Annotated in this window: 49 protein-coding genes, 2 tRNA genes, 1 other RNA gene and 2 pseudogenes (1 of these 54 cut by a window edge); 24 read left to right on the forward strand and 30 right to left on the reverse strand. The window is 73.5% G+C overall.

Going from position 1 to position 56293, the window contains the following annotated elements; genetic code table 11:
• Positions 1-284: 284 nt before the first annotated feature.
• From LUZ64_RS27460 to ffs, 10 genes are all read right to left on the reverse strand, one after another.
• Positions 285-1166, reverse strand: a complete 882-nt coding sequence (locus LUZ64_RS27460) for an SURF1 family protein (protein WP_095579650.1) — start codon at positions 1164-1166, stop codon at positions 285-287.
• Between the two features lie 175 nt (positions 1167-1341).
• On the reverse strand, positions 1342-2724 hold the full coding sequence (locus tag LUZ64_RS27465) for a hypothetical protein (RefSeq protein ID WP_095579649.1): 1383 nt from the start codon (positions 2722-2724) through the stop codon (positions 1342-1344).
• Complete coding sequence (locus LUZ64_RS27470) at positions 2721-3380, reverse strand: SigE family RNA polymerase sigma factor (RefSeq protein WP_372472033.1); 660 nt, start codon at positions 3378-3380, stop codon at positions 2721-2723. Before LUZ64_RS27470 ends, LUZ64_RS27465 begins: the two co-directional genes overlap by 4 nt.
• Before the next feature lie 285 nt (positions 3381-3665).
• Entirely contained in the window at positions 3666-4844 is a 1179-nt protein-coding gene (locus tag LUZ64_RS27475; protein WP_095579648.1) for an aspartate-semialdehyde dehydrogenase, read from the reverse strand.
• Positions 4841-6112, reverse strand: a complete 1272-nt coding sequence (locus LUZ64_RS27480; RefSeq protein ID WP_087927046.1) for an aspartate kinase — start codon at positions 6110-6112, stop codon at positions 4841-4843. The genes LUZ64_RS27475 and LUZ64_RS27480 overlap by 4 nt, the downstream gene beginning before the upstream one ends.
• Before the next feature lie 357 nt (positions 6113-6469).
• A complete protein-coding gene (locus LUZ64_RS27485) occupies positions 6470-7126 on the reverse strand; it encodes a DUF5063 domain-containing protein (RefSeq protein WP_095579647.1) in 657 nt (218 codons plus the stop codon).
• Entirely contained in the window at positions 7119-7718 is a 600-nt protein-coding gene (recR, locus tag LUZ64_RS27490) for a recombination mediator RecR (RefSeq protein WP_087927048.1), read from the reverse strand. Before recR ends, LUZ64_RS27485 begins: the two co-directional genes overlap by 8 nt.
• A 141-nt stretch (positions 7719-7859) precedes the next feature.
• On the reverse strand, positions 7860-8198 hold the full coding sequence (locus tag LUZ64_RS27495) for a YbaB/EbfC family nucleoid-associated protein (protein WP_087927049.1): 339 nt from the start codon (positions 8196-8198) through the stop codon (positions 7860-7862).
• Positions 8199-8643: 445 nt separating this feature from the next.
• Positions 8644-11046, reverse strand: coding sequence for a DNA polymerase III subunit gamma and tau (locus LUZ64_RS27500; RefSeq protein WP_232390377.1), 2403 nt, complete (start codon positions 11044-11046; stop codon positions 8644-8646).
• A gap of 144 nt (positions 11047-11190) precedes the next feature.
• An RNA gene (gene ffs, locus LUZ64_RS27505) (signal recognition particle sRNA small type) lies at positions 11191-11285 on the reverse strand.
• Between the two features lie 132 nt (positions 11286-11417).
• On the opposite strand from ffs, the gene LUZ64_RS27510 reads away from it, so the two are divergent.
• Both LUZ64_RS27510 and LUZ64_RS27515 read left to right on the forward strand, forming a co-directional pair.
• Positions 11418-11502, forward strand: a tRNA-Ser gene (locus LUZ64_RS27510).
• Between the two features lie 220 nt (positions 11503-11722).
• Positions 11723-12766 carry a PP2C family protein-serine/threonine phosphatase gene (locus tag LUZ64_RS27515; RefSeq protein ID WP_232390378.1) on the forward strand — a complete coding sequence of 348 codons (1044 nt, stop codon included), beginning with the start codon at positions 11723-11725 and terminating at the stop codon, positions 12764-12766.
• Positions 12767-12829: 63 nt separating this feature from the next.
• On the opposite strand, the gene LUZ64_RS37275 is transcribed toward LUZ64_RS27515, so the two are convergent.
• The gene (locus LUZ64_RS37275; RefSeq protein ID WP_269755747.1) at positions 12830-13759 is read right to left on the reverse strand and encodes a TetR/AcrR family transcriptional regulator; all 930 of its coding nucleotides are present in this window, start codon (positions 13757-13759) and stop codon (positions 12830-12832) included.
• A 153-nt stretch (positions 13760-13912) separates the two neighbouring features.
• Here LUZ64_RS37275 and LUZ64_RS27530 point away from each other — a divergent pair, with 153 nt between their 5' ends.
• Complete coding sequence (locus tag LUZ64_RS27530) at positions 13913-14431, forward strand: hypothetical protein (RefSeq protein WP_095582152.1); 519 nt, start codon at positions 13913-13915, stop codon at positions 14429-14431.
• A gap of 30 nt (positions 14432-14461) precedes the next feature.
• Here LUZ64_RS27530 and LUZ64_RS27535 read toward each other — a convergent pair whose 3' ends face one another.
• Entirely contained in the window at positions 14462-15190 is a 729-nt protein-coding gene (locus LUZ64_RS27535; protein WP_095582151.1) for a helix-turn-helix transcriptional regulator, read from the reverse strand.
• An 809-nt stretch (positions 15191-15999) separates the two neighbouring features.
• On the opposite strand from LUZ64_RS27535, the gene LUZ64_RS27540 reads away from it, so the two are divergent.
• The 3 genes from LUZ64_RS27540 to LUZ64_RS27550 all read left to right on the forward strand — a co-directional run bounded on the left by LUZ64_RS27540 (position 16000) and on the right by LUZ64_RS27550 (position 22382).
• Complete coding sequence (locus LUZ64_RS27540; RefSeq protein ID WP_232390380.1) at positions 16000-19398, forward strand: bifunctional cytochrome P450/NADPH--P450 reductase; 3399 nt, start codon at positions 16000-16002, stop codon at positions 19396-19398.
• 264 nt (positions 19399-19662) lie between these two features.
• A complete protein-coding gene (locus LUZ64_RS27545) occupies positions 19663-20547 on the forward strand; it encodes a sigma-70 family RNA polymerase sigma factor (protein ID WP_095583357.1) in 885 nt (294 codons plus the stop codon).
• 125 nt (positions 20548-20672) lie between these two features.
• Entirely contained in the window at positions 20673-22382 is a 1710-nt protein-coding gene (locus tag LUZ64_RS27550; protein WP_211305112.1) for a sensor histidine kinase, read from the forward strand.
• Between the two features lie 141 nt (positions 22383-22523).
• On the opposite strand, the gene LUZ64_RS27555 is transcribed toward LUZ64_RS27550, so the two are convergent.
• On the reverse strand, positions 22524-23276 hold the full coding sequence (locus LUZ64_RS27555; protein WP_232390381.1) for a response regulator transcription factor: 753 nt from the start codon (positions 23274-23276) through the stop codon (positions 22524-22526).
• Positions 23277-23582: 306 nt separating this feature from the next.
• Between LUZ64_RS27555 and LUZ64_RS27560 the strand changes: the two genes are divergently transcribed.
• Both LUZ64_RS27560 and LUZ64_RS27565 read left to right on the forward strand, forming a co-directional pair.
• Positions 23583-24848, forward strand: a complete 1266-nt coding sequence (locus LUZ64_RS27560) for a globin domain-containing protein (RefSeq protein ID WP_372472034.1) — start codon at positions 23583-23585, stop codon at positions 24846-24848.
• A gap of 226 nt (positions 24849-25074) precedes the next feature.
• Positions 25075-25281 carry a DUF5988 family protein gene (locus LUZ64_RS27565; protein ID WP_095584566.1) on the forward strand — a complete coding sequence of 69 codons (207 nt, stop codon included), beginning with the start codon at positions 25075-25077 and terminating at the stop codon, positions 25279-25281.
• A 262-nt stretch (positions 25282-25543) separates the two neighbouring features.
• On the opposite strand, the gene LUZ64_RS27570 is transcribed toward LUZ64_RS27565, so the two are convergent.
• Entirely contained in the window at positions 25544-26446 is a 903-nt protein-coding gene (locus LUZ64_RS27570) for a LysR family transcriptional regulator (RefSeq protein WP_232390382.1), read from the reverse strand.
• 98 nt (positions 26447-26544) lie between these two features.
• Here LUZ64_RS27570 and LUZ64_RS27575 point away from each other — a divergent pair, with 98 nt between their 5' ends.
• Positions 26545-27543: an NADP-dependent oxidoreductase gene (locus tag LUZ64_RS27575; RefSeq protein WP_095578459.1), complete on the forward strand. Its 999-nt coding sequence runs from the start codon at positions 26545-26547 to the stop codon at positions 27541-27543.
• Between the two features lie 46 nt (positions 27544-27589).
• Here the strand turns inward: LUZ64_RS27575 and LUZ64_RS27580 are convergent, their stop codons facing one another.
• Complete coding sequence (locus LUZ64_RS27580) at positions 27590-28387, reverse strand: VOC family protein (protein ID WP_095578460.1); 798 nt, start codon at positions 28385-28387, stop codon at positions 27590-27592.
• 451 nt (positions 28388-28838) lie between these two features.
• Between LUZ64_RS27580 and LUZ64_RS27585 the strand changes: the two genes are divergently transcribed.
• The 3 genes and pseudogenes from LUZ64_RS27585 (at position 28839) to LUZ64_RS27595 (ending at position 32465) form a co-directional block, all read left to right on the forward strand.
• Positions 28839-29498 carry a hypothetical protein gene (locus LUZ64_RS27585; RefSeq protein ID WP_095578461.1) on the forward strand — a complete coding sequence of 220 codons (660 nt, stop codon included), beginning with the start codon at positions 28839-28841 and terminating at the stop codon, positions 29496-29498.
• A 283-nt stretch (positions 29499-29781) separates the two neighbouring features.
• Positions 29782-30879, forward strand: a pseudogene (locus LUZ64_RS27590) (PLP-dependent cysteine synthase family protein); the annotation flags it as partial.
• 329 nt (positions 30880-31208) lie between these two features.
• Entirely contained in the window at positions 31209-32465 is a 1257-nt protein-coding gene (locus LUZ64_RS27595; protein ID WP_095584647.1) for an MFS transporter, read from the forward strand.
• Here the strand turns inward: LUZ64_RS27595 and LUZ64_RS27600 are convergent.
• A complete protein-coding gene (locus LUZ64_RS27600) occupies positions 32449-33318 on the reverse strand; it encodes a helix-turn-helix transcriptional regulator (RefSeq protein WP_211305171.1) in 870 nt (289 codons plus the stop codon). The two genes, LUZ64_RS27595 and LUZ64_RS27600, sit on opposite strands and share 17 nt — an antisense overlap.
• 255 nt (positions 33319-33573) lie before the next feature.
• Between LUZ64_RS27600 and LUZ64_RS27605 the strand changes: the two genes are divergently transcribed.
• Positions 33574-34389 carry an alpha/beta fold hydrolase gene (locus LUZ64_RS27605; RefSeq protein ID WP_095584645.1) on the forward strand — a complete coding sequence of 272 codons (816 nt, stop codon included), beginning with the start codon at positions 33574-33576 and terminating at the stop codon, positions 34387-34389.
• 119 nt (positions 34390-34508) lie between these two features.
• On the forward strand, positions 34509-34634 hold the full coding sequence (locus tag LUZ64_RS27610; RefSeq protein WP_232390383.1) for a DUF6126 family protein: 126 nt from the start codon (positions 34509-34511) through the stop codon (positions 34632-34634).
• Here the strand turns inward: LUZ64_RS27610 and LUZ64_RS27615 are convergent.
• Positions 34599-35567 carry an AraC family transcriptional regulator gene (locus LUZ64_RS27615; protein ID WP_095584644.1) on the reverse strand — a complete coding sequence of 323 codons (969 nt, stop codon included), beginning with the start codon at positions 35565-35567 and terminating at the stop codon, positions 34599-34601. The two genes, LUZ64_RS27610 and LUZ64_RS27615, sit on opposite strands and share 36 nt — an antisense overlap.
• Before the next feature lie 109 nt (positions 35568-35676).
• Between LUZ64_RS27615 and LUZ64_RS27620 the strand changes: the two genes are divergently transcribed.
• A complete protein-coding gene (locus LUZ64_RS27620) occupies positions 35677-36540 on the forward strand; it encodes an NAD(P)H-binding protein (RefSeq protein WP_232390384.1) in 864 nt (287 codons plus the stop codon).
• A gap of 232 nt (positions 36541-36772) precedes the next feature.
• Positions 36773-37372 carry an HhH-GPD-type base excision DNA repair protein gene (locus tag LUZ64_RS27625; protein WP_095582140.1) on the forward strand — a complete coding sequence of 200 codons (600 nt, stop codon included), beginning with the start codon at positions 36773-36775 and terminating at the stop codon, positions 37370-37372.
• 18 nt (positions 37373-37390) lie between these two features.
• Here LUZ64_RS27625 and LUZ64_RS27630 read toward each other — a convergent pair whose 3' ends face one another.
• The gene (locus LUZ64_RS27630) at positions 37391-38086 is read right to left on the reverse strand and encodes a B3/B4 domain-containing protein (RefSeq protein WP_232390385.1); all 696 of its coding nucleotides are present in this window, start codon (positions 38084-38086) and stop codon (positions 37391-37393) included.
• 223 nt (positions 38087-38309) lie between these two features.
• Between LUZ64_RS27630 and LUZ64_RS27635 the strand changes: the two genes are divergently transcribed.
• On the forward strand, positions 38310-38915 hold the full coding sequence (locus tag LUZ64_RS27635) for a helix-turn-helix domain-containing protein (protein ID WP_095582139.1): 606 nt from the start codon (positions 38310-38312) through the stop codon (positions 38913-38915).
• Positions 38916-38934: 19 nt separating this feature from the next.
• On the opposite strand, the gene LUZ64_RS27640 is transcribed toward LUZ64_RS27635, so the two are convergent.
• Positions 38935-40509: a helicase HerA-like domain-containing protein gene (locus LUZ64_RS27640; protein WP_095582138.1), complete on the reverse strand. Its 1575-nt coding sequence runs from the start codon at positions 40507-40509 to the stop codon at positions 38935-38937.
• 88 nt (positions 40510-40597) lie between these two features.
• On the opposite strand from LUZ64_RS27640, the gene LUZ64_RS27645 reads away from it, so the two are divergent.
• The gene (locus tag LUZ64_RS27645) at positions 40598-40894 is read left to right on the forward strand and encodes a type II toxin-antitoxin system VapB family antitoxin (protein ID WP_003986294.1); all 297 of its coding nucleotides are present in this window, start codon (positions 40598-40600) and stop codon (positions 40892-40894) included.
• 136 nt (positions 40895-41030) lie between these two features.
• Entirely contained in the window at positions 41031-41687 is a 657-nt protein-coding gene (locus LUZ64_RS27650) for a LytR C-terminal domain-containing protein (protein WP_095582137.1), read from the forward strand.
• Positions 41688-41800: 113 nt separating this feature from the next.
• Here the strand turns inward: LUZ64_RS27650 and upp are convergent, their stop codons facing one another.
• The gene (gene upp / locus LUZ64_RS27655; protein ID WP_095582136.1) at positions 41801-42436 is read right to left on the reverse strand and encodes a uracil phosphoribosyltransferase; all 636 of its coding nucleotides are present in this window, start codon (positions 42434-42436) and stop codon (positions 41801-41803) included.
• Between the two features lie 201 nt (positions 42437-42637).
• Here upp and LUZ64_RS27660 point away from each other — a divergent pair, with 201 nt between their 5' ends.
• The 4 genes from LUZ64_RS27660 to LUZ64_RS27675 all read left to right on the forward strand — a co-directional run bounded on the left by LUZ64_RS27660 (position 42638) and on the right by LUZ64_RS27675 (position 44416).
• A complete protein-coding gene (locus LUZ64_RS27660; RefSeq protein WP_095582144.1) occupies positions 42638-42892 on the forward strand; it encodes a hypothetical protein in 255 nt (84 codons plus the stop codon).
• 221 nt (positions 42893-43113) lie between these two features.
• On the forward strand, positions 43114-43662 hold the full coding sequence (locus LUZ64_RS27665) for a tRNA adenosine deaminase-associated protein (RefSeq protein WP_095582135.1): 549 nt from the start codon (positions 43114-43116) through the stop codon (positions 43660-43662).
• A gap of 34 nt (positions 43663-43696) precedes the next feature.
• Positions 43697-44218 carry a tRNA adenosine(34) deaminase TadA gene (gene tadA / locus LUZ64_RS27670; protein ID WP_095582134.1) on the forward strand — a complete coding sequence of 174 codons (522 nt, stop codon included), beginning with the start codon at positions 43697-43699 and terminating at the stop codon, positions 44216-44218.
• A 111-nt stretch (positions 44219-44329) separates the two neighbouring features.
• Positions 44330-44416: transfer RNA gene (locus tag LUZ64_RS27675), tRNA-Ser, on the forward strand.
• 88 nt (positions 44417-44504) lie between these two features.
• Here the strand turns inward: LUZ64_RS27675 and LUZ64_RS27680 are convergent.
• The 8 genes and pseudogenes from LUZ64_RS27680 to LUZ64_RS27715 form a co-directional block, all read right to left on the reverse strand.
• Positions 44505-45812, reverse strand: a pseudogene (locus LUZ64_RS27680) (uracil-xanthine permease family protein); the annotation flags it as partial.
• Positions 45813-45946: 134 nt separating this feature from the next.
• Positions 45947-47236 carry an ATP-grasp domain-containing protein gene (locus LUZ64_RS27685; protein WP_095582133.1) on the reverse strand — a complete coding sequence of 430 codons (1290 nt, stop codon included), beginning with the start codon at positions 47234-47236 and terminating at the stop codon, positions 45947-45949.
• Positions 47233-48474 (reverse strand): ATP-grasp domain-containing protein, encoded by a 1242-nt coding sequence (locus tag LUZ64_RS27690; protein WP_095582132.1) that lies wholly within the window; start codon positions 48472-48474, stop codon positions 47233-47235. The genes LUZ64_RS27685 and LUZ64_RS27690 overlap by 4 nt, the downstream gene beginning before the upstream one ends.
• On the reverse strand, positions 48471-49781 hold the full coding sequence (locus LUZ64_RS27695; protein WP_095582131.1) for an MFS transporter: 1311 nt from the start codon (positions 49779-49781) through the stop codon (positions 48471-48473). The genes LUZ64_RS27690 and LUZ64_RS27695 overlap by 4 nt, the downstream gene beginning before the upstream one ends.
• A 111-nt stretch (positions 49782-49892) precedes the next feature.
• Positions 49893-50945, reverse strand: a complete 1053-nt coding sequence (locus LUZ64_RS27700) for an isopenicillin N synthase family dioxygenase (RefSeq protein ID WP_232390386.1) — start codon at positions 50943-50945, stop codon at positions 49893-49895.
• Positions 50942-51535, reverse strand: coding sequence for an LOG family protein (locus tag LUZ64_RS27705; protein WP_095582129.1), 594 nt, complete (start codon positions 51533-51535; stop codon positions 50942-50944). The genes LUZ64_RS27700 and LUZ64_RS27705 overlap by 4 nt, the downstream gene beginning before the upstream one ends.
• Positions 51536-51572: 37 nt before the next feature.
• Positions 51573-52349 (reverse strand): FAD-dependent thymidylate synthase, encoded by a 777-nt coding sequence (gene thyX, locus LUZ64_RS27710; RefSeq protein WP_095582143.1) that lies wholly within the window; start codon positions 52347-52349, stop codon positions 51573-51575.
• Positions 52350-52437: 88 nt separating this feature from the next.
• Positions 52438-52629, reverse strand: a complete 192-nt coding sequence (locus LUZ64_RS27715) for a hypothetical protein (protein ID WP_095582128.1) — start codon at positions 52627-52629, stop codon at positions 52438-52440.
• A 247-nt stretch (positions 52630-52876) separates the two neighbouring features.
• Between LUZ64_RS27715 and LUZ64_RS27720 the strand changes: the two genes are divergently transcribed.
• Positions 52877-53884: a LuxR family transcriptional regulator gene (locus LUZ64_RS27720; protein ID WP_095582127.1), complete on the forward strand. Its 1008-nt coding sequence runs from the start codon at positions 52877-52879 to the stop codon at positions 53882-53884.
• Between the two features lie 144 nt (positions 53885-54028).
• On the opposite strand, the gene LUZ64_RS27725 is transcribed toward LUZ64_RS27720, so the two are convergent.
• Both LUZ64_RS27725 and LUZ64_RS27730 read right to left on the reverse strand, forming a co-directional pair.
• Positions 54029-55327 (reverse strand): MFS transporter, encoded by a 1299-nt coding sequence (locus LUZ64_RS27725; RefSeq protein WP_095582126.1) that lies wholly within the window; start codon positions 55325-55327, stop codon positions 54029-54031.
• A 4-nt stretch (positions 55328-55331) separates the two neighbouring features.
• Positions 55332-56293: the 3' portion of an ATP-grasp domain-containing protein gene (locus LUZ64_RS27730; RefSeq protein ID WP_095582125.1), read on the reverse strand. The gene runs 286 nt beyond the window's last position; the window shows 962 of its 1248 coding nt (coding positions 287-1248); the start codon falls outside the window, past its right edge — the gene reads right to left on this strand; its stop codon occupies positions 55332-55334.

Below are 56293 nucleotides of genomic sequence, written 5' to 3' on the forward strand. Positions count from 1 at the left end.
GGCCGGGGGTGGGGCTTGGGAGGGGTGAGGACATGAAGCCGGGAGCCGGGAGCCGGCAGCCTGCCGGCGCCCCGTCGGGCCGACGGCTCTGCCCTGGTCCAAGTTTCCCGCCCGGTCCCTGCCCCGGTCCCGGTTCCAGCCCTGTCCAGGTCCCCGGCCTCGGCTGGTCCCGCCCAAGAGCTGCGTTCGGCCCAGGGTCCGGGTGCGGGTGCTCTGGGGCCTGGACACGGTCCACTCGTGCCCCTGCCCCTGCCCCTGCCCCTGCCCCTGCCCCCGGCAAGCCTCTACGGCCGCGTGGTGCTCTCCGCGGCCTTGGGCTCTTCGGTCGCCGGCGTCTCGGGGGCTTCCCCGTCCTCGGTGCCCTTCGGGGCCTTGGCGTCCTCCGGCTGGTCCGGGGTGATGCCGAGGGCCAGGTCCTTGGCCGCCTCGACCTCCCGGCGGAAGAGCCGGAACCACATGAAGAGGACGAAGCCCGCGAAGACGAACCACTCGCCGGTGTAGCCGAGGTTCTGGAACGCCTTGAGGTCCAGGCCGCTGTTGGGGGCGGCCGTCGGCGGCACCGGGGTCAGGGCGCCCTCCGCCTTGGGCGTGGTCAGCCACGCGTCGTACACCTCGTACGGCAGGATGTTGACCAGAGAGGCCGCGCTGATGATGCCGAGCTGCCCCTCGGGCAGCCCGCCTGCCGACCGTACGCCCTTGGAGCGGGGGCTCTCCGATGCCTGGAGGGAGCCGGTGACGGAGACCTGTCCCGTCGGCGGGGCGGGGACGGCGGCGGTGTCGGCCTTGGAGTCGGCGTCGCCCGGCAGCCAGCCGCGGACGACCGGGATGGCCTTGCCGTCGTCCGTGCGCAGCGGCGTCAGGACGTAGAAGCCCTGGCGGTCGTCCAGGCTGCGGTTCGGGACGAGCAGCTGGTGTCCGGCGTCGTAGCGGCCGGTGGCGGTGGCCCGGCGGCCGAAGGTCTCGGTGCTCACCGGCAGCAGCTCACGCAGCGGCTCGGCGGCGGCCGCCTTGGCCTCGTCGGCCTGCGTCTGCTGCTCGCGGTGCGAGTCGACGCGCGTTTCGAAACGGCTGAGCTGCCAACTGCCCATGTACAGGCAGACGGGGATGGACAGCACGGCGAAGACGTTGATCGCCCACCAGCGGGAAGTCAGCAGGAACCGATACACACCACCACGGTACGGGCCCCTCCGTGCGGTCTCCGCACCGGGCGGCTCCCTACCGCCCCGCCCACCCCTCAGGGCCGGGAGCGTGCGACCGCGCGGCCCGGAGCCGGAAGCCGCATCACTTGGAACGTGGAGAGCCCGCTCGCCTCGGGACGCGCGGTCCCGCCGCTGCCGCGTTCTACCGCGTGGGGACTGCTAGGGGGCCCGTGCGGTAAACCGTTCCGGCGCAGGCGTCGTCGATCTTGGCGTCCGCTATGGCGGGCTCGCCGACGTCCGGGGTGTGGCTGACCACGACGCTCCCGGGCGGCTTGGGCGGAGGGGTGTTCTCGGACACGCCGGGCGTCTGCTCGGCGGCGGCCCGGCCGGCCGGGGCCTCGCTCGGGCTGGGCGCGGGGGTGGCGGGGCCGGTGTTCTTCGCGCAGCTGTTCGTCCCGCCGTCGGCCGAGGGTATCCAGGCGAACTTCACCTCGTACGCCTGGCCGGGCTGGAGGATCACCTCGCTGGGCTCGACCGCGGGGCTGGGCAGCCCCGTCGCGGCGTCGCCCTGGGTGTGGTCCACGACGGAGACCCGGGAGGGCTCCGCGCTGCCGCGCGCGCTGGCGGCGACGGTGCCGGGCCCCGCGACCGTACAGACGGTGCGGGAGACGTTGACGACGCGGAAGGCGCCGTAGACGCGGCCGTCCCGGTCGGCGGCGCCGACCGTGCCGGCGCCTTGGCCGAGCTGGTCGCGGTCACAGGTCGGGGAGACCGGGGCGAAGGTGTTGGTGGGGTCGGGCAGGCTGCTGGACGGGGTGCCCGACGGCTTGGGTTCGTTGCCCTTCCGGCCCTCTTCCTTCCGCTCCTCGCCCGGGGAGTCCTGGCTGTCGGAGTCCTTCTCCTCCGGGCCCCCGGAGCCGGTGAGGCCGTCGCCCCGGCCCTCGCCGCCCTCGTCCTCGTTGCGCTGACTGCTGGCGGTGGTCGTGCGCTGCTCGTCGGCCGCGTCCTCGGTCGAGGCGACGTGCAGGAGCGCGGGCAGCGCCGTACCACCGAGGATCAGCGCGGCCGCGGCGCCGATGAGGGCCTGCCGACGGCGCGCGCGCCGCATCGGGACCGCGCGCCGCAGCTGCTCCAGGGCGTCGGGGGACGGCTCCAGCTCCTCGACGGCGCCCTGGAGCAGCCGCCGCAGCGCCTGCTCGTCGACACCGCCCGGGCCGGAGGCGTCCGAGGGGCCGGTGAATCCGGACGGGCCGGAGACGTCCGAGGGACCGGCGAGTCCGGACGGGCCGGAACGACCGATCAGATCGTAGAGAGCCGCGGATCCGGAGAAAGAGTCAGCGGAGGAGCTCGCGTCGGCCGAGGGGTCGGCCGAGAAACCGGTCAGGGAGTCGGTCGAGAAACCGGCCGAGGAGTCGGTCGAGGAACCTGCCGACGAGTCGGCGGACGCCTCGACGGAACCGGAAGGCCCCGCCGGGTCGCCCGTGCCGAACGGGTCCGGCAGCCCCGCGGGGCCCGGCACGCGGGGTCGGGAAGAGCCGGACGAGCCGTCCTCGGGACGGCGGCCGTCCGAGTGCTGCTGGTTCATGCCGGAGCCTCCATGGCGACACGCAGCGCCGCGATGCCGCGGGAGCCGTACGCCTTGACCGAGCCGAGCGAGAGGCCCAGGGTCTCGGCGACCTGGGCCTCGGTCATGTCGGCGAAGTAGCGGAGGACGAGGACCTCGCGCTGGCGGCGCTGCAGTCCGCGCATCGCAGTGATCAATTGGTCTCGCTCCAGCTGTTCGTACGCGCCCTCCTCGGCGCTCGCCATGTCGGGCATCGGCTTGGACAGCAGCTTCAGCCCGAGGATGCGACGGCGCAGCGCGGAGCGGGACAGATTGACGACAGTCTGCCTCAAATAGGCCAGGGTCTTTTCCGGGTCCCGGACGCGGTTGCGCGCGGAGTGCACCCGTATGAAGGCTTCCTGGACGACGTCCTCGCAGGAGGCGGTGTCGTCGAGGAGCAGCGCGGCGAGGCCGAGCAACGACCGGTAGTGGGCGCGGTAGGTCTCGGTGAGGTGGTCGACTGTGGTGCCCGCTGCCATCGCCTCGTCAGCGTCCCCACGCTGGGGCGGTAGCTGGGCGGTGGGGCGGGTGGTCGGCCAGGGAGCGATCACCGGCATGCCGCCCGACGCGCGGGGACGCGGGCGCACTGCGCTGCTGCCACGCCTCGGGACGGTTGCGATGCTGATGACCTCTGCCACGCCTGTTGGACACGCTTCCCCCCATCAGGGTTGTACGCGCGAGGCACCCCGTTTGACGATGCGCCGCGTGACGATGCGTCATATGCCCTCATGCGTACCAGCTCTTCCTCAATGCCCCGGTTTTGGCACCACCGCAAGAGACGGCAGCAAAGACGCCCCGTGCTCGGTCACCGGTTCCGGCCGTCGGTTACGAGGGGCGGATAGTGATAGTCGAACACACCGTCTGCCCAGCTCAAGAGGTCTGGACCAACGACTTGATCACAAGACCTTCACGGATCCTCCAGATTAGGGAGTGGTCAGCTCCGCCGCCACGAATTCAGCGATCTGGGCGGTATTGAGGGCCGCGCCCTTGCGCAGGTTGTCACCGCAGACGAAGAACTCGAGCGCCTTGGGATCGTCGAGCGCGCGCCGCACCCGCCCCACCCATGTGGGGTCCGTGCCGACCGCGTCGGCGGGCGTGGGGAACTCCCCCTCGGCGGGGTCGTCGACGAGCACCACACCCGGGGCGTTGGCCAGGATCTCGTGCGCCTGGGCGACCGAGACCTCTTTCTCGAAGCGCGCGTGCACGGTGAGGGAGTGCGTCGTGATCACCGGTACGCGCACACAGGTCGCGCTCACCGGGAGCCCCGGCAGCCCCAGGATCTTCCGGGACTCGTCCCGGATCTTCAGCTCCTCGGAGGACCAGCCGTCCTCCCGGGGCGAGCCCACCCAGGGCACGACGTTCAGCGCCAGCGGGGCCGGGAAAGGACCCATGGCGTCGCCGACCGCCCGCCGGACGTCGCCCGGCTGCGTACCCGCGCCCACGCCCATACCCGAACCCGCGCCCGTACCGCCACCCGCACTCGCTCCCGTACCGCCACCAGTACCCGTACCCGGCGAGGAGGCGCCGGCGACCGCCGCGAGCTGCGCCCGCAGCGTGTCGACGCCGGCCTTTCCCGCGCCGGAAGCGGCCTGGTAGGAGGAGACGACGAGCCCGCTCAGCCCGAACTCGGCGTGCAGCGCGCCCACCGCGACGATCATGGACAGCGTGGTGCAGTTGGGGTTGGAGATGATGCCGCGCGGCCGTACCCGCGCCGCGTGCGCGTTGACCTCGGGCACCACCAGCGGTACGTCCGGGTCCATCCGGAACGCCCCGGAGTTGTCGACGACCACCACGCCCTTGGCGGTGGCGATCGGCGCCCAGCGTGCCGCGACGTCGTCGGGCACGTCGAACATCGCGACGTCGACCCCGTCGAAGACCTCCTCGGCCAGCGCGAGGACCGGGGTCTCCACGCCCCGGACGGCCAGCGTGCGGCCGGCCGAGCGGGCGGACGCCACGAGGCGGATCTCGCCCCAGACGTCCGCGTGCCGGGAGAGGATCTCCAGCATGACCGTGCCCACGGCGCCGGTGGCGCCGACCACGGCGAGGGTCGGCTTACGGCCCGTACCCGCCGGAACGGGACGGGCCGCGTAGCCGCCGGTCATCGACCGGTGCCGCCGTAGACGACCGCCTCGTCGCTCTCGCTGTCCAGGCCGAAGGCCGTGTGCACGGCGCGCACGGACTCGTTGGCGTCGTCGGCGCGGGTGACCACCGAGATGCGGATCTCGGAGGTCGAGATCAGCTCGATGTTCACGCCCGCGTCGGACAGCGCCTCGAAGAAGGTCGCCGTGACACCCGGGTTGGTCTTCATGCCCGCGCCGACCAGGGAGATCTTCGCGATCTGGTCGTCGTAGCGCAGCGAGTCGAAGCCGACGCGCCCCTTCGTCTTCTCCAGCGCCTCGATGGCCTTGCGGCCCTCGGTCTTCGGGAGGGTGAAGGAGATGTCCGTGAGGCCCGTGGAGGCCGCCGAGACGTTCTGGACGATCATGTCGATGTTGATCTCGGCGTCCGAGATGGCACGGAAGATCGTCGCGGCCTCGCCCGGCTTGTCCGGCACCCCGACGACCGTGACCTTGGCCTCGGACGTGTCGTGGGCAACACCCGAAATGATCGCCTGCTCCATCGGCTGGTCCCCTCGCGGTTCGTTGCTGACCCAGGTGCCCTGGAGCCCCGAGAAGGACGAGCGCACGTGGATCGGGATGTTGTAACGGCGTGCGTATTCGACGCAGCGGTGCAGCAGCACCTTGGAACCGGAGCTCGCCAGCTCCAGCATGTCCTCGAACGAGATCCAGTCGATCTTGCGGGCCTTCTTCACGACCCGCGGATCGGCGGTGAAGACCCCGTCGACGTCGGTGTAGATCTCGCACACCTCGGCGTTGAGCGCGGCGGCCAGCGCGACGGCGGTGGTGTCGCTGCCGCCCCGGCCCAGGGTGGTGATGTCCTTCTTGTCCTGGGACACACCCTGGAAGCCGGCCACGATCGCGATGTTGCCCGCGTCGACGGACTGCTGGATCCGGCCCGGCGTGACGTCGATGATCCGCGCTTTGTTGTGGACCGAGTCGGTGATGACTCCGGCCTGGCTGCCCGTGAACGACTGCGCCTCGTGACCGAGGTTTTTGATCGCCATGGCCAGCAGCGCCATGGAGATGCGCTCTCCGGCGGTCAGCAGCATGTCGAACTCGCGCCCGGCAGGAATCGGCGAAACCTGCCCGGCGAGGTCGATCAACTCGTCCGTCGTGTCACCCATCGCGGAAACCACGACGACCACACGGTGGCCGTTCTTCTTGGCTTCGACGATTCGCTTGGCAACCCGCTTGATGCCTTCGGCATCGGCAACGGAGGAGCCTCCGTACTTCTGCACGACAAGGCCCACGTGCGCTCCTCGCAACTATGTGTAATGCGGTCGGCTCAGTCTAACGAGCGGCTGGAATCAGCCACGCGGATATCGCATGGTGAGATGTCCGGCCCGCTCCAGGGAGGTCCCTGCCCCCTTCCCGGGGGCGCACGCGCGAAGGTGATCCAGGTCACGGAGTGCGGCGCCGTTCACGGCCGCGGCGCGACGGGCCCGCGGCGCGACGGGCGCGGCGCGTAAGCAGTGCTGCCGGGCAGCGGCGCGTACCGGGCGGCACCGCTTACGGGCAGCAGCGCGTCCGGAGCGACACCGCCTACGGGCGGCAGCGCCTCCGGAACGACACCGCCTACGGGCCGCCTACGGGCCGCCCCCGCCGCGTCACACGCTCCGCAGCCCCAGCGGGCCGGCGATCTCCGCGGCCATCACCTTCCCGGCCTCCTCGGCCAGCTGCTCCTCCGTGGCCGCGGAGTCCGTGTCCAGGCCCTGGAGCTCGTCCAGCGGCTGGTCGAGGCGGACGTGCGCGACCAGGGACTGCAGGGCCCGCAGCGCGGCCGAGGCCGTGGGGCCCCAGTTGGAGAGGTAGGAGAACTGCCACCACCACAGGGCCTCGCTGACCCGGCCGTCGCGGTAGTGCGCCATGCCGTGGCGCAGATCCGTGATGATGTCGGCGAGGTCGTCGGAGATCCGGCAGGCGACGGGGGCGCTGCGCGGCACGTACGGGTCGAAGACCTCGGAGTAGACGTCCACCGGGTCGAGCAGGACGGCGAACCGCTCGCGCAGCTCGTCGACGTCGGGCTCGGGGCCGACGTCCGGCTCGTACCGCTCGTCGGGCAGGAAGTCCTCGTGCGCGCCGAGCCGGCCGCCGGTGAGGAGGAGCTGGGAGACCTCCAGCAGCAGGAAGGGCACGGCGCTGTCGGGCTCGTCGCCGCGGGACACCTCGGCGACCGCGACGATGAAGCTCTCGATCGAGTCGGCGATCTGGACGGCGAAGTCGTCGGGATCGCGCTTGGCGTCATGGAGCGTTGCGTCAGACATCGAGAAGTCGTCTCCCTTCGAAGGCACGCCCGAGCGTGACCTCGTCGGCGTATTCAAGATCTCCACCCACGGGCAGACCACTGGCCAGCCGCGTGACCTTCAAACCCATGGGCTTCACCATGCGCGCGAGGTACGTGGCGGTGGCCTCCCCCTCCAGGTTGGGGTCTGTGGCGAGGATCAGCTCGGTGACGGTGCCGTCCGCGAGCCGGGTGAGCAGCTCCCGGATGCGCAGATCGTCCGGGCCGACGCCCTCGATGGGGCTGATGGCCCCGCCGAGTACGTGATAGCGGCCGCGGAACTCGCGGGTCCGCTCGATCGCGACCACGTCCTTGGACTCCTCCACCACGCAGATGACGGCGGGGTCGCGGCGCGGGTCGAGGCAGACGCGGCAGCGCTCGTCCTGCGCGACGTTGCCGCAGACCGCGCAGAAGCGGACCTTCGCCTTGACCTCGGTCAGCGCGTGGGCGAGCCGACGGACGTCGGCCGGCTCGGCCTGGAGGATGTGGAAGGCGATCCGCTGCGCGCTCTTGGGACCGACGCCGGGCAGCCTGCCCAGTTCGTCGATGAGGTCCTGGACCACGCCTTCATACACGGATCGAATGCTCCTTCTGTCTCTGTCTGTCGTTGTCGCTGTCTGTCGTTTGTCGCGGTCTGTCGCTGCCGCGGTCCGTCCCCACCGCGCCGGCGTCGCCGCGCCGGCGGCCGGGCCCGCTTAGCCGGCGGCCGGGCCTGCTTAGAAGGGCAGACCCGGGATGCCGCCGCCCAGGCCCTGGGCGAGCGGGCCGAGCTTCTGCTGCTGGAGCTGCTGCGCCGTCGCGTTGGCGTCGCGCACGGCGGCGACGACGAGGTCGGCGAGGGTCTCGGTGTCCTCGGGGTCCACGGCCTTGGGGTCGATCACCAGGGCCTGGAGCTCACCGGCGCCGGTGACGGTCGCCTTGACGAGGCCGCCGCCCGCGGTGCCCTCGACCGGGGTGCGCGCGAGCTCCTCCTGGGCCGCCGCGAGGTCCTGCTGCATCTTCTGGGCCTGCTGGAGCAGCTGCTGCATGTTGGGCTGGCCACCACCGGGGATCACGGTTTCGCTCCTGGCTGTCGACGACGATGTCTCGGTAGCCCGAGCCTACGTGTTCGCCGGGCGGCGCGCCCTATGCCGGGGGAAGAAGTCCGGTAGGCGCCTGGGGGCGTACGCGGCGCATCCGGAACGGGCGCGGAATCCGTACCGAATCCACAGCGAATCCGTACCGAACACACGCGGAACGCGACCGTACGGCTACTCGTACGGGCGCGTGTGCGGAGCGGCCTCGGACGGGTGCGAAGGCGGGCGTACGGACCGTACGGGGCGGCCGGCCCCGGATCAGCGGACTGCGCGCCTCGCGCCCGGGCGCGGGGCGCGCGGTCCGGTCTTCGGGCTTCCGTTCCGGCATCCGGCTCTTCGCCCGGCCCCGGCCCCGGCCCCGGCCCCGGCCCTCGCCCCTCGACCGCCGGGCCCTCAGCCGCCCGCCGTCTACTCGCTTACTCGTTTACTCGTTGGCGATCTCTTCGATGACCGTGGCGCCCAGCTCGCGGACGATGAGGTCGTGGCCGGTCAGGGCGGAGTCGACAAGGTCGGGATCGTCCTCGGCGGGCATGTCGTCCTCGGGGGCGACCGGCGGCGGCTCGGGCTCGCGGTACCCCTGGGAGGGCGCGGGCGGGGCCTGCCGGGGCTCGGGCGCCGGGGCGCTGCCCTGCGACGGCCCGGCGGCCGCGCGTGCCTGCGGGGCGCCGGGGGCGGCCGGGGCGCCGCCACCACCGCCACCGCCGAAGCCGCCGGGTGCGCCGTAGCCACCCGTGCTGGGCGCACTCGCGGCGGGCGCTCCGCCGTAACCGCCGCCGGGGCCGCCCGTACCTCCGAAGCCGCCACCGCCGCCACCGGACCCGCCGCCGGAGAAGCCGCCGCCGGCCGGGGCGCCGCCCGGGGCCACGACGAGGTCGATCTTCCACTGGGCGCCGTTCATCACGTCGCCGACGGCCTGGCGGAGGACGTCCTCGCTGCCGCTGTTGGCGAAGGAGTCGCGCGCTCCGGGGTTGGCGAAGCCGATCTGGAGGGTGGTGCCGTCGAAGCCGACCACGTCGGCGTTCTGGCTGAGGACGATCCAGGTGAAGCGGCGGCGGTTCTTGACGGCTTCCAGGATGTTCGGCCACATCTGGCGCACGTAGGAGGCGTCGCCGATGGGGGCAGCGGCGGCCGGGGCCGACGGCTGGGCGTACGAGCCGGTGGGCGCGGCCTGGGCCGGGGCGGCGGGGCCCTGCCCCGGGGTGGCGGCGGACGGCCAGGCACCGGCGGTCTTGGGCGCGGCGGCACCGCCCTGGCCGGAGCCAGGAGCCGCGGCGGTGGGCCAGGCACCCGCGGTGGGCGCGGGAGCGGCCGGGGCCGTCGGGGCCGGGGCGGGCGCGGAGGCGGGGGCAGGGGCAGGGGCAGGGGCAGGGGCGCTCGCCGGGGCGGCCGCGCTGGGCCAGGCGCCGGCCTGCGGGGCGCCGGCCTGCGGGGCACCGGAGGCGGCGCCCGGGGCGGGGGCGCCGGAGACGGCGGCACGGGCCGCGGCGGCGCCCGAAAGACCGGAGGGGGCCGGTACGGACGCGGCCGGAGCGGCCTGTGGGGCGGCCGGGGCGGCGTGGGCGTCGGGCCCGGGGACATAGCCGGCGGCGGGGGCGGAGCCGTGGCCCGCCGGGACGTAACCGGCGGGCGGGGTCATGGGCGCCGTCACCATGCCGGCGCCGGCCGCGAGGGCGCCGCGCTCCAGCTTGTCGAGTCGGGCGCGCACGGAGCGCTCGTCGTCGAAGGCGGCCGGGAGCAGGACGCGGGCGCAGATGAGCTCGAGCTGGAGGCGCGGGGACGTGGCGCCGCGCATCTCGGTGAGGCCCTCGTTGACCAGATCGGCGGCACGGCTCAGCTCGGCGGCGCCGAAGACGGACGCCTGGGCCTGCATGCGCTCGACGAGGTCGACGGGGGCGTCGATGAGGCCCTTCTCGACCGCGTCGGGGACCGCCGCGAGGATCACCAGGTCGCGCAGGCGCTCCAGGAGGTCGGCGACGAAGCGGCGGGGGTCGTTGCCGCCCTCGATCACGCGGTCGACGACCTCGAAGGCGGCGGCGCCGTCGCTCGCGGCGAAGGCGTCGACGACGGCGTCCAGGAGGGAGCCGTCGGTGTAGCCGAGGAGGGACGTCGCCATGGCGTATGTCACACCGTCCTCGGCGGCGCCGGCGAGGAGCTGGTCCATGACGGACATCGAGTCACGGACGGAGCCGGCGCCGGCACGCACGACGAGCGGGAGGACGCCGTCCTCGACCGGGATCTTCTCCTGGCCGCAGACCTCGCCCAGATACTCGCGCAGGGTGCCGGGGGGCACGAGGCGGAACGGGTAGTGGTGCGTACGCGACCGGATGGTGCCGATGACCTTCTCGGGCTCGGTCGTCGCGAAGATGAACTTGAGATGCTCCGGCGGCTCCTCGACGACCTTCAGCAGGGCGTTGAAGCCCGCCGAGGTGACCATGTGGGCCTCGTCGATGATGTAGATCTTGTAGCGGCTGGAGGCGGGGCCGAAGAATGCCTTTTCCCGCAGGTCACGGGCGTCGTCCACACCACCGTGGGAGGCGGCGTCGATCTCGATGACGTCGATGGAGCCGCGGCCGTTGCGCGCGAGGTCGACGCAGGACTGGCACTCGCCGCAGGGAGTGGGCGTGGGGCCCTGCTCGCAGTTCAGACAGCGGGCGAGGATGCGGGCGCTGGTCGTCTTTCCGCAGCCGCGCGGCCCGCTGAACAGGTACGCGTGATTGACCCTGTTGTTACGCAGCGCCTGCTGCAACGGGGCGGTGACATGCTCCTGACCGATGACCTCGGCGAAGGACTCGGGACGGTAGCGGCGATAGAGCGCGAGGGACGACACACCTACGACGATATCGGGCCCCACCGACAAGTGGTCTCGATCACAGCTCAAGGGGCCTTCCGCACGCCCCACGGGCCCTTCCGCGAGCCCCTGCGGCCGCCCACCGGGGCCACCCGGGGCCGCCCGATCCCCGCCCTGGAAAACACAAGGGCCCCCCACGCACCCGCCAGAGCCCACTTACCCTTGCTGCCTTCCGGCCCTGGGGGAGTTAGGTGAGATAGCGCCACGTGAGGGGCTTGCCCTCAGCCTAGCGGATCCCGGCCCGTGCTCGTGCCCCCTCCCCCGCCCGGGTCCCCTTCGCACCTCCCCCCGACCCCACCTCGACGGAAGGCGTTCGCGAGCACCCCTTCGAGTCTTGTATTGTTTGCGGCGGAGGATTCGCCTAGAGGCCTAGGGCGCACGCTTGGAAAGCGTGTTGGGGGCAACCCCTCACGAGTTCGAATCTCGTATCCTCCGCCGGCAGAAGGCCCGGACCGTTTCGACGGTCCGGGCCTTCGTCGTTCCCCGGGTTCTCCGGCGAGGGAAGGGCCTCGTTCCGCGCCGGTCCGGCCGGTCCGGGTCGATTCGCCAGAGCGCTGCGTCCGGTTTGCCTGGATATGCTGTGAAAGTGGTTAAATCTGGTCGGCTCCGGCCCCGCCGTCGTCACGGTCGGGGGCCGCTCACGCTGCTGTCACCGGTGATCCTCACCGTTGTCATCGCCGGCCTGGCCTACACCACCCCCCGGAGCATGGCCTTCAGCCGGCTGCTGCCCGCGGCGCCCGCGCTCGCCGCCGCCATGTGGCCCGTACTGCCCACCGTCCTGCTGGGGACCGTCTGCCTCTTTCTCATGATCGGACTCGGCATCGTCTTCCCCGACCTGGGGACTGGGTACACGGCGGCGGGAATCGTCGCGGTGACGGTGGCGGCCGCGTACGGGAGTCACGTCCGGCTCCAGCGGGAGCAGTCGCTCTTCCAGGTCCGGCTGGTCGCCGACGCGGCGCAACAGGTGGTCCTGAGCCCGATGCCCCGCCGCTTCGGGGGCATCGAGATCGAGTCGCTGTACCTCGCCGCCGCGGCGGAGGCCCGCATCGGCGGCGACTTCTACGAGGTGGCCGATACCCCGTACGGGGTCCGGCTGCTCATCGGCGACGTACGGGGCAAGGGACTGCCCGCGGTCGGGACCGCCGCCGCGGTCGTCAATTCCTTCCGGGAGGCGGCCTACGACGAACCCGACCTCGGCGGCATCGCGCGCCGCCTGGAGGCCAGCAGCACCCGGTACAGCGCCGCCTTCTCCCCCGAGGACCTGACGGAACGCTTCTCCACCGCCGTCCTCGTCGAGATCCCGCACGAGGACGGCCACCTGCGGATCCTCAACTGCGGGCATCCCCCGCCGCTGCTCCTCAACCACGGGGAACTCCGCGTCCTGGAGCCCACCTCCCCCTCGCCGCTGCTCAACCTCGCCGACCTGATCGGCGACCACTACAGCGTCGACACGATCGACTTCTCCCCCGGTGACCTGCTGCTCCTCTACACCGACGGCGTCACCGAGGCCCGCGACCGCGACGGCGGCTTCTTCCCCCTCGCGACCTGGATGGGCGGGCAGCCCCCGGGCCGGCCGCGCGAGCTGCTGGACGCCCTCCACCGCGACCTCCTCCACTACAGCGGAGGCGGGCTCGACGACGACATCGCCGCCCTCTCGGTGCGGCTGGGCTCGCCTTCGGAGCCGTCGCCGGGGCCCTAGCAGGGCCGCCGCGTCGCGGGAGGTCCCTGCTAGGGCCCCGGGAGGGACCGCCTCCCGCCGCCCTCAGGCGGTGCGCAGGCGCGCCTCCAGACCGTCGAGGAGCGCCTGGAGACCGAAGGCGAAGGTGTCGGCCGGGGCCTCGGCGTACGCGGCCGGGTCGAGGGGGGTGATCGGGATCGGGGTGCCGGGATCTGCGGGATCTGCCGGGCCTGCCGGATCTGCCGGGCCTGCCGGATCTGCCGGACCTGCCAGACCGTCGGAACCTGCCGGACCTGCCGGACCTGCCGGGCCTGCCGGGCCTGCCGGGCCTGCCGGGCCTGCCGGGCCTGCGGAGCCTGCCGGATCTGCGGTGCCGGCAAGGGACCCGCGCTCCGCGGGGCCTCTCCCCGCGGCCGAACCATCCGTCGAGCCCGCCGGCTCGATGCGGGCCCTCAGGCGCGGAAAGCGCGACGCGACCTCCGCGGCCTCCTTCATCGTGGCGCCGAACCTCTCCTCCGCGTCACCGCCCTCCCGCTCGATCCGCCGGGTCAGCGACACCATCGCGGCCGCGCCCGAGGCGTTGCCGAGCACGTACGTGAAGACGGCGGCGGCGGCCCTGTCGGCCCGCGGGCCGGTGAAGCCCGCCTTCTCGTAGACCGCGAGGTTGTGGTCGTCGTGGCGCGCCTTGCCCTCCCCGTGGAAGAGGTGGGTCGCGAACGCCTGTACGAGCCAGGGATGCCGGGCGAACATCGCGTACAGGTCGGTGGCCATGGCGGTCGCCGCCGCGCGCCAGCCGACGGCGTCGAGGTCGGGCAGCCCGACCTCGTCCCAGACCTGGTCGCCGGCGAGCGTGACGAGGTTGTCCTTGCTCTTGACGTGCCAGTAGACGGCGGTGGCGGCCGAGTTCAGGCGCTGGCCGAGGCTGCGCATGTTGAGGCCCTCCAGCCCGTCCGAATCGAGCAGCTCGACGGCCGTTCTGACGATCTGTTCCCGGGTCAGGGTGTCTCGTGCCATGCGCTCACGATAGGTCACCTCCACGCCACTTGCACAAAGTTCAACTCGGGGTACTTGCACAGTGTTCAAGTCGCGCCCTACAGTCCTCATGGCGGCACTTGAACTAAGTGCAAGTCGCCTCGCCCCCGTCCCGCCCGTGAGGAGAACCTCCCCGTGAACACGCTCGCCGCCGTCGCCCAGATCCTCGTCGCCGCCGCCTTCGCCTCCATCCCGCTCCTCCGCCACCGCTTCGGCGGTGTCGCCAAGGCCGCGGCCGTCGCCGAGCTGGAGCGGCAGGGCGTCCGCCCGGCCGTCCTGGAGGAGAACCGCCTCCGCTTCGACGCGAGCGGCCACGAGTGGTGGGCGCCGGGGAGCTTCGCGGCCGCCCTGCTCACGGCAGCCGTCCTCACCCTGGCCGGAAACCCCTGGGGCACCACGCTGACCTGGGTGTTCTCCTCGATCGCGCTGCTCGCGAACATCGCCGTCCTCCAGAGCCAGCTCGGCGCCGTGAAGTCCGTCCGGGCCGCCTTCCGGCGCAAGGGCGACCCGGAGCTGCTGCGGGTCGACGTCCCCGCCTTCCTCAAGGCCGCCGAGGGCGCCTTCCCCTCCTGGACCCGCGCCCTCCAGAACGTCCGCCACACCGTGGTCTTCGCCGGGTCCGCCCTCGCGCTGACCGCCGCCGCCCTCGTCTGACGTCCGGCTGACGACTCCCGGCGGAGTCGCTCAGGCCCGGTCGCCGGGGGCGGCGGGCGGAGCGGGGTGCGGGGCGGGCGCCGCCGGCGGCCAGGCCGCCGGGGACAGCAGGCCCAGGACGTACGCCCTGGCCACCAGGGCCGTCCGGTTCGGGACGGACAGGCGGCGGGCCAGGCGTACGAGGTGGTAGTTCACACCGTCGACGCTCAGGCCGACAGTACGGGCGATCACCGAGGTGGTGCGGCCCGCCGCGGCCAGTTCCAGGATGCGCCGCTCCTGCGGGCCGAGCACGACGTCCGGCCGCGCGCACTCCGCCGGGGGCCGTTCCTCGTCGACGCGGAGGGTCGCCAGCAGAGGCGGCGAGGCTCCGGCGGGGTCGCTCACCGGCTCGACGGTGAGCTGCCCTTCGTACGACCGCCCGGCCGCCGTCCAACGCACCCGGACGGGATAGCGGGAGCGCCGGCCTCCGCGCAGCGCCGCGTCGACCTTGACCAGCTGGCCGCCGTCGGTGGGGGTGAACAGGTCGAGGAGGCTGCGGCCGGTCAGGCGGCCGGGGGTCACGTCCCAGAGCGCGGCGAGGGCGGGGTTCGCGCCGGTGATGACGCCGTCGGTGGTGCTGATGGCGGTGGGGACGGGGATGCGGTCGAGGAGGTTGAGGAAGCGGGTGCGCCAGGTGGTGGGGTCGAATTCGGGGTCGGGTACCGGGGTGGTGGGCGCGGCCATGGCCGGCTGCCGCTCTTGTGGCTCCCGTTCGTGCATTGCGTACCGCCGCCCTCGGCTCCGGTGGAGTGGATCCGTACCGCCCGCGCGTCCGTAGGGCGTGTGCAGCGGATTCTTTCCCCAGCCCCGCCCCTTCCCGTAACCGGGGCTCCGCCCCGGACCCCGTCACGCCCTGTGGCGGGGTCCGGGGCGGCCGACCGTCCCGGCGAGGGGATCGGGAAAGGGCAGGCAAGCCCGCCTCGGCGGGCGGAGGCTCCGGCCCGGGCGGAGGAACTCGGGCCCCGCCCGGGCCCCGGAAAAGGCCGGGCGGGGCCCAGGTCGCCGGGTCGCCGGGTCGCCGGGTCGCCGAAGGGACCGCGAGGCACAGTCCGGACGCGGAAGTCCGCCCAGGGCGCGGCTCCGACCGCGAAGAAGGCCCGGCGCGCAGCCCCAGTCACGGAGAGAGGCCCCGGCGCGGCACCGGACGCGGGGACGGCCCCGAGGCACAACCTCAGCCGCGCGGAGGGCCCCCGGGCACAGCCCCGGTTTCGGGGAGGCGGGCAGGCGGGGAGGCCCGGGCGGGCGGGGAAGCCCGGGGAGGCGCGGGCAGGCAAGCAAGCGGGGCAGGCGGGGAGGCGCGGGTGGGCGGGCAGGCGGGCAGGCGGGCAGGCGGGCAGGCGGGCAGGCGGGCAGGCGGGCAGGGCGAGCCTCCGCTGCCTCGCCCCCCTTAACCCACCCCGCGCCCCGCCCGTCCCACCGGACACGCCCAGCCCCCTACAAGATTTCGTAGTCTCCGCGCCGGATCCGCCCCCGCCCGGCGGAATCGTGAAGGCAGTAGCCGGCCGACGACTCCCCAGAGGAGACCGCGCATGCCCCTCCACGAGCCACCCCTCGTCGACGCCACGGAGACGGGACTCACCAGCACGCCGATCCAGCAGGCCATGGCCCTCGCCCGGGAACACGGGCCCCTCTACCGGCGGCGGTTCCACGACCGCGAGTCGGTCCTCGTCTCCTCCTACGCGCTCGTCGACGAGCTGTCCGACGAGACCCGATTCGCCAAGGCCGTGGGCCCCGCGCTGGAGCACGTCCGGGACATCACCGCCGACGGCCTGTTCACCGCCTACAACGACGAGCCCAACTGGGCCAAGGCGCACGACATCCTGCTCCCCGCCTTCGCCATGGGTTCGATGCGCCGGTACCACCCGACGATGCTGCGCGTGTGCCGGCGGCTCGTCGCGTCCTGGGACGCGCGGCTCGCCCAGGGCACGCCCGTGGACGTCTCGGCCGACATGACGCGGATGACGCTCGACACCATAGGTCTGGCCGGGTTCGGCTACGACTTCGAGTCCTTCGGCCGGCCCGAACCGCACCCCTTCGTGCAGGCGCTCGTACGGGCCCTTGCGCACAGCCAGGCGGCTCTGGGGCGGGCCCCCGGCGGCGACTACGCGGCCGAGGACCGGGCCTTCGCCGCCGACGCCGCCTTCCTCGCCGAGGTGGTCGACGAGGTGATCGGCAAGCGCAAGGCCGCCGCCGCGGACGCCACCGCGGACGCCACCTCCCCCGACACCTCCCCCGACGGCTCCCCCGACGACCTGCTGGGGCTCATGCTCAACTCCCCGCACCCCGCCGACGGACGGCCCCTGGACGAGTCCAACATCCGCAACCAGGTCATCACCTTCCTCATCGCGGGCCACGAGACCACCTCGGGCACCCTCTCCTTCGCCCTCCACCACCTCCTCAAGAACCCCTCGGCCCTGCACCGCGCGCAGGCCGAGGTCGACGCGCTGTGGGGCGACGAACCCGACCCGGAGCCGTCCTTCGAGGACATCGGCCGGCTCCGGTACGTACGTCAGATCCTCAACGAGACGCTGCGGCTGTGGCCCACCGCCGCCGCCTTCGAGCGCGTGGCCCGCCACGACACCGTCATCGGCGGGGCCTACCCCGTCCGGGCGGGCCGGCGGCTGACCGTGCTCACGCCGATGCTGCACCGCGACCCGGTGTGGGGCGACAACGTCGAGGAGTTCGACCCGGACCGCTTCGCCCCGGACGCGGAGGCCGCCCGCCCGGCGAACGCGTACAAGCCGTTCGGCACGGGCGAGCGGGCCTGCATCGGGCGGCAGTTCGCGCTGCACGAGGCCACGATGCTGCTGGCGCTGCTGATCCACCGGTACCGCTTCCTCGGCCGCCCGGGTTACGAGCTCGCCGTGAAGGAGACGCTCACCCTCAAGCCCGAGGGCTTCACCCTGGCGCTCGCGCCCCGCACCGCCGAGGACCGGGCGCGGGTACGGGCCGCCCTGGGCGGTTCCGCCGGGACCGGCGCGCGGGATACGGCCGAGGCACGGCCCGACACCGGCCTGCCGGGCCGGGTCGTCGCGGGTTCCACGCTGACCGTTCTCCACGGCTCCAACTTCGGGACCTGCCGGGCCTACGCCGAGGACCTCGCCGAGACCTGCGGCGCGCTCGGGTTCGGCGTCACCGTCGCCCCGCTCGACGCGTACGCCGGGAGGCTCCCCGCCGACGGGCCCCTCGTCATCGTCGCCGCCTCGTACAACGGGCAGCCCACGGACGACGCCTCCGCCTTCGCGTCCTGGCTGGCGCAGGCGGAGGCGGAGGCGAGCGCGGCTTCGGGCGCGGCTTCGGGCGCGGCTTCGGGCGCGGCTTCGGGCGCGGCTTCGGGCGCGGCTTCGGGCACGGCTTCGGGCACGGCTTCGGGCGCCGCCGACGGCGTGCGGTACTGCGTCCTCGGCGTGGGAGACCGCAACTGGGCCGCCACCTACCAGCGCGTGCCCACCGCGATCGACCGGCGGCTCGCCGCTCTGGGCGGCACCCGGCTGCTGGACCGCGCCGAGGCCGACGCCTCGGGCGACCTCGCCGGGGCCGTCGCCCGCTTCACGGCGGCACTGCGGCGTGCCCTCCTGGAGGCTTACGGCGTTCCGGAGTCCGCCGCGTCCGTCGCGTCCGTCGCGTCCGCCGGCGCAGGAGAGCCTGCCGACGCGCACGCCTACGACGTCACCGTGGTCACCGGCGCCCCCGACGCCGCTCTGACCGACCGTCACGGCGTGCTCCCCATGACCGTGGTCGAAACCCGGGACCTCGTGGACATGAGCCATCCCCTCGGCCGCTCCAAGAGGTTCCTCCGCCTCGCCCTCCCCACCGGTGTCACCTACCGCACCGCCGACCACTTGGCCGTACTGCCCGTCAACGACCCCGCCCTGGTCGAGCGCGCGGCGAAGGTCCTGGGCGTCGACCTGGACGCCGTCCTGGCCGTCCGCGCGCACCGGCCCGGCCGCGCCGCGCTCCCCGTGGACCGGCCGGTCACGGCCCACGAGCTGCTCAGCCGCCATCTGGAACTCCAGGTACCGGTCACACCGGACCAGCTGGCCCGGCTCGCCGAGCTCAACCCGTGTCCGCCGGAGCGGGCGGCGCTGCGGCGTCTCGCCGACGGTCCGGACGCCGACGGCGGCACCCTGTCCTTGATCGACCTCGTGGAGCGCAACCCGGCGCTCCAGGGCGAGTTGAGCTGGCCGCTGCTCCTCGATCTGCTGCCGCCGCTCCGCGTCCGTCACTACTCCGTCTCCTCCTCCCCCGCCACGGATCCCCACCACGCCGACCTGATGGTCTCGCTGCTCAGCGGCCCGGCCCGGTCCGGAACCGGCGCCTTCGAGGGCGTCGGCTCGGCGTATCTGCACCGCGTACGGGCCGGTGAGCGGGTTCACGCGCGGGTGCTGCCGTGCCGGGAGGCGTTCCGCGTGGAGCAGGACGCGCGCACCCCACTGATCATGGTCGGGGCCGGTACGGGCCTGGCCCCCTTCCGCGGCGCCGTCGCCGACCGCCTCGCGCTCGTACGCCGCGGGACTCCTCTGGCCCCGGCCCTGTGCTACTTCGGCTGCGACCACCCGGACGTCGACTACCTGCACCGCGCGGAACTGGAGGCGGCGGACCGGGCCGGGGCGGTGTCCATGCGGCCGGTCTTCTCCAAGTCGCCCGAGAACGGCGCGCGGTTCGTCCAGGACCGGATCGCCGCCGAGGGCGCGGAGGTGTGGCGGCTGCTGGAGGCCGGGGCGCGGGTGTACGTGTGCGGGGACGGGGGGCGGATGGCGCCGGGGGTTCGGGAGGCGTTCCGTGGGCTTTACGGGCGGTACGGGTGTGGGGGCGGGGATGGAGATGGGGATGGGGGCGGGGGTGGGCGTGAGGCGGCGGCGGAGTCGTGGCTGGACGGGATGGTGGCGGCGGGGCGGTATGTGGAGGACGTGTACGTCGGGGGGTGAGGGTCTGGGCGGCGGCCTGGGGGCCTGGGGTGGCGCCTGCGGCGGGCCTTTCCCCTACCCGCCCCTTCCCGTAACCGGGGGCTTCGCCCCCGGGCCCCCTTTCCCGCGCTCCGCGCGGTGGCCTCAATCGCCGGCCGGGCTGAATTCGCCCGGTTCGGGAAGGGCCGGGGCCGGGGCCGGGGCCGGCCAAAATCCGGCCCCCCGGTACCTTCTGCTGGGCGCGGATCCCCCGCAAACGCCCCGGCGACGAAGGAACGTGACACGGTGGACGCACACGAACGGCTCGCGGAGCGCTTCGAGGAGCACCGCCCGCATCTGCGGGCGGTGGCCTACCGCATGCTGGGCTCGCTCGGCGAGGCCGAGGACGCCGTGCAGGACACCTGGCTGCGTGCCGACCGCGCCGACACCAGCGACGTGGAGAACCTCGGCGGGTGGCTGACCACCGTCGTGGGGCGCGTGTGCCTGAACATGCTGCGTGCCCGGGAGAACCGGCGCGAGGACCCCCTGGAGACACGGTTCTCAGATCCGGCCGTGGGCGAGGAGTCCGGGGACGACCCCGAACGGGAGGCCCTGACGGCCGACTCCGTCGGGGTGGCGCTCCTGGTGGTGCTCGACACGCTGACCCCGGCCGAGCGCCTCTCCTTCGTCCTGCACGACATGTTCGCCGTGCCCTTCGACGAGATCGCCCCGATGATCGAACGGACCCCGGCCGCGGCACGGCAGCTCGCGAGCCGCGCACGCCGCCGGGTCAAGGGCGGCACCCCGGCGCCCGCCGCCGGCCTCGCCCGGCAACGGGAGGTCGTCGCCGCCTTCCTGGCCGCCACGCGCGGCGGGGACTTCGACGCGCTCGTCACCCTGCTCCACCCCGATGTCGTCCTCCACGCCGACAGGGCCGTCATCCCCACCCCCGAGCCCGTCCTCGTCCGGGGCGGGCGGACGGTGGCGAGGGGCGCGATGGCCGCCGTGGGGCGGGCCCGGTTCACGGGCCTCGCGCTGCTCGACGGTTCGGTCGGGCTCGCCATGGCGCCCTTCGGACGGCTCGCCCTGGTCCTGGACTTCACCGTCGTGGACGGTCTCATCACCTCGATCGACGTGATCGCCGAACGGGAGCGGCTGGAGCGGCTCGCGGTGGGGGTCGTGGAAATGTGAGGGCAGTGGGGGTGAGGGTGAGGGTGAGGGCCAAGGTGGGTCGCTCGGCGTAACCGGAAGCCGGGTCACCATCCCCCGGTGTCGTACGCTGCTCTGCAGGTACGGGGCCGGGGCCGGGGAGAGGCATGTCCACAACCGCAGATCACAAGCTCGCGGCGCAGCGGCCTCACCTTCGCGAACCGGACCGGATACGCGGCCTCCTCGACGCCGTCATGAGCCTCGGCCGCGGCCTGGAACTGCCGCAGGTGCTCCGGGGGATCGTCGAGGCGGCGGTCACCCTCACCGACGCGGAGTACGGCGCGCTCGGCGTCGTCGGCGACCAGCAGAAGCTGTCCGAGTTCCTGACCGTCGGCATGTCCGAGGAGCTGGAGGCGCGGATAGGACGGACGCCGTGCGGGCGGGGCATCCTCGGCGAGCTCATCCGCAACCCCGTGCCGCTCCGTCTCACCGACCTCTCGCGTCATTCGCGCAGCTACGGATTCCCGCCCAACCACCCCCCGATGCGGACCTTCCTCGGGGTGCCCGTCCGCGTCCGGGACGAGGTCTTCGGCAACCTCTACCTCACCGAGAAGCGCGGCGGCGCCGCCTTCGACGAGGACGACGAGGCCGTTCTGACCACCCTGTCCATCGCGGCGGGCGTCGCCATCGACAACGCCCGGATCTACCACGAGAGCCGCCGCCGCGAGCGCTGGCTGGAGGCGCTGGGCGAGATCACCCGCAGCCTGCTCTCCGGCACCGCCGCCGGTGAGGTCCTGCACCTGATCGCCGAACGGGCCATGGAGGTCGCGAGCGCCGACCACGCCGCCGTACTGCTGCCCGGCGGGCAGGCAGGCGCCGGTCCCGAACTGCTGACGGTCGAGGTCGCCCACGGCCACGGCGCGAGCCGCATCGACGGTCTCGCCGTGCCCGCCGACGGCTCGCTGGCCGGTCTCGCCGCCCGCAGCGGCAGGCCCGTGGCCAGCTCCGACGTCCGGGAGGACCCCCGGGCCCACCCCATGGAGGCAGGCGAGGAACACGACGACGACCTCTGCGGGCCCACCGTCTCCGTACCGCTCCAGATCGACGCCGGGGCCTCCGGCGCCCTGCGGCTGAGCCGGCTCGCCGGGCGGCCCGCGTTCGACGACACCGAGGTCAAGCTGATCTCGGGCTTCGCCGACCAGGCCGCGATCGCCCTGGAACTCGCCCGGCGGCGCGCCGAGTCGGAGGACCTCGCCGTCCTGCACGACCGCGACCGCATCGCCCGCGACCTGCACGACCTCGCCATCCAGCGGCTCTTCGCCACCGGGATGACGCTCCAGAGCGCGACCCGGCTCATCGACCGCCCCGAGGCCGCCGAGCGGGTCGGCCGGGCCGTGGGCGACCTCGACACCACCATCCAGATCATCCGCTCGACCATCTTCGGGCTGCGTGCCACGGGCGACGGCACGAGCGGGCCGAGCCTGCGCCGGAGCATGGCCGAGACCGCGCAGGCGGCCGGCCGTACGCTCGGCTTCCCGCCGTCGCTGCGGATCGAGGGGCCGGTGGACACCAATGTCCCCGGCGAACTGGCGGAGCAGGTGCTGGCGGTGGCCGCGGAGGCGCTCAGCAATGTGGCGCGGCACGCGCGGGCCCGGCGGGTGGAGGTGGTCCTGTCGGTGGGGGACGAGGTGACGCTGACCGTGACGGACGACGGGGCGGGCCTGCCCGACCGCCGGGACGCGGGGCCGCGGCACTCCGGCGGCCTCGCGAACATGCGGTCGCGGGCGGAGTTGCACGGCGGGGTGTTCTCGGTGACGTCGCCGGCGGCGGCCGGGGGTGGGACCCGGGTTTCTTGGAGTGCGCCGTTGCCGGAGTGACGTGGGGTGGGGGCGGGGTGCGGGGGCGGGGTGCGGGTGGGTGGGAGCGCCGCTGCGCGGGGCTTTGTCCCCGACCCGCCCCTTCCCGGAACCGGGGGCTTCGCCCCCAGGCCCCCTTCCCCGCGCTGACGCGCGGTGTCCTCAAACGCCGGACGGGCTGGTTTTCCCCCGCTCCCGCTCCCCCCGCACCCGTCCCACCAGCGCCGCCGCCTGTACGCGCCGCCCCACCCCCAGCTTCGCCAGCAGCGACGAGATGCGGTTCTTGACCGTCTTCTCGGCCAGGAACAGGCGGTCGGCTATCTCCCGGTTGGTCAGGCCCTCGCCGATGAGTTCCAGGATCTGGCGCTCCCGGGGTGACAGGCGGTCCAGTTCCGACGCTCCGGACCCCGGGGCGGCGGCCCCCGTCGCCACCGGGGGTTCCTGGGGGGCGCGCAGCCGGGCCATCACGCGGGACGCCGTGCGCGGGTCGAGCATCGACTTGCCGGTGGCGACCGTACGTACGGCCGTGACCAGCTCCGAGCCGTTGATCTGCTTGAGCACATAGCCCGCCGCGCCCGCCATGATGGCGTCGAAGAGGGCCTCGTCGTCGTCGAACGACGTCAGCATCAGACAGGCCAGATCCGGTATGCGGGCGCGCAGTTCGCGGCAGACCTCCACGCCCTCGTGGTCGCCGCCGCCGCTCTCGGGGCGTTCCCCGAGCCGTACGTCGAGGATCGCCACGTCCGGGCGGACGGCCGGCACCCGCGCCAGGGCCTCGCGGCCGGTGGCGGCCTCGCCCACGACTTCGATGTCCGGTTCGGCTTCGAGGAGGTCCCGCACCCCTCGGCGTACCACTTCGTGATCGTCGAGGATGAAGACACGCAACGGTGAGACGGACGAGGTCTTTTGGTCCATACAAGCAGTATGTCCGGGCCCGGCGGAGCGGGAGGAGAGGGGCCACCCCGACAAGGGGTGGTGCTCCCGCCGAGCCACGGACACCCGCACAGCCCACACCCTCCGCCCACCCCGGGAACAGGGCCGAACGGCCCCCCGTCGGCAGGGCCGGTCGGGCCCCCGGAATAGGGCCGTCCGGGCCCCGGGGCCCGGTGCCAGAATGACGCGTCCCGTCCGCCGGGCGGGCGGCCGGGCACCGCTGTGCCCACCGTCCCCCGGCGGGTCCCCCGGCGCGTCACACGCGCCTGCCCGAGGAGCCGTTGTCCCGTGAGCACCGTCGACGCCAAGTACCACGCGCTGCTGGCCCGACACGACGCGATGCGGCTGCGCCGGCAGCTCCTGTCCCCCGACCGGCGGCCCGAGAGCGGTGGCGCCACGCGCCCCGCCCGGGTCGCGCACCCCTCCTACGACGGCGCCGCCGACCAGGACGTGATCCTGCGTCACCTCCACCTGACGTCGCCCTTCGACGTCCTGATCGCCCACCTCTACGAGGCGATGTTCGCGCACCGCCCCTACCTGCGGTCGCTGTTCCCCTCCTCGATGGAGTTCCAGCGCAAGCACCTGGAGGCGATCTTCCGCTACCTGATCGAGAACCTGCACCGGCCCGACGAGGTGGCCAGGGAGTTCACCCGGCTCGGCCGCGACCACCGCAAGCTGGGCGTACGCCCGGTGCACTACGAGACGTTCGAGTCCGCCCTGTGCGAGGCACTGCGCCGTACGGCGGGGCCGGCGTGGCACGTGGAGCTGGAGGGGGCGTGGGTGCGCATGCTGCGGTTCGCCGTGGGCGCCATGGTGGAGGGCGCGGAGGCCGCGCTCGCCGAGCCCCCGGACTGGCCGGCCACCGTCACGGCGCACGAACCGCGCCGCCCGGACCTCGCCGTCCTGCGCGTACGCACCCATGAGCCGTACCCCTACCGGGCCGGGCAGTACGCGTCCGTCGCCTCCCCCTTACTGCCCCAGGCATGGCGGCAGTACTCGCTGGCGACGGCGCCCCGGCCGGACGGCGAGCTGGAGTTCCACGTCCGTCAGACCTGTACGGGCGGGGTGAGCGAGGCCCTGGTGGCGCACACCGCCGTCGGTGACACGCTGCGCGTCGGGCCCCCCGCCGGGGCGATGACGCTCGACGAGGAGGGCGCCGCGCCCACCCGCGACCTGCTGCTGATCGCGAGCGGCATCGGCTGGGCGGTGGCGAAGTCGCTGCTGGAGGAGCTGGCCGGGCGCCGGATGGGCGCGCGGAGCGTGCACCTCTTCCTCGGGGCCGACGGCCTGACCGGGCTCTACGACGACGGGGCCGTGGCCGACCTGGAGCGCCGCCGTCCGTGGCTGCGCGTGATCCCGGTGCTCGGCAGCGGGCCGGCGGCGGACCCGTACCGTCCGCTGGCCGACGCGGTGGCCCGGCGGGGCGACTGGTCGGACCACCTCGCGTACGTCAGCGGACCGCCCGCGATGGTCGCCGCGACCGTCGCCCGGCTGGCCGGTACGCACCTGCCCGCCGACCGCGTCCGGCACGATCCGCTGCCGGACGCCCCCTGAGCCTGGGCCCGCCGCCGCACGTCCCCTCACGGCGGGTGCGGCGGGCCCAGCCGAGACGAGCCGGCCGTCCGCGTACGGTCCGAACGGGCGGGCGGAGACCCCCGCCTCCGCCCCCTGCCTCCGCCGGGCCGCCGGCGGACGGCCGGCTCCCCGCCCTCGCGCCGGCCGGCGCGGTGGGTCGGCGCGTCGACCGGCCCCCGGAGCCGGGCCCCGGGACACTGAGGCCATGAGCAAAGCGCCCAGAGCACTTCTCGAAGGCGGGCCGGACGAGCTGCCCGCGCGGATCGTGGAGATCACTCCGCCGGGGATCGAGCTGAAGATCCCGTTCCGGGGTGGGTACGAGCATTTCAAGGCGACGTCCCGGCATGAGGAGACGGGGGAGGGGCGGTTGCCGGTGTACGAGTGGTGGGAGCGGACGGAGATCGCGGAGTAGGGGGCGGGGTGGGGGTGTAGGTGCGGCTCGGTGGGCGGTGGTGCGCCTGCGGCGGGCCTTTCCCCAGCCCCGCCCCTTCCCGAAACCGGGGCTCCGCCCCAGACCCCGGTCCTCAAGCTCCCCCAGCTACCGCTGGGAGGTGCCCCCAGACGGGCTGATTCCAGCCCGTCCGGCGCTTGAGGACAATTCGGGAAGGGGCGGGGTGGGGAAAGGCCCCGCGCAGCGGCAACCCGCCCCCACCGCGCCGCACCCCCGCACGCCCCTACACCCCCACCGGCACCTCCCCCAGCTCCACCCCCCGCAACTCACGGATCAGCTCCCGCACCACCCCCACCCGCGCCATCTCCGCCGTCGTCACATACCCCACCCCCCGCGTGGGCCGTCCCTCCCCCAGGTCCGTGATCGTCACCGAGCGCGGTGCCGACATGAGGGCGAGCGCGGGCATGATGGCCATGCCCATGCCCTGGGCGACCATCGACAGGACGACGCTGTCGTCCTCCGCGTCGACGGTGACCGGCGGGATCCAGTCCTGGCCGGCCCACCACGCGCGGGTGTACGAGCCGCAGTTCTCCATCCAGTCGATCAACGGCAGGGTGCGCGGCGCCGGGTGGCCCACGGGGTGGACCAGGAAGTACGGCTCCGTGACGACCGTCGCGGACAGCAGGCCGCGCGGCAGCGGGTCGGAACCGCCCAGGGTGGCGATGCCGAGGTCGGCGCGGCCGTCGGCGACCTCGCCCGCGGTGCCGCGGCCCAGTTCGCGGACGATCCGCACCTCCGGGGTGATCTCCGGGTGGCGGGCCGTGAGCCGGGCCAGCGCGGCGGGCAGCAGATGGGCGGCGGCGCTGCGGAAGGCGGCGATCCGGACCGGGCCGGCGACGGTCTCCGCGGCCCGGCCCGCGCCCCGGACCTCCGCCGTCATCGTCTCCAGCAGGCGCAGGACGCGGCGGGCGTGGCCCACGGCCCGGGTGCCGGCGGGGGTGGGGCGGGCGCCGTGGCGGCCGCGGTCGAAGAGGACGGCCCCGAGCTTCCGTTCACCGCTTCGCACGGCGTGCGAGACCGCCGACTGGGTCAGCCCGAGCCGGGCCGCGGCGGCCGTGAAGCCGCCCTCCTCCTCGACGGCGACGAGGACGCGCAGTTCCGGGACGGTGAGTTCGGGTTCGCTCATCCGGTGAACCTACGTCCATGAACGCGCTTCATGGAAGGGCCCGGTCCATCGACGGCGGGGGCTGGGACCACCCCCGTCCCGCTCCCTACGGTGGGCTCATGACCAGCACCTTTCGCGCAGTCCAGCAGATCTCCCGCCCGCACGGCATGCCGGTGCCCGGCGACTTCGCCTTCGTCGAGGGCCCGGTGGCGGAGGTCGCGCCCGGCACCGCCCTGGTGGAGAACCTCTATCTGTCCGTCGACCCGTACATGCGGGAGGCGATGGACGCGGAGTGGCGGCTGGAGCGCCCGCTGGAGGGCCGTTCGATCGGCCGCGTCGTCGCGTCCCGCGACCCAGGGCTCGCGGTCGGCGACCTCGTCTTCCACCGGGAAGGATGGCGTACGCACGCGCTGGTGAGCCGTGCGGAGGGGGCGCGGGTGCTGCCCCGGCACCCGGGGGTGCCGGTCAGCTCGTACCTCGGTCTGCTCGGCGGTACGGGGCTGAGCGCGTACGTCGCCCTCACCCGGATCGCGCGGCTCCAGCCCGGCGAGACGGTCTTCATCTCGGCCGCGGCGGGCGGCGTGGGCAGCGCGGCCGGCCGGCTGGCCCGGCTGCTGGGCGCGGGGCGGGTGATCGGCAGCGCGGGCTCGCCCGCGAAGGTCGCGCACCTCGTGGACCGGCTGGGCTTCGACGCCGCCTTCGACTACCACGACGGCCCGGTCGGCGAGCAGCTCGCGAAGGCCGCCCCGGAGGGCATCGACGTCTATGTGGACAACGTCGGCGGTGAGCACCTGGAGGGCGCGATCTCGGCCATGCGCGACCACGGCCGGATCGCCTGGTGCGGCGCGGTCGCCCAGTACAACAGCGCGGAGGCCCCGCCGGCGCCCCGCAACCTCTACGACATCGTCGAGAAGAGCATCCGCCTGGAGGGCTTCCTCGTCCGCAAGCACGGGGACGCGCAGGCCGAGTTGGAGGACTTCCTGATCCCGCACCTCCAGGCGGGCCGGGTGGCGCAGGACGAGACGGTCGTCGAGGGGTTCGACGGCGTGGTGGACGCCTTCCTGGGCATGCTGCGCGGCCGCAACACCGGGAAGATGCTGGTCAAGGTCGGGGACTGAGGCGCCCCGGGGGCCGTGTGCCCCGAGGGGCCGGGGTCCCGGGCCGCTACGCGGCCGCCATCCGCGGCATCTCCCCCTCCGTCGTCCCCATGTCGATCACGGAGAACGCCGCCCCTTGCGGGTCGTGGAGCGCGGCGAAGCGGCCGAACGGGGTGCTCATCGGACCGAACTTCAGCTCGCCGCCGCCCTTCGTCGCCTTCTCCACGGCGGCGTCGCAGTCCGCGACGGCGAAGTAGATATTGACGAACGGCGGTACCTCGGGCGGGAATTCCTCCGTCATCGCCATCCGTCCCAGGACGGCGTCGCCACCCAGATCGAAGACCTTGAAGTCGATCCCGGGGTCCTCCATGCGCTGGACGCGGTACGGGAAGACGGCGGGGAAGAAGGCGTCCGCCTTCCCCGGCTCCCGGGTGAACACCTCGGCCCAGCAGAAGGATCCGGTCTCGCCCCTCTTCTCGAAGCCCTCGTGGGTGCCCGCCTGCCAGACTCCGAAGGCCACTCCGCCGGGGTCCTTCGCGAGGACCATCGAGCCGAAGTCACCGACCTGCATCGGCCCCATCACCACCTCGCCGCCGTTGTCACCGATCTTCTTGGCGGTGGCGGCGGCGTCCGGCGAGGCGAGGTAGAGGCACCAGGCCGACACGGGGTCGGGCTGGCCCGGCATCGGCGGCACCACCGCGGCCACCGCTTTGCCGTCCGAGTACGCCTGTGTGTAATTGCCGAACTCCGCCGAGCTCTCGGAGAAAGTCCAGCCGAGCAGATCGCCGTAGAAGCTTTTCGCGCCTTCCACATCCGTGAACATCGCGTCGGCCCAGCACGGCGTGCCTTCCGATAGCGCGGCCATGGTCCCGACTCCCTCCGTAACAGGTCGAACAGTCCCTTTTTCCACGCTAGTGAGTCGGCCGGGGGTGCGCACGGCAGGAGGGCGGCGGCGCCGCTTTCCCGCCACCTTTGCCACCCCCTTTCTCGCCACGCATTCCGCCGCCCGACCGCCGGGCTCCTCCGCCGCCCCCGCCCCTGCCCCCTTGCCCGGCCCTCACCTCTCCCTCGGCTCCCCCTCCCTCCCGCTGCTTTCCCCCTGTTTCACCGGTGAAGCGCCGATTGCGGGGTATGGACCGCGCCCGGGCGAGTAGGCGGCACTGTTCCGCGTGCTGCTGAATTGTCTTCTATTCACTGCGTTCGTACGCGAATAAAGACGCCTACAGTGACCGGTATCCGTGCCACCTCCCATGTTTATCGCGGCAGTTGGGCCGGAGGAGTTCCCAGACGGCGGCCCGGTACGGCACGATGACGGCATGGCCACGGCTCCGCCGCATGTCGGCGCGCTGCGAGCCCGCCTTTCCGCGGCGGGCCCCTGGTGGCTTTCCCTGTGGGGGCTGCTGCTCCTCGCGCTGTTCTACAGCCACGGGATGATGACGGAAGGCACATCGGCCCACCCGGTGCACCCGGCGTTGACGCAGATGTCCGCCGCCGCGCATTCCGCCGGCGGCCACGGCGGTGGCCTCTCCACGAATCTCTCCACGAACCCCGCGCCGAGCGCCGCGCGGCCCCCCGCGACAGACCTCACGCCGGACGCCACGACGGACGCCACGACAGGCTTCACGACGGGCTTCACGACGGCCTCCGTTTCGGGTTCCGCTCCGGGTTCCGCATCCGGCCCCGGACCGGCTCCCGCGTCCGGCGCGCCCGACCTCGCGGCCGGGCCCCTGCCCGGCCACGCGCCCGCCGGGCAGGGGGCCTCGCCCGCCCCGCACAACGGCCATGACGTCTCCCACGCCGCCCAGGACTGCCTGTCCGGCGCCGTGAAGGACGCCACGGACCTGCCCGCCGCCCTGTGCGCGGCGCCCGACCGGGCCGCGCCGCCCTCGTACGTCCCCGGCTGGGCCGTCGTGCGACTGACCGCGCACGCGGCCGGCCCCCTGCCGCCGTCGGCCCCGCCGACGCTGCGGATCTAGGCCGCGGTCCCCCCACCCGTACGAACACGGGCCGCACCCACCGCACGACAGCACCTTCCCGCCCGCCGTCGGGCCCGTACACCGTGCCGTCCGCACACACACCCGGAGCCCTCCGGGTGCGCCGGTACGCCCGTACGCGCCCGTGGCCGCCCGCGCGCCCGCACACCGCTCCTCCGCGGGCCGCTCCCGCACGCGCGACCACCCCGTACTCCCGCGCCCCCGCCCCTCCGGCGGGCCGGCGCGGGAGCTCCCCCACCCCGAGAGGGATCTCCCCATGCCTCCCATGCCTCCCCTGCCCCCCGCGTCCTCCGCGCCTTCCCCCGGTCCCGGCCGCACCGGCCTGTCCGGGCTGGTCGGCGACACCCCCGTCCTGCGGATCTCCGAGCCCCTGTGCCCTCCCGGGCGCGGCTTCTGGGCGAAGCTCGAAGGCTTCAACCCCGGTGGCATCAAGGACCGGCCGGGGCTGCACATGGTCGAGCGGGCCCGCGCCCGCGGCGACCTGCTGCCCGGCGGCATGGTCATCGAGTCCACCAGCGGCACGCTCGGGCTCGGTCTGGCGCTGGCCGGGATGGTGCACGGGCACCCCGTCACCCTGGTCACCGACCCCGGCCTGGAGCCGTCCATGATCCGGCTGCTCACCGCCTACGGGGCGCGGGTCGACATCGTCCGCGAGCCGCACCCGGCCGGCGGCTGGCAGCAGGCGCGCCGCGACCGCGTGGCGGCGCTGCGCGACGCGCACCCCGGGGCCTGGGTCCCGGACCAGTACAACAACCCGGACAACGTCGCCGCCTACACCCCGCTCGCCCTCGAACTGGCCGGGCAGCTCCGGCACATCGACGTCCTCGTGTGCAGCGTGGGCACGGGCGGGCACTCCGCGGGCGTCTCCCGCGTGCTGCGGCAGCTCCACCCCGGACTCCGGCTGGTCGGCGTGGACACCATCGGCTCCACGATCTTCGGCCAGCCCGCCCGCACCCGGCTGATGCGTGGCCTCGGGTCGAGCATCTACCCGCGCAACGTCGCCTACGACAGCTTCGACGAGGTGCACTGGGTCGCCCCGGCCGAGGCCGTCTGGACCTGCCGTCGGCTGGCCGCCTCGCACTACGCCAGCGGCGGCTGGAGCGTCGGCGCCGTCGCGCTGGTCGCCGCGTGGCTGGCCCGCACGCTGCCCCGGGACACCCGGATCGCCGCGATCTTCCCCGACGGGCCGCAGCGCTATCTGACGACGGTGTTCGACGACGACTACTGCGCCGCGCACGGCCTGTGCGAGGGCCCGCCGGCCGCCGAACCCGAGGTCGTGGGACGGCCGGACGAGAAGGAGGTCACCCGCTGGACCCGCTGCGCGCGGGTCGTCGACCCGATGGGCGCGCGGCGGACGGCCGGGCCCGCGGATGGACGGTCGGACGTGACGGCGGACGCACAGACGGACGCCCAGACGGACATGCAGGTGGGCGTACGGGCGGAAGCGCAGGTGGGCGTACGGGCGGACGTACGGACAGGCGCGCAGGCGGACGTACGGGCAGATCTACGGGCGGACCCGCGGGCGAAGGCGACCCCGGCCCCCGCCCAGGAGCCCGCCCCCGCCCTCATCCCCGCACCCGCACCCGCACCCACGCTCGTCCCCGCCCCCACCACCGAGGGCGGCCCGCGGTGAGGCCCGGCCCCGGCCCGCTGGCCCAGGCCCGCTCCTTCGGCACCGTCACCCAGCTCCTGATGGTGAATCAGTTCACCATCAACCTCGGCTTCTACATGCTCATGCCCTACCTCGCCCAGCACCTCTCGGGAAGCCTGGGCATGGCCGCGTGGACCGTCGGACTGGTCCTCGGCGTACGGAACTTCAGCCAGCAGGGCATGTTCTTCGTCGGCGGCACCCTCGCCGACCGGTTCGGCTACAAACCCCTGATCGTCTCGGGGCTGGTGCTGCGCGTCGCCGGTTTCGCCGTCCTCGGGCTCGTCGACACCCTGCCCGCGCTGCTGGCCGCCTCGGCGGCCACCGGTCTCGCGGGGGCGCTGTTCAACCCGGCCGTACGGGCGTACCTGGCGCAGGACGCCGGTGAGCGGCGCGTGGAGGCGTTCGCGCTGTTCAACGTCTTCTACCAGGCGGGGATCCTGCTCGGCCCCCTCATCGGCGTCCTCCTCACCGGGGTGAGCTTCCGGCTGACCTGCCTGGTCGCCGCGGCCGTCTTCGCCGTCCTGTCGGCCGTACAGCTGCGCGCCCTGCCCGCGAGCGGCTCCCCGGCGGCCGCGCCCGGCGAGTCCGTGGCCTCGGTGCTGTCGCAGTGGCGCACGGTGGTCGCCAACCGGCCCTTCCTGCTGTTCTCCCTCGCGATGATCGGCTCGTACGCCCTGTCGTTCCAGGTCTATCTGGCGCTCCCGCTGGAGGTCCGGCGGGTGGCGGGCGACGAGGGCACCGGCACGGTCGGGGTGGGGCTGCTGTTCGCCGCCTCCGGGCTGGCCACGGTCGTGGGGCAGACGCGGCTGACGGCCTGGTGCCGGCGGCGGCTGGGGGCCGGGCCGTCGCTCGTCGCCGGGCTGGCGGCGCTCGGGGCGGCATTCCTGCCGCCGCTGGCCGCGACGGCGGCCCCGGTGCCGGACGGCGGGCCCGCGCTCTGGGCGCTGGCCGTCCTGCCGCCGCTGGCCTCCGCGCTCCTGCTGGCGCTGGGCACGATGCTCGCGTACCCCTTCGAGATGGACACGATCGTCGCGCTGGCCGGGAACCGCTACGTGGCCACCCACTACGGCCTCTACAACACCATCTGCGGCATCGGCATCACCCTCGGCAATCTCCTCACGGGCGCCGCCCTGGACGCCGCGCGCTCCGCGGGGGCGCCCGCCCTGCCGTGGGTCGCGCTCACGGCCGTGGGCGGCGGCTGCGCCGTGGCCGTCCTCGCCCTGCACCGCGGGGGCAGGCTCGGCGGCCCGCCCGCGGCGCGGACCGCGGCGGCGGGAGGTGTCAGCCGGCCGGGGTGACCGGGGTGAACTGCCCGTTGCCGACGACCTGAAGGAGCGCCAGCCGGTCCGCGGTGTCCGAGCCCGGCGGCGGGGTGAGGAGGACGAGCCGGTGGTCGCCCTCGGGGGCCAGCAGCACCTGGCAGTCGAGGTCGACCGGGCCGATCACGGGGTGGAGCACCCGCATCCGGCTGTGCCGGCGCACCGCGACCTCGTGCCGGTCCCACAGCCCGGCGAACTCCTCGCTGGCCGCGCGCAGCCGCTCCACCAGGCGTACGGCGGCCGGGTCGGCGCCCCGGCGGGTCACGGCGGCCCGCAGGTCGGCGGTGTGCACCCGGCTGTAGTGCGCGTGCTCCTCGGCGGGGTACGCGTCGCGGGCCGCGGGGTCGGCGAACCACCGCCAGACCACGTTCCGGCCGTGCTCGGAGACCGTGCACACCCCGCCGAGGAGCGAGCGGGCCAGGGCGTTCTGCGCGAGGACGTCCCCGAGGTCGCTCAGCACCTGGGCGGGGGTGGTGGGCAGCTGGTCGAGGAGGTGCAGCAGCCCGGGGGCGACGTGGTCGCCCGCCACGCGCCCGGCGGGCGGCCGGTGCCCCGCGAGCAGGTGGAGGTGGTCGCGCTCGTCGCCCGTCAGCCGCAGGGCGCGGGCGAGCGCGGCGAGCATCTGCGGCGAGGGCTGCGGGCCGCGGGCCTGTTCCAGGCGGATGTAGTAGTCGGCCGACATGCCGGCCAGCTGGGCCACCTCCTCGCGCCGCAGGCCGGGCGTGCGGCGCCGGGGTCCCGCGGGCAGGCCCGCGTCCTGGGGGCGTATCCGGTCGCGGGACCGGCGCAGGAAGTCGGCGAGGGCACGGCGGTCGATCGTCATGACGATCATCCTCGCCGACGCCGCCGCCGCGAACCAGGGACCGGCGGTCCCAGGGTCGGCGGGGCTCTCCCGGTGCGGTGCGCGCGGCGGCAGAGTGGTGATCGCCGGGAGGGCCGCCCCTCCGGCGGACCGGCCCCGGACGCCCCGAGCGTTCGGAGCACCCGGAACGCCCGGAACGCCCGGAGCACCAGGAACGCTCCGGGTGCCTCGAACGCCCCGGATCCCCCGGACGCCCTCGCCCGAATGCCTCGAAGGAGAACCGCCATGCCCGTCGTCCCCGTCGCCGACGCCCTCGTCCACTACGACCGCTTCGACTCCACCGCCCCCGGCGCGGACTCCCGCCCCGCCCTGGTGCTCGTCCACGGCACCGGGTCCGTCGGCGCCGCACTGACCTGGGGGCAGACCGTCCCCCGGTTCGCCGACCGCACCGTCCTCACCCCCGACCTCTCCGGCACCGAGCGCACCGTGGACGGAGGCGGGCGGCTGACCACCGAGGGGCTCGCCGCCCAGGTGATCGCCGTCATCGAGGACGCCGGCACCGGCCCCGTGGACCTGCTGGGCTTCTCGATGGGCGCGCCCGTCTCCGCCACGGTCGCCGCGCTCCGCCCCGACCTCGTACGGCGCCTGATCCTGGTGGCCGGCTGGGCCCGCACCGAAGCGGACGAGTACACCCGCAACCACTTCACGCTCTGGCAGCGCCTGGGCGCCGTCGACCCCGAGGGCTTCGGCCGGATCGTGGCCATGACCGGGTTCAGCCGCGGCTACCTCAACACCATCGGCCGCGAGGGCTTCGAGCAGCTGGTCCCGAACATGCCGCCGACCCCGGGCACCCTCCGCCACGTCGACCTCGACCTCCGCGTCGACATCCGCGCGATGCTGCCGCGCGTCGAGGCCGAGACCCTGGTCATCGGCTGCACTCAGGACGCCACCGTCCCGGTGGAGCTCAGCCGCGCCCTGCACGCCGAGCTCGCGCGGACCACCACGGCGTCGTACGCGGAGATCGACGCCGGGCACGTGGTGTTCTTCGAGAAGGCGGACGAGTTCGTGCGGCGGGTCAGCGACTTCACGGCGGCGGCGTGACCGCGCGACGCGGGTCCGTGCCACGAAGCAGGGCCGTGCCACGACGCCGGGCCATTTCACGGCACCGGACCGTGTCCGGACGCCGGTCCGTGTCCGGACGTGCCCGGTAGACTCGCGGGGTGGAGAGCGAGAAGTGGCAGCAGAAGCAGGTCGCCCTGCGCGTGCTGGTCTACGTCTTCGTCACCCACCTCTTCGCGGGCTTCATCTGGCTACTGTTCTACCTCGGCGGCCACGCCGACAAGTGAGCCGGACAGCGCCTCCCCGGGCACGGCCGTCACCGCCGCCCGGTGCGCGCTCGGGCTCGTACCGCGCACGCGCTTGAAGGCGGCGCTGAACCCGAAGGCGTCCGCGTACCCCACCCGCCGGGCCACGCCCGCGATCGTCGCGCCCGGCTCGGCCAGCAGGTCCGCCGCCAGCGCCATCCGCCAGTCCGTGAGGTACGCCAGCGGGGGCTCGGCCAGCAGGTCGTTGAAGCGCTTGGCGAACGTGGAGCGGGAGACCCCCGCCTCCGCGGCCAGCGAGGCGAGCGTCCAGGGCCGGCCCGGCTCGTCGTGCATGGCCCGCAGCGCGGGGCCCACGGCGTCGTCGCCGAGCGCCCGGTACCAGGCGGGCCGCGCGGCCTCGGGGCGGTCGAACCAGTCCCGCAGGGTGCACACCAGCAGCCAGTCCAGGAGCCGGTCCACCACGATCTGCCGCCCCGGGCGGACGGCGGCCAACTGGCCCTCCAGATACGCGCGCATCCCCGAGCAGTCGCCGTCGTCCGGCACGACGACGACCGGCGGCAGCACCCGCAGCAGCCTGCGCGGGACCTCGCCCCGGACCCGGTACGCGCCCGCCATCAGGACCGTACGGCCGTCCGCGGCCCCGTCCCCGCGCTCGCGGCCGCCGGGCTCGCCGCAGCGGATGTCCCGCGTCAGCTCCGGCCGGGCGGCCGACGCCGGGTCGTCGGTGAACACGAACGGCTCGGGACCGCGCACGATCGCCCCGTCCCCCACCCGGATCCGGCGCGGCTCCCCGCCGCCGCCCGGGACGATCCACCCCTCGCCGCGCAGCGGCACGCACAGCGTCAGATAGGCGTCGCCGGTGAAGCGCAGCGCCCACGGCGGGGACAGCACCGAGCCGCCGAACAGGGCGCCGTTGGCGCGCACGCCTCGCAACAGATCGTCGAACGGGTCCATGGCGTCACGATATGCGGCCCGGTGGAAGGCCGTTCCTCCGTACGGACGCACATGGCCGCCGGACGGACGTCCATGGTCCGCCGCCCCCGCACGGGGTTGGCTGGAGCACATGACGACGACGAGGAACACAGCGGAAGAGAACGGCGCCACCGGACCGGTCCTGGTGCTCGGCGCGACCGGGAAGACGGGCCGCCGCCTGGTGCGCCGGCTGCGCGCGGACGGTGTGCCCGTACGGGCCGCGTCCCGCTCCGGCGAGGTGCGCTTCGACTGGGCGGAACCGGCCACCTGGGCGGGGGCCTTGGCGGGTGCGAAGGCGGCCTACGTCATCGCGTCCGACGAGCATCCGGACGCCGTGGCCCCCTTCACCGAGCGGGCCGTGGCCGCGGGCGTCGGCCGCTTCGTGGTCCTGTCCGGGCGCGGCATCGACCTCGTGGGGCCGGACTTCGGGCAGGGCATGGTCGCCGCGGAGCGCGCCGTGCGCGGGTCCGGAGCCCGGTGGTCGGTCCTCCGCCCCAACAACTTCGCCCAGAACTTCGACGAGGACCTGTGGCACCGGCCGCTCCGCGACGGCCGGCTGGCCCTGCCCATCGGCGACGTGCACGAGCCCTTCGTCGACGCCGACGACGTCGCGGAGGTCGCGGCGGCCCTGCTGACCCGGGACGGCCACGACGGGCAGGTGTACGAGCTGTCGGGGCCGCGCGGCCTGTCGTTCGGCGAGGCGGTCGAGCGGATCGGGCGTGCCGCGGGCCGCCCGATCACGTACGTGGAACTGACACCGGAGGAGTACGAGGCCGACCTGCGGGCGTCCGGCCGGCCGGAGCCGGCGGTCAAGTCCCTCAGTGCCCTGTTCGCGCTGCACCGCACGGGGGTGACGGCCGCGCCCGTGGACGGGGTGCGGCGGGTGCTGGGGCGGGAGGCGGCGTCGTTCGAGGCGTATGTGGCGCGGGGGGTGGCGGCGGGGGCTTGGTCCTGACGGGACGGTTGCGGCGGGTCGGGGTGCGGCGGGCGGTTGCCGCCGCGCGGGGCCTTGTCCCCTACCCGCCCCTTCCCGAAACCGGAGGCTCCGCCCCCGGGCCCCCTTTCCGCGCTCCGCGCGGTGTCCTCAAACGCCGGACGGGCTGATTTCAGCCCGACGTTCGGGAAGGGGCGGGGACCAGGCCCCACGAAGACGTGCCGCCCCCGCCGCGAAGGGTGATCATCGAGACATGGACACCCTCCACTTCGCGCAGCAGCCCGACGCCGACGCCCTGCTCACCCGGAGCCCCCTCGCCACCCTCACCGGCATGCTCCTCGACCAGCAGATCCCCATGGAGTGGGCCTTCACCGGCCCGTACACCATCGCCACGCGGATGGGCCACGACGACCTGGACGCCCACGAGATCGCCGCGTACGACCCCGAGGCGTTCGCCGCGCTGCTGTCGGAGAAGCCGGCCGTGCACCGCTACCCGGGGTCCATGGCCAAGCGGGTGCAGCAGCTGTGCCAGTACCTCGTGGAGCACTACGGCGGGGACGCGAGCGCGGTGTGGCGGGACGTGGACAGCGGGAAGGAGCTCCTGGGGCGGCTGAAGGCGCTGCCCGGGTTCGGCGAGCAGAAGGCCCGGATCTTCCTGGCGCTGCTGGGCAAGCGGCTGGGAGTGCGGCCGGAGGGCTGGCGGGAGGCGGCGGGGGCGTACGGCGAGGAGGGCTCGTACCGCTCCGTCGCGGACATCACCGGGCCGGAGTCGCTGTCCGCGGTCCGGGCGCACAAGCAGGAGATGAAGCGGGCCGCGAAGGCGGCCAAGGAGGCCGGGGGCGCCGGGAAGTGAGACCCCGGCGCCGGGGTCTCAGCGCACCAGGCGGGTGACCGCGCGCAGCTCCGGCGCCCGCTCGCGCAGCCTGGCCAGGAGGTCCTCGGCCGCCGCGTCCAGGGCCTCGAAGGGCATGGGGTCGAGCCGTTCGAGGAGGAACAGCGCGCGGGTCGTGGTCTCCGTGATCCGGGTGCGGACGCACTGGCGGTGGTTCCAGCGGCGGCACGTCACGCCGAGGTCGTCGCACCAGACGACCTCGCCGGGCTCGGGGTGCTCCACGGCCGGCGCACCGCTCGCGACGGTGTCGAAGCGCTCGTCGCCCACGGCCCGGACCAGGCGCGGGGCGCCCGCGTACGCGTCGAGGTCCTCGCCGCCGACCGGGAGGCGGTGGGCGACGGAGACGGCGTTGTAGGCGTCGACGAGGAGACTGACCTCCGGCAGGCCCGCGGCGGCCCGGCGGGCCAGGGCCTCGGCGCTGTTGCGGGTGCGGCCGGGCTTGGCGCCGAAGGCGGTGTACGCCTGCCGCCAGGCGGCGATGTGCGGCTCGGCGGTCACGTCGAGCCCGGCGGCGCCGTCCGCGGCCTCCTTGAGCAGGCCGCGCGACCAGGCGTCGGTCGGGCCGGCCGGCAGCCCCTCCGCGGCGATCACCAGGACGGCGAAGTCGGGCCGCAGCGCGCGCACGGCCGCGTCGACCCTTACGCTCCCGGCCACCGCGTCGAGATCCATGGTCATGAGGCACCCGCTTTCCGGAACACGTTCATTTCGATTCACCGGCGCGAATCGGTCGGTTCAATGAAATCGACGGTAGCATTGAATGACCGACGCTCGAAGAGAACCCTCCGGGGCGGCCTCGCGCGGCTTCTTTGCGTAGCGTCTTCACGACGCGCTTCACGGTGGCGCGTCTTCATGAGGCGGTGCGTCTTCATGAGTACGAGCGGCAGGGCGGGCGGCAGGGATGAGCGACGACAGCACGACGGACGACCGGAGTCCGGACCGGGCCGGCGACGACCGGTCCGTGATGGAGGCCGTCGCGGCCCGCGCCCGCGCGCTCCGTAAGGAGCGCGGCTGGAGCCTGGACGCCCTGGCCGCCCGGGCGCGCGTCAGCAAGGGCATGCTCGTAGCCCTGGAGAACGGCCGCTCCAACCCCAACCTCGCCACTCTCATCCGGCTCTGCGACGCCTTCGCCGTCCCGCTCACGGACCTGCTCCAGCAGCCCGCGACACCGCTTCTGGCGGCCTCGCCGCCCGAGGAGCAGCCGGTGCTGTGGACCGGCCCGGACGGCGGCACCGGCAGGCTGCTGACCGGCGCCGCGCAGCCCGTGGGCGCCGAGCTGTGGCACTGGCGGCTCGCGCCCGGCGAGGAGCACCACAGCGAGGCCCACCTCGCGGGGACGGTGGAGCTCCTGCACGTGCTGCGCGGAACCCTCACCGTCACGGTCGGCGGGCAGCGGACCGTGCTCCCGGAGGGGCACGGGCTGCGCATGGCGGGCGACCACCCGCACGGCTACGCCAACCGCACCGGCGAGGAGGTCGTCTACACGGGCGTCGTGCTCGTACCCTGATCCCCGCCCCGCGCCCGCCTCAGCGGCGGCGCCCGCGGCTCGTACCGAAGAGCGAACGGGTGATCTCCCGGCCGAGCTGGGTGCCGACCGAGCGGGCGAGGGACTTGAACACACCGCTCCCGACGACCTGTTCGACGAGCGAGGGTTCCGGCCGCTCCGCCTCCGGCCGCTTCGCGGGCTCCTCCGGAGGCGCCCCGGCCGGGGCCGCCGCGGCCGCCGCCGTGAGCTTCTCGTACGCCGATTCGCGGTCCACAGCCTGTGCATAACGTCCGTACAGTCCCGAGGCGCGGACCGCGCCCTCCAGCGCCGCCGCGTCCACCGGCCCCATCAGCGACCTCGGCGCCCGCAGCCGGACCGCCGCGACCGGCGTCGGCGCGCCCTTCTCGCTCAGCACCGTGACCACCGCCTCGCCGGTGCCCAGCCCGGTGAGCACCTCCTCCAGGTCGTAAGGCGAGACCGGGAACGTCGACACCGTCGCCTTGAGCGCCTTCGCGTCGTCCGGCGTGAACGCCCGCAGCGCGTGCTGCACCCGGCTGCCGAGCTGGCCCAGCACGTCGGCGGGCACGTCGCGCGGCGACTGCGTGACGAAGAAGATCCCGACCCCCTTGGAACGGATCAGCCGCACCGTCTGCGTGATCGACTCCAGGAACGCCTTGGACGCGCCCTTGAAGAGCAGGTGCGCCTCGTCGAAGAAGAACACCAGCTTGGGCCGGTCGAGGTCGCCGACCTCCGGCAGGTCGTGGAAGAGGTCGGCGAGCAGCCACATCAGGAACGTCGAGAACAGCTGCGGCTTGTCCTGGACGGCCGGGAGTTCGAGCACGGAGACGATGCCCCGCCCGTCCGGCCCGGTGCGCAGCAGCTCCGCCGTGTCGAACGCGGGCTCGCCGAAGAACGGCCCCGCGCCCTGCTGTTCGAAGGCGGTGAGCGCGCGCAGGATGACGCCCGCGGTCTGCGAGGACAGGCCGCCGATGCCCTTCAGCTCCGGTCTGCCCTCGTCGGACGTCAGGAAGGCGACGACGGCCCGCAGGTCCTTGAGGTCGAACAGCTCCAGGCCCTTGCCGTCCGCGTAGTGGAAGATCAGGCCGAGCGACTGCTCCTGCGTCGGGTTGAGCCCGAGGACCTTGGCCAGGAGCACGGGCCCGAAGTCGGTGACCGTCGCGCGCAGCGGTACGCCCGTACCGATGCCGCCGAGCGCGTAGAACTCCGCCGGGAAACCGGCCGGCGACCAGTCCTGTCCCACCTCGGCGGCGCGCTGCCGGACCTTGTCGTTCGCGGCGCCGGGGGCGGAGATCCCGGAGACGTCGCCCTTGATGTCGGCCAGGAAGACGGGAACGCCCTGGTCGGACAGCTGTTCGGCGAGCAGCTGGAGGGTCTTGGTCTTGCCCGTGCCCGTGGCGCCCGCGACGAGGCCGTGGCGGTTGAGCACGGCGAGCGGCACCCGCACCGGCACGTCGGGACGGCACGCCAGGCCCGTGCCGTCCCCCCAGAGCAGGGCGCCCAGATCGAGCGCGGGACCGTCGAACGCGTAGCCCTCGGCGATGCGTGTGACGGAATCGGCGCCGGAAGGGGCCGGGGAAGAAGGGCTGCGGCTCATGCATCACTCCCGGTATGCGGCTGATTGTCACCTTCGCACTCCCGTGCCGTGGCTGCGCTCGGAGCCGGTTGCCCGGTAGGCTTTCCGTGTGATCTTCAAGCGCATCGGAAACGGGCGGCCGTACCCCGACCACGGCCGGGAGAGCACCCGGCAGTGGGCGGACGTCGCCCCCCGCCCGGTGCGGCTCGACCAGTTGGTGACCACCAAGCAGCAGCTCGACCTGGAGACCCTGCTGGCCGAGGACTCGACGTTCTACGGCGATCTGTTCGCCCACGTCGTGAAGTGGCAGGGCGACCTCTATCTGGAGGACGGCCTGCACCGCGCGGTCCGCGCCGCGCTCCAGCAGCGCCAGGTGCTGCACGCCCGCGTGCTCGAACTGGGCTGAGCCGAACGGGCCCCGCACCCTCGAACAGGCTTCCGCCGGAGGGTTTCCGGCCGTTGTTCGGCCTTTCGGGTTGGGGCGCGCGCAACCCATTGATCATCTAGTAGGCAGCGGCCCCACCCCGCACTACGCTGCGCCCATGAGCATGCTCACCCCTCCCGGCATGGGTGGAAAGTACCGCATCACGGGCCGTCGGTTCCCGCACATGCGCCGCCCCAGAAACCGCCGCCGGATCGTGCTCGCCGTGGCCTCCGCGGCCACCGCGCTCGCGCTGGCCGGATGGGGCACGCTCCAGCTGGTCGACGTCTTCTCGGGCGGCAGCGCCGACGGGACGGCGCGGGCGGCGCACGGCAAGGGAACGCAGGGCACCAAGAGCGGCAAGGAAGGCAAGGAAGACTGCAAGGCCGTGCCCAGGGCACTGCCGAAACCCGATGAGATCACCGTCAACGTCTACAACGCCACACCGCGCGGCGGACTCGCCAAGGCCACCGCCGACGAGCTCCGGCAGCGCGGCTTCAAGGTCGGCAAATGGGAGAACGCCCCCGCTCTCTACGACCGCAAGGTCGAGGGCACGGGGCTGCTGCTGGGCGCCCCGGAAGCGGTCGACGGGGCCCTGAAGGTGCTCGGGACGCAGCTCGCCGGGACACAGGTCAAGAACGACCAGCGGACGAACGGCGAGGTCGATCTGATCATCGGCGCGCAGTTCAAGGAGCTCACGCCGCGGCAGGACGCCGACCGGGCGCTCACGGCGCTGGGCGGGCAGCCGAAGCCGATGGTGACCCCGGCGAAGTGCTGAGGCACAGGGCGCGCGGCGCGTGATCCCGTGCGCCCGGCCGCGCACGCGCGTACGGGCCGGCGGTCGGCCGGCCCGTACGCGCTTCGCGCTGTGTCGCCCGTGCGACGGGTGGGTCAGCCCGCGGTGCCGTACATGCGGTCGCCCGCGTCGCCGAGGCCCGGGACGATGTAGCCGTCCTCGTTGAGACGCTCGTCCACGGAGGCGGTGACCACGGTCACCGGCGCGCCCGCGAGCTCGCGCTCCATGATCTCGACGCCCTCGGGGGCGGCCAGCAGGGTGATCGCCGTGACGTCGTCCGCGCCGCGCTCGATCAGCTCGTTGATCGCCGCGACCAGGGTGCCGCCGGTGGCGAGCATCGGGTCCAGGACGTAGACCTGGCGGCCCGAGAGGTCCTCCGGCATGCGCGTCGCGTAGGTCTCCGCCTTGAGGGTCTCCTCGTTGCGGATCATGCCCAGGAAGCCCACCTCGGCGGTCGGCAGCAGCCGGACCATGCCGTCGAGCATGCCGAGGCCGGCGCGCAGGATCGGCACCACCAGGGGGCGGGGGTGGGACAGCTTGACGCCGGTGGTCGCCGTGACCGGGGACTCGATGGCCACCTCCTCGGTGCGCACGTCGCGCGTGGCCTCGTAGGCGAGCAGGGTGACCAGCTCGTCGGCGAGACGCCGGAAGGTGGGGGAGTCGGTGCGCTTGTCGCGCAGGGTGGTGAGCTTGTGCGCCACCAGGGGGTGGTCGACGACGTGGATCCGCATGACACCGACATTAACCGAGCTTTCGGGCACCAGCTCCCGCGCGGTCGGTACCAGCGCCTCCCAAGGGGAGCCGATGAACGTCCAAAGTCTCCGACAGGTCTGTCGCCGCACTGGCATCAAACCACCACTTAGGGGGAAAGTGGGCACGTACGCCCGGTCTGTCTCGCCGGGCGAGGACCTCGGCGCGAGGTGGTGCTGCCCATGGCTGACCAAGAGACCCACGAGAATCCGGACGCGGCGGACCGGGCGGGCCCGGCGGATCCGCCCGGGGGCGCCGCGGGAGGCCCCGCGGGGGCCGGTCCGGAGCGGGAGAGCGACACGGAGCGCAGACGCAGACGGGCCCAGTTCCTCCGCGAGCTGAACGAGGCCAAGGAGCTCCGGGAGCGGGTGCAGCCCCGCCGGGCCCGGGCCGCGCGGATGCGCCAGCAGATGCGGATGCGTACGTTCCGGTGGTGAGCCGGGGGGCGGCCCGGGGGGCGGTCCGGACGTGATCCGGGGTGGATCCGGGCGGGATCCGGCGGTGACACGCCCGTCCCGATGACATCCGTAAGGCCCCCACGTGAGGCACATCTCTTCGGACTGCTGCACGACGCAGCGCGGAAGACCTCTCGCAACGGCCCGCTTTCTGCCACGATTCCGAGTGGGCGGGGTGGTCCCCGTCCGGCCCGGCAACGCCTATGACCAGTGGGAGAGTCACGGTGTACTTCGCCGCACTGCTCGCGCGCACCGAAGACGGGTGGCAAGCGAGCGACACAGACCTCGACAACGTGGAAACCCTGTCCGACTTCGCCGACCTGGCCCGCGAGACCGCGGTCGACGACGACACGGTCCTGGTGTTCATCGAGCAGGAGGACGCCTGGTTCGGTGTCGTCCGGGTGGACGGCGAGGACGACCCCCGCATCTACCTCTCGGACGCCGTCGCGGCCAGCCGCAGCTCCTACGGGGCCCTGCTGGCCGACGAGCTGCTCGGCCGGGACGACATCACGGAGGACCTGGACAGCCTCCCGGACCTCGACGGCACGGAGGACGGCGAACCGGAGCCGGCGGAGGACGAGGCCGACGCCCCGGACGCCGTCACCCCGGTGCCGGCCGGGCCGCTGGGCGACGGGCAGATCCTCGCCGACCTCGGCATGGGCGAGCGCGAGCTCAACGCCCTGAGCGAGGACGCCCTCGGCGAGATCGCGGACCTGCTCGGCTGCACGGACGTCCTGGAGGCCGTCCGCTGACGGCCCGCCGCCCGCCCTCGCGCACACTGGTGCGATGAACGAAGCCGTCCCCGGCCCCGTCCGGCACGATCACCGGCCCGATCCCGTACGCGACCCCGATCCCGTGCGGGACCCGTGGCGGGCCCCGATGCGGGCCGCCCTGGCGGAGGCCGCCCTGGCCCCCGGCACCGGGGACGTCCCGGTCGGCGCCGTCGTGCTGGGCCCGGACGGCTCCGTCATCGGCCGCGGTCGCAACGAACGCGAGGCCACCGGCGACCCGACCGGCCATGCCGAGGTCCTCGCGATCCGCGACGCCGCGCGGGCCCTCGGCGAGTGGCGGCTGTCCGGCTGCACCCTCGTCGTGACCCTGGAGCCCTGCACGATGTGCGCGGGCGCCATCGTCCTCTCCCGCCTGGACCGGGTCGTCTACGGCGCGGTCGACGAGAAGGGCGGCGCGGCCGGCTCCCTCTGGGACGTCCTCCGCGACCGCCGCCTCAACCACCGCCCCGAGGTCATCGAGGGCGTCCTCGCCCCCGACTGCGCGGCCCTGCTCACGGACTTCTTCCGCGCCCTCTGACCCCGCCCGGCCCCGCCGGAACGCCCTCGCGGAGCCTTCGCGAGCCCGTGAGGAGCCCTCCTCCGGGAACCGATTTCAGAGCACGGCCCAACGTCCGCTAAGCTCTCTCTCGGTAGCGTGTCCGAGCGGCCTAAGGAGCACGCCTCGAAAGCGTGTGTGGGGGCAACTCCACCGTGGGTTCAAATCCCACCGCTACCGCTTCAGGGAACCGCCCTCGATCTGCACTCGCAGGTCGGGGGCGGTTCTCGTATGTGCCCGTCGCGCGTGCCGCGCGTGCCGCGTTGAAGCGGAGCAGGTGATAGGCGACGAGCGTGGTGAGGGTGCCCAGCGCGATGCCGGAGACGGCGAAGCCCGAGCCCAGCTCGACGGAGACCCCGCCGATGCCGACGACCGTGCCCGCGGCGACGGACACGAGGTTCACCGGATCCGTGAAGTCGACCTTGTGCTCCGCCCAGATCCTGGCGCCCAGCAGGCCGATCATCCCGTAGAGGATCACGGTGATGCCGCCCAGGACCCCGCCCGGCGTCGCGGCGACGAGCGCCCCGAACTTGGGGCAGAGGCCGAACAGGACCGCGACCAGCGCGGCGACCCAGTAGGCGGCCGTCGAGTACACCCGGGTCGCCGCCATGACGCCGATGTTCTCGGCGAAGGTCGTGGTGGGCGACCCGCCCACGGAGGCGGAGAGCGCGGTCGCCACCCCGTCGGCGAAGACGGCCTTGCCCAGGCTCCCGTCCAGGTCCGTGCGGGTCATCTCCCCCACCGCCTTCACGTGCCCGGCGTTCTCGGCCACCAGGGCGACCAGGACCGGCAGGGTGACCAGGACCGCGCTGAGCCGGAACTCCGGCGCCTGGAGGTGCGGCAGCCCGAACCACGCGGCGTCGGCCACCCCGGAGAGGTCCACCCTCAGGTGATCGGTGACCCTACCGGTGGCGTCGATCGCGTGCACCGGGCCGGTGACCCGGTCGAGGGTCCAGGACAGGACGAACCCGAAGAGCAGCCCGAAGAGGACGGCGAGCCGCGCCCAGAAGCCGCGCAGCAGGGCCGAGGCCGCGATGACCACCGTCATCGTCGCCAGCGCGACCCACTGGTCCTGCGGCCAGTACGCCTTGGCCACGACGGGCGCCAGGTTGAAGCCGATGAGCAGGACGACGGCACCGGAGACCACCGGCGGGAAGACCCGGTGCACGAGGGCGGGGCCGACCCGGTGGATCAGCAGGCCCAGGGCCGCGACGACGAGCCCGGTGACCAGCACGGCGCCGGTGACCGCGGCCGTACCGCCGCCGGCGGCCCGTACGGAGGCGACGGCGCCCACGAAGGCGGCGCTGGTCCCCAGATAGCTGGGGATCCGGCCGCGGACGATGAGCAGGAACACGATGGTCGCCAGGCCCGACATCATCACGGACAGGTTGGCGTCCAGCCCCATGACCGTGGGGAAGACGAACGTGGCGCCGAACATGGCCACCACGTGCTGCATGCCGAGCCCCACGGTGCGCGGCCAGGACAGCCGCTCGTGGGGCAGCACCGCCGTGCCCGGCGGGGGCGCGCCGCCGTCGCCGTGGAGGGTCCAACGGGTTCCGAATCTGTTGCCCGCCATGGGCGCCGGCCGCCTTTCGCACGTCTACGGGTGGTGGGGGGTAAGGGCGCGGGGTGCCGCCCGGGCGGCACCGGCCGGCGGCCGGGCGGGACGTCGTCCGTCCTCGCCCGGCCGCGCCGGTGCCGTGGTGCCCGCTAGGAGGCGAGGGGGAGCGCGGCGGCCACGGGGGCGGGCCACGCGACGGCGGCGATCTCGTCGACGAGCGCGGCCGGCATCATCCCGAACCGCTCCCGGAGGGAGTGCAGCCTGGCGCCCAGGGCGGGGGCGTCCGCGAACTCACAGGTGATGATCACGTTGCCGTGCTCCTGGCCGTCGATGTGCAGCCGGGTGGCGCGCACCAGGTCCAGCTCCTCCTCCAGGGCGCGCGCGAGCGCGTCCGTCAGCCCCTCGACCGGGAACTGGAAGGCGAGGCGCTCGCGTTCCCCGGCCGGCGCCTGCGTCCGCCGGGCGGACCAGTCGCCGCGCACCATGTCGACGAGGCACCCGTAGGTGTTCCGCCCCGAGCTCGCGATGGACAGCGTGGTCGAGCCGGAGACCCGCGGGTTGATCTCGATGACCTGGTAGGTGCCCGCGTGGTAGATCATCTCCACCTCGACGGCGCCCTCGACGCCGATGTCGGCGCACATCGACCGGAGCCGGGCCGCCACCGGCGCGAAGTCGGCCTCGGCGGCCGGGCGGGGCGCCGAATAGCGCAGCGCCCCGAAGGTGAACTCGGGCTTGCCGCCGGTCTCCCCCTTCCAGACGAGGGGCTGGATCAGGAAGTCGCCGTCGCGGCCGACGATCTCGACCGAGCACAGCTCGCCGCGCAGGCACTTCTCCAGGACGGCGTTGCCGTCGTACGGCCGGTTCAGGTACTCCTGAAGGTCCGCCGAGCCGTCGAGGAAGGCGACCCCGTTGGCCAGGCAGTCCCACAGCGGCTTGGTGAGCAGCGGGTAGCCGAACAGCTCGGCGCTGCGCTCGACGAGCTCGGGGTAGGCCGGTACCGCCAGGCTGCGGCCGTTGAGGAGGTCCCCGTCGAGGAGGATGCCCTCGGGGGTGTCCAGGCCGTGGGCCCGGACAAGCTCCTTGGTGTCCCACTTGTTGGCCAGCGTCCGGGTGATCTCCACGCCGTGCATGACCATGGGGATGCCGTGGGCGGCCAGTCCCTCCTTGACGAGGGCGTCGCGCAGGGCGTTCTCGTCAGCGATCGAGAGGGAGACGACGCCGTCCGGCGCCCACGCGACGAGGCGGGCGACGAGCTCCTCGCAGGAGACGTCCGGGCTGAGCTTCTCGGCGGTACCGGGGAAGTCCTCCGGTCCGCACTCGCCGTCGGTGTAGAACAGCCTGGCCTCGATGCCGGCGGTGTCGAGGCCGTCCCGGAGCCCGTACAGGTAGGGGGCCGTCTGCTGGACCTCGATGGACCTCAGGAAGGCGATCCTCTTCATCGCGCGGTCTCCATCTCGACCGTGACGCCGTTGAGGATCTCCAGCGCGGCCTTGTTCGTCTCGGCGGCGGTGTCACCGCGGAGGATGACGTGCCCGATGCGGCCGATGTTGTCGGTGGGGCCGCCCACCTCGTCGCCCGGCTGCTTGTAGACCGAGGAGGCCACGACGTGCCCCGCCTCCGGGATCCCGTCGATCCGGCGGAAGGTGCCGGCGTGCGGCGCGGTGAAGAAGCGGATCGCGGCGGCGCCTGTACGGGTCGGGGTGACGTCGGGGCGCTCCCCGACGGCGGCCTGGAGGTACGCACGGGCCTCGCTGACGCCCAGGGCCTCGGACACCAGCTTCATGATGTTGTCGCCGGGCGGCCGGGCGCCGATCTCGATGATCTTGGCGTTGCCCCGGGAGTCCAGCTTGACCTCGGTGTGGGCGACTCCGTCGCGCAGGCCGAGCGCGGCGATCGCGGCGCTCACCACGGCGAGCACGGCCTCCTGGTCCGGCGCGGCCAGCTCGGCGGGCACGGTGTGACCGGTCTCGGCGCGGCTGGCGTCGTCGGTGGTGAACTTCTCGGTGACGGCGAGGTGGTGGGCGACGCCGCCGGAGACGATCGTCTCGATGCTGAACTCGTCGCCGTCCACGTACTCCTGGGCGAGCAGGGTGGTGTCCAGGGCGATGCCGTGCGGGAACTCGTGCGTCTGCTGCTGGGCGAGCGCGGCGGCGGCCGGCAGCCCGGCCTCGGACCGGACGACGCTGACGCCGATGGAGCCGGCGTTCTCGGCGGGCTTGACGACGAGCGGGAAGGAGAGCCCGCTCTCCTTGATGCGCAGGGCCAGGGCTTCGTGGTCGGGGGCCGTCACGGTGCGGGGCGCGGCGACGCCGTGCGCGTCGAACACCTCGGCCATCAGGCGCTTGTTGCGGCAGGCGTCCGCGAACTCCGGCGCGTGGCCGGGCAGGCCCAGCGCGGCGGCGACCCGGGTGGCCAGCGGGGAGAGGAACTCCCAGGAGGTGACGACGCCGTCGATGCCCTCGGCACGGCAGAAGGCGGTGAGGTCGGCGACGGCGGTGCCGGCGTCGGAGAAGTCGGTGAAGACCGTCCCCGCGATCCGCTCCTTGAGCTCGGGCCGGTACTGGTCGTAGAGGTCCTCGTGGGTGGCCACGTGGACCCGGTACCCGAGGTCGGCGGCCGCCGTCAGCAGGTCTTCACCGGCGTAGACGTTCGCCTCGATCAGCAGGACTTTCTTCACGAGTGGCTTCCTTCCATGGCGGAGACGCCATCGGCGTGGACGGTGGGGGCGGCGGGGGCGGGTGCCTGCCGCAGGCTCAGGACCAGGGGCACGGCCAGCAGGCTGAATCCGGCGAGGAACAGCCAGGGCCAGGCGGGGCCCCGGTCCAGCAGGGCGGTCAGCACCGCCGGGGCGACGGCGCCGCCGAGCGTCCACGAGAGCTGGAACATTCCGAGATAGCGGCCCCGGGCGTGGGCGGGGGCCATGGAGACACTGAGCTCGCCCATCGGCGGGGAGCCCAGCACCTCGGCGAGGGTGTAGAGGACGACGGCGCCCAGCAGGCCCGCGACCACGGCCCAGGAGGGGACGAGGCTCAGGGCCGCGAAGCCCGCGAAGGCCACCGCGTTGGTCACGGCCGCCAGGGCGATGACCTTGGCGGGCCGGTGCCGTTCGATCCACCGGGTGGCGACGGTCTGGGTGGTGGCCACGAGGGCGGTGTTGAGGGTGATGAGCACACCGGCCACCCAGGCGCCCGCGCCCAGGCTGTCCACGGCGTAGACGCCGAGCAGCACGCTGAGCACCATCGAGGCCAGGACGAAGGCGAGGTTGGCCGTGACCAGCCGCATATAGGCGCCGTCACGGAGGACGGTGAGGTAGCCGGCCCGGGGGGCCTCGCCGGCCGCGGCGGCCTTCTCCTCCGCGCTCGGCTCACCGGCCGGCCGCCAGGTGGTGATCAGCCAGGCGGCCAGGAGGTAGCTCAGCGCGTTGACAGCTACGAGCACCCTGAGGCCCGTGGTGCTGGCGACGGCCATCGCGAGGGAGGCGACGGCACCGCCGAAGCCGATGCCGACGTTGCGCAGGGCCCGGATGAAGCCGAACCAGCGCGTCCGGTCCCCTTCCGCCGCCACCAGGGGCACGAGGGCGCTGCCGGCGGTCCAGTACAGGGACGCGCCGGTCTGGACGATCAGCTGGGTGGCCACGATCTGCCAGGTCTCGTGGGCGAGGAAGAGGCAGGCGAAACCGAGGGCGGAGATCAGGTTCCCCACGCCCACGACCACCCGGGGACCGAAGCGGTCCAGGAGCCGGCCGGCCACGGCGGGCGCGGGGAGGGCGAGCGCGTAGCCCAGGGTGAGGGCCGTGCCCACCGAGACCAGGGAGAGGTCCGTGGTCCTGGTGAAGTAGACGACCATGAAGGCCATGACGAGCCCACTGGCCAGGCTGTCGATGACGTTCGCCGCGACGAAACGGCCGCTGCCGGACAGGTCGGGGAGTCCCAGGCGGGCCAGAAGGGTGTTCCGGCCGGTGTCAGAGGATGAATCGACTGACATTCATGCCCCATTTCATATGTGCTTCCTTGTGCCGGATCCGGGTGGCGGATCCGGCGTCGTTCGGTGTCCGGGGGGCCGTTCCGGGCGCGGTCGGTGCGCTCGCCGGTCAGGTCACAGGTCGTAGGCGCGGCGGAACTTCTCCGTGATGTACTCGCCGGACAGCACGGGTTCGTGGCGGGCCGGACGGTCCGGGTCGGCGCAGGTGGGGATGCACTCGATCACGGCGTCGAAGTTCGGCTGGTGGAAGAACGGCATGGAGTACCGCTCGCGGTGGGCGGCCTCGCGGGGCGGGTTGACCACGCGGTGCACGGTGCTCACCCACTTGTCGTTGGTCCAGATGGCCATCAGGTCACCGATGTTGATCACGAAGGAGCCGGGGATCACGGGGACGTCGAGCCATTCGCCGTCGGCGCCCTGGACCTGGAGGCCGCCGGGCGCGTCGTCCTGGTAGAGGACGGTGAGGCTGCCCCAGTCGCTGTGCAGGCCCTTGCGGAGCTGGCCCGGCCGCGGGGGTTCCGGCTGGGCCGGGTAGTAGTTGGTCGTCAGGTTGGTCATGTGCTGGTCGACCTTGTCGTCGAACCAGTCCTCCGGCAGGCCGAGGGCCAGCGCGAACAGCCGCATGATGTCCACGGAAAGCTCTTCCATGGCCGCGTAGTAGCCGCGGTACGCCTCCTCGAAGCCGGGCAGCGCGGGCCACTTGTTGGGCAGCCGGAGCCGCTCGTCGGCGGAGGGCGGCAGCACGGCCCCCGGGTCGCCGAGGCGGTTGTACGTGAAGGTCTGGGACAGGTCGGGGCGGCGGCGCTCGTGCTCGACCGCGGCGTCCGCGTTGGACGCGGCGAGGCTGCCCGACCGGCCGAAGCCCCGCATCAGCGGGTCCGCGGGGTCGCTCAGCAGCGCGTCCTTCTCGGGCTGCGGGAGGGCGAAGAACTCCTTGGTGGCGCGGTACATCTCGGCGATCACGGCCTCGGGCACACCGTGGCCGACGATCACGAGGAAGCCGCTCGTCTCGCACACCGTGCCGATGGCCTCGGCGACGTTCCGCCGGCCGAGGGCGTCGCCGCCGCGGGCCGAGCTCAGGTCGATGACCGGGACGTACCCCTCCACGAGGGTGACCGGCGACGCCGGGGTCTCCAGGAGCAGCGGCATCGCTTCACTCAACGTCATTGTCCGTCTTTCCTTGTCTGTCCTTCGGGCAGTCCCCACCGGGGGGCGGGGGGCCGCCAGGTCTCGTACATCCGGAAGAGTTCCTCCGCGTTCCCGACGGGCACGAAGGACTGGAGTTCTTCCGGGCGGAGGAAGCCGTTGGCCGCCATGCGCCGGGCCATGCCCATGAGGCGGCTCCAGTAGCCGTCGGTGTTCAGCAGCGTCACGGGCTTGCCGTGGTATCCGAGCACGAGCCAGGCCCAGACCTCGACGATCTCCTCGAGGGTGCCGACGCTCCCCGGGAGGGCGACGAAGCAGTCGCCGAGGTCGGCCATCATCTGCTTGCGTTCGTGCATGGTGTCGACGACGTGCAGGCGGGTCAGGCCGCGGTGCGCGACCTCGGCGTCGACCAGCGACTTCGGCATCACGCCGGTGACGGTGCCGCCGGCCTCCAGGGCCGCGTCGGCCACCGCGCCCATGAGGCCGACCGCGCCTCCGCCGTAGACGATCTCCACTCCGGCCTCGGCCAGGGAGCGGGCGAACTCCCGGGCCTCCCGCTCGAACACCGGGCGGTTGCCCGACGCCGAGCCCGCGTAGACGGTGACCTTCACCGCTGCCGTCCGGCGCCGTGGGGGAAGTGCCGGCCGGTCACGGGCTGACCCGGCCGAAGGAGTCGAACGCCGCGTGCGTCAGCGGCATGAGGCGGGCGAACTCGCGCTCCATCTGCTCCGCGACCATCTCGATCTCACGCTGCGGGTGGGAGACGTAGGAGGCGTCCTTGCGGTTGGTCCGCAGGCCGAGAAAGTGCATCAGCGAACGGGCGTTGCACGTCGCGTACACGGCCGAGTAGGTGGACACCGGCAGGACCATGCGCGCGAGTTCCCGGGCGACACCGCTCTCCAGCAGGCTCGTGTACTCCTCGTACGCGGCCGTGTAGACGCGGGAGGCGGACTCGGTGAGCCGCGTGTGGTCGCCGTCGGCGCCGGGCACGTACTGGTAGTCGCCGGGCTTGCCCTCCTGACGGAGCAGGCGGTCGCCGTCCGGCACGTAGAAGACCGGGTTGATCTCGCGGTAGCGGGCGCTCTCCTCGTTGAACGACCAGGTGCGGTGGCGCATCAGGTGCCGCACGGTGAAGATCGGGGCGTTGATGAGGAACGTCATGTAATTGTGCTCGAACGGGCTCCCGTGGCGGCTCCGCATCAGGTACTTGATGAGGCCGTCCATATAGCCCTCGCCGCGCTCCTCGCGGTGGGCGTCCTCGCCAGCGGTGGAGACCCGTGCGGCGCGGACGACACCCACGTCGCTCGCGGAGTGGTCCACGAGTTCCACGGTGATGTCGCTGCGCAGCTCGAACCGGGGGCGGTCCAGGAGGCCCACGGAGGCGGTGTCGCCGTCGGGCGTGATTTCGGTCCGTGCATTCGCCATGGCGGCGCTCTCCATTATTTCGTTCGTGTCATTGAATTCGAATAAGGGGCACACCGGTGCGGCCTCTTCGCCGCCCGGCCGGGGGGTTTTATCCCCAGCCGGAGTCGGCGCGGAATGCGGGGGCGGCGGAGACGAACGTCCGGTCCTGGTCCTCGGTGACCTGGCCCGATGCGGCCGGGATCAACAGGGCCGCCATCGCCGAGAATCCCAGCGCCGTCACCACGGACGTCTTGACGAAACCCTGACGAGTAACCCGGACCAGCGCGCCGTTCTTTCGCATTACCCCACCCCTGAGAAGTTTTCCCGGCCGCGTTTTCCGGCCCGGCGATGACTCGATCCTGCACCGTCTCGGGTGGCGGGAGAACGGCTGCGCGGGATCACCTCTTCGCACTGCACGAAAGTGAGGGGGCTCCCGACTATCCGGAATTTCTACGTCCATATTGGCCGAGCCCCCCGCACAGCACCGCAAACCACCCGCGTTGGACAATGCCTCTGGCATATTCACTTAACGACGGGACGCAACTGCGATGGATCAGGGCACCGTTCCCCCGCTCGCGGGGCCGACCTCCCCCGTACTCACCACCGAGGCCCGGGAGTTGTACCGGCGGGCTCTCCGGGACGGTGCGACCGGCCCGCTCCCGGCCGGCGACGACGCCGTGCGGCAGCTCCTGCACCTGGGACTGGTCGAACCCGACCCGGCGGAGTCCGGGCGCTACCTCCCCCTCGACCCGCAGATCGCCGAGGCGCGGATCGGCGTCGCCTGGCGGGCCAAGGCGCTGGACCTCCTGGACCAGGCCGCCGACATCCGGGACGAACTGGCGCCGTTCGTCGAGGAGTACCAGCGGATGCGGCAGTCCGCCGTCCGCAACGACGCGTTCGACAGGCTGCGCGGCCGGCACGCCATCAACTTCCACCTGGACAGCGCCCTCGGCGGCTGCCGGGAGGAGCTCCTCACGGCGCAGCCGGGCGGCGGCCGGTCCAGCGCGGTCCTCCAGGAGGCGCTCGGCCGCGACCGGCCGCTCCTGGACCGCGGCGCGAGCATGCGGACCCTCTACCAGCACAGCGCGCAGTTCGACCCGGTCACCCGCACCTACGTCACCGAGGTGACGGCCCTCGGCGCCCAGGTGCGCACCCTCGACGAACTCTTCAAGCGCCTCATCGTGGTCGACCGCCGGCTGGCCTTCATCCCCGCCGCCGACGACGACAACAGCGCGGTCCTGATCAAGGACGAGTCCGTCGTGCGCTACCTCGCCGATATCTTCGACCGCAACTGGCAGCGCGCCACGCCGTTCCCCACGGACTACAGCACCGCCGCGACCTCCGCCATCTCCACCGAACTCCGCCAGACCATCGTCCGGCTCCTCATCGAGGGCGAGAGCGAATCGGTGATCGCCCGCCGGATCGGCGTGAGCAAGCGGACGTGTGCGTCGCACATCGCGCGGCTGAAGCAGGAGCTGGACGCGGAGACGCTGTTCCAGCTGGGATACCGGGTGGCGGTGCAGGAGGCGCGGGAGGGGAGCGCGGCGCCGGCGTGAGGTCCGGGCCCGGTCGTACGGGTGCCGACGTCGCGGCGGCGGACGCCGGGTCCCGGCCGGCGGCACGAGGACGACCGCCCGCGCCCGGCGCACGGCCGGACGCGGGCGGAGCGCGACCCGAGTGGGGGCTTCGCCCCCGGCCCCTCACGCCTTGGGCAGTTCCTTCATCGACCGCAGCGGCGAGAAGAAGATCAGCAGCCAGCTCACCGCCATGATCCCCGCCCCCGTCCACAGCGCCGCCCGCAGCCCCGCGAGCTCGGCCAGGAGGCCGGCCAGGAGGGAGCCGACGGCCAGGGCGCCGGTGACCAGGAAGCGGAAAGTGGCGTTCATGCGACCGAGGAGGTGGTCGGGGGTGAGCTCCTGGCGGGCGGTCACCTTGATGACGTTGTCCGAGCCGATCTTGAAGGTGATGGCCAGCCAGGCGAGCGCGGCGATCCAGAGCGCGGGGCCCCGGTCGAGGCGGGCGATCAGGGCTCCCATCGGGGCGACGGCCAGGCCGATCACCCACATCGACCGGCCGTGCCCGAGCCGCCGGCCGAGGGCGCGGGCGCACAGGGAGCCGAGGAAGGCGCCGACGCCGCCGAGGCCCAGGTAGGCGCCGAGCAGGCCCTCGGAGAGGCGCAGCTCGCGGACGAAGAGCACCGGGAGCAGGGTGAGGCTCATCTGGACGGCCAGATTGGTGGCGGCGCCCTCCAGGGCTATCGGGCGCAGCAGCGGATGGCCCAGGACGAAGCGGGCGCCCTCCAGGATCTCCTTGCCGAGGTGCCGGTCCGGCTGCCGCTTCGGCGCCGGCTCGGGGCGCCGCACCCGCAGCAGGCACAGCGCCGAGACCACATACGTGGCGGCGTTGACGCCGATGGCCAGCGGGGCGGTGATCAGCTGGACGAGGTAGCCGCCCGCGCCGCGCCCGGCGACCGAGTTGACGGCCTCCGCGCTCATCAGCCGGGCGTTGGCCTCGCCGAGCCGCTCACGGCCCACGACGTGGGGCAGGAAGCTCTGGTTGGCGACGTCGAAGAAGACCGTCGCCACGCCGCCGATCAGCACGACCGCGTAGAGCTGATAGAGAGTCAGGGCGTCGTACCACCAGGCCACCGGGACCGAGCCGAAGAGCACGGCGCGGACCACGTCGGCGGTGATCTGGAGGCGTCTTCGGCGCATCCGGTCGACCCAGGCGCCGGCCGGCAGCCCGATCAGCAGGAACGCGAGGGTGCTCAGCGCGGCGAGCGCGCCGACCTGGCCCGTGGAGGCGTCCAGTTCCGTGACGGCGAGCAGCGGGACGGCCAGATAGCTGATCTGGGTGCCGAACTTGCTGGTCGCCCCGGCGGCGAAGACGTACCGGAAGTCCTTGAGGGCGAAGACGGAGCGGACGGCCGGCGCGGCGGTCTCCGGGGAGGCCGCCGCGTCCGCCCGCGTGCGCGAGGGCGTTTCCGAGGGGGACGTCACGGGCTCAGGCGGTTCGGAAGCGGACCTGGCGGGCGATCACGTCGCACCGCGCCACCGCGTCGTCGCCGTCGTCGCCGGTGACCAGCATGAAGCCCGCGCAGCAGTCGGCGACGGTGCGCAGCGGCGGGATGGTGTCCCCGGGGTTGCGGGCGATCACCACGCCCCGGTCGTGGGGGGTGATCTCGTGCAGGAGCGGGAGGTAGGCGTCCGTGAGCTCGCCCGGCGGTACGCGCCGGACGACGGCGTCGATGTCGTCGTCGATCTCGACGGCCTCGACGGTGCCGGGCTCGGGGACGAAGAACTGGATGGCCGCGCCGCCGATCGGCTCCGGCGGGGTGAGCGGCAGCTCGTCGATGCCGAGCGGGACGGTGAGCATCATCCGGGCGAGGTCCAGGCCGAAGGCCCGGTTCACCAGGTGCTGCATGGCGTGGCCGCCGAGCCGGGCGTGGGACTCCAGGACCCGGGGGCCGTTCGGGGTCAGCACGTACTCGCTGTGCGAGGGGCCCTCGGTCAGGCCGACGGCGTCGAGCAGCCGGGCGGTCATGTCCCGCAGCTCGTCCAGGTAGGGGACGGCGACCCGGCTGGGGGTGCTGACCGCCCACTCCACGAAGCGGTCGTTCATGCGGTAATCGGAGTAGCCGATGACCAGGTGGCGGCCGCCGAGCGAGAAGCCGTCGACGCTGACGACCGGGCCGGAGAGGAACTCCTCCGCGAGGGCCGAGGTGAGTCCGGCCGCGGTCATGGACTCCCAGGCGCGGACGGCCTCCTCGGCGCCCTCCACCCGGTTGATGTGGCGGCTGGCCGCGCCGTCGACGGGCTTGAGGACGATCGGCCCGGCGACCGAGGCGGCGAACTCCGCGGCCTCCTCGGCGCTGTGCACCACCTGGTGGCGCACGGGGCTGAGGTCGTGCTTGGCGAGCAGCTCGCGGGTGAGGGCCTTGTCCTTGAGCGAGCGCTGGGTCTGCT

Source organism: Streptomyces albireticuli, assembly GCF_021228125.1.
GTDB lineage: Bacteria > Actinomycetota > Actinomycetes > Streptomycetales > Streptomycetaceae > Streptomyces > Streptomyces albireticuli.

Bases quoted from the DNA above. Each gene is read 5' to 3' on its own strand.
- LUZ64_RS27465 (WP_095579649.1), bottom strand. From the start codon at position 2,724: ATGAACCAGCAGCACTCGGACGGCCGCCGTCCCGAGGACGGCTCGTCC.
- LUZ64_RS27475 (WP_095579648.1), bottom strand. From the start codon at position 4,844: ATGACCGGCGGCTACGCGGCCCGTCCCGTTCCGGCGGGTACGGGCCGT.
- LUZ64_RS27485 (WP_095579647.1), bottom strand. From the start codon at position 7,126: ATGTCTGACGCAACGCTCCATGACGCCAAGCGCGATCCCGACGACTTC.
- LUZ64_RS37275 (WP_269755747.1), bottom strand. From the start codon at position 13,759: ATGGCACGAGACACCCTGACCCGGGAACAGATCGTCAGAACGGCCGTC.
- LUZ64_RS27535 (WP_095582151.1), bottom strand. From the start codon at position 15,190: ATGCACGAACGGGAGCCACAAGAGCGGCAGCCGGCCATGGCCGCGCCC.
- LUZ64_RS27540 (WP_232390380.1), top strand. From the start codon at position 16,000: ATGCCCCTCCACGAGCCACCCCTCGTCGACGCCACGGAGACGGGACTC.
- LUZ64_RS27550 (WP_211305112.1), top strand. From the start codon at position 20,673: ATGTCCACAACCGCAGATCACAAGCTCGCGGCGCAGCGGCCTCACCTT.
- LUZ64_RS27555 (WP_232390381.1), bottom strand. From the start codon at position 23,276: ATGGACCAAAAGACCTCGTCCGTCTCACCGTTGCGTGTCTTCATCCTC.
- LUZ64_RS27565 (WP_095584566.1), top strand. From the start codon at position 25,075: ATGAGCAAAGCGCCCAGAGCACTTCTCGAAGGCGGGCCGGACGAGCTG.
- LUZ64_RS27570 (WP_232390382.1), bottom strand. From the start codon at position 26,446: ATGAGCGAACCCGAACTCACCGTCCCGGAACTGCGCGTCCTCGTCGCC.
- LUZ64_RS27575 (WP_095578459.1), top strand. From the start codon at position 26,545: ATGACCAGCACCTTTCGCGCAGTCCAGCAGATCTCCCGCCCGCACGGC.
- LUZ64_RS27580 (WP_095578460.1), bottom strand. From the start codon at position 28,387: ATGGCCGCGCTATCGGAAGGCACGCCGTGCTGGGCCGACGCGATGTTC.
- LUZ64_RS27585 (WP_095578461.1), top strand. From the start codon at position 28,839: ATGGCCACGGCTCCGCCGCATGTCGGCGCGCTGCGAGCCCGCCTTTCC.
- LUZ64_RS27595 (WP_095584647.1), top strand. From the start codon at position 31,209: ATGGTGAATCAGTTCACCATCAACCTCGGCTTCTACATGCTCATGCCC.
- LUZ64_RS27600 (WP_211305171.1), bottom strand. From the start codon at position 33,318: ATGATCGTCATGACGATCGACCGCCGTGCCCTCGCCGACTTCCTGCGC.
- LUZ64_RS27605 (WP_095584645.1), top strand. From the start codon at position 33,574: ATGCCCGTCGTCCCCGTCGCCGACGCCCTCGTCCACTACGACCGCTTC.
- LUZ64_RS27615 (WP_095584644.1), bottom strand. From the start codon at position 35,567: ATGGACCCGTTCGACGATCTGTTGCGAGGCGTGCGCGCCAACGGCGCC.
- LUZ64_RS27620 (WP_232390384.1), top strand. From the start codon at position 35,677: ATGACGACGACGAGGAACACAGCGGAAGAGAACGGCGCCACCGGACCG.
- LUZ64_RS27625 (WP_095582140.1), top strand. From the start codon at position 36,773: ATGGACACCCTCCACTTCGCGCAGCAGCCCGACGCCGACGCCCTGCTC.
- LUZ64_RS27630 (WP_232390385.1), bottom strand. From the start codon at position 38,086: ATGACCATGGATCTCGACGCGGTGGCCGGGAGCGTAAGGGTCGACGCG.
- LUZ64_RS27635 (WP_095582139.1), top strand. From the start codon at position 38,310: ATGAGCGACGACAGCACGACGGACGACCGGAGTCCGGACCGGGCCGGC.
- LUZ64_RS27640 (WP_095582138.1), bottom strand. From the start codon at position 40,509: ATGAGCCGCAGCCCTTCTTCCCCGGCCCCTTCCGGCGCCGATTCCGTC.
- LUZ64_RS27650 (WP_095582137.1), top strand. From the start codon at position 41,031: ATGAGCATGCTCACCCCTCCCGGCATGGGTGGAAAGTACCGCATCACG.
- upp (WP_095582136.1), bottom strand. From the start codon at position 42,436: ATGCGGATCCACGTCGTCGACCACCCCCTGGTGGCGCACAAGCTCACC.
- LUZ64_RS27660 (WP_095582144.1), top strand. From the start codon at position 42,638: ATGGCTGACCAAGAGACCCACGAGAATCCGGACGCGGCGGACCGGGCG.
- LUZ64_RS27665 (WP_095582135.1), top strand. From the start codon at position 43,114: ATGACCAGTGGGAGAGTCACGGTGTACTTCGCCGCACTGCTCGCGCGC.
- tadA (WP_095582134.1), top strand. From the start codon at position 43,697: ATGAACGAAGCCGTCCCCGGCCCCGTCCGGCACGATCACCGGCCCGAT.
- LUZ64_RS27685 (WP_095582133.1), bottom strand. From the start codon at position 47,236: ATGAAGAGGATCGCCTTCCTGAGGTCCATCGAGGTCCAGCAGACGGCC.
- LUZ64_RS27695 (WP_095582131.1), bottom strand. From the start codon at position 49,781: ATGTCAGTCGATTCATCCTCTGACACCGGCCGGAACACCCTTCTGGCC.
- LUZ64_RS27700 (WP_232390386.1), bottom strand. From the start codon at position 50,945: ATGACGTTGAGTGAAGCGATGCCGCTGCTCCTGGAGACCCCGGCGTCG.
- thyX (WP_095582143.1), bottom strand. From the start codon at position 52,349: ATGGCGAATGCACGGACCGAAATCACGCCCGACGGCGACACCGCCTCC.
- LUZ64_RS27715 (WP_095582128.1), bottom strand. From the start codon at position 52,629: ATGCGAAAGAACGGCGCGCTGGTCCGGGTTACTCGTCAGGGTTTCGTC.
- LUZ64_RS27720 (WP_095582127.1), top strand. From the start codon at position 52,877: ATGGATCAGGGCACCGTTCCCCCGCTCGCGGGGCCGACCTCCCCCGTA.